The organism is Pantoea sp. Taur (assembly GCF_009830025.1).
GTDB lineage: Bacteria > Pseudomonadota > Gammaproteobacteria > Enterobacterales > Enterobacteriaceae > Pantoea > Pantoea communis.
The window spans coordinates 1-57,516 of the sequence record NZ_SZZZ01000016.1; the positions used below are offsets into that span (position 1 = coordinate 1).

Below are 57,516 nucleotides of genomic sequence, written 5' to 3' on the forward strand. Positions count from 1 at the left end.
TCTGTAAAACGTCATAATGAATTTCATTATGTGTTCACTCGTGAGACTTGATATTTTTTACGTCCGGAGACGCTGATATCAATCCTGCGAGTGCCCACACAGATTGTCTGATAAATTGTTAAAGAGCAGTGCCGCGATTTCTCAAGCGGCGCGGGATGCGTATATTACGCTTTCCGCATTCTCAGTCAAGCATTTATTTTTGCTTTTCTGAAGGTTGCCTTGAAGACCACCTCCTGAACACTTCGCTTCGTAAGCCGTTGTTCCGTGTCAGTGGAGGCGCAGTATAGGGATTTCTTTTTGGCTGACAAGCGCTAAATGCAAATTAAATTCTGAGTGCTGTTTTTTTCGTCGAAACCCCACTAAATCGCCAGTTTTTCCAGCAATGGAAAGCCATAACGCCGTAAAACCGGTGATAATTGCACCGCCTCCTCATCCATAAGCGTGCAGAACGCCATATTTTGACCAGAAGAAACGGCGTGCGGCGCTTCATGTTCTAATAACCATACTGTGCGGCGTGCAATGGCTGCACCAGAATCCACTAGCCGCGTGCCTTCAGGCAGTACCATTTGCAGCTCGTCACGCAATAGCGGGAAGTGGGTACATCCAAGTACCACGGTATCAGGCGGCTCCTTCATACGTAACCAAGGCTGTACAGCACGACGCACATCGGCCAGCTCAACCTCTGCACCATGCAGCTTCGCTTCTGCCAGTTCGACCAGCTCAGCAGAACCCAGCATTTCGATTTTGCAATCCCGCGCAAACTGCGCCACCAGCTCATGTGTATAAGGACGCTTGACCGTGCCGCGTGTCGCCAGTAACCCCACGACACCATTACGCGTGAGACGAGCAGCGGGTTTAATCGCAGGAACAACGCCGACAACAGGAAATTCGAAGCGCTCACGCAGTGCGGGTAAAGAAACGGTACTGGCGGAGTTACAGGCAATAATGACTAATGCCAGCGGAAAGCGTTTTGTAATCGCGTCAACGACGGCAACCACGCGCTCGACAATAAAGTCTTCGGTTTTTTCGCCGTAAGGGAAACCTTCATTATCGAAGGCGTATAGATAGTGAAGATCCGGCAGCAATTGCCGGACCTCATCATAGACGGAGAGCCCACCGACACCGGAGTCAAACACCAGCACGGTGGGACGCAGATCAGAAGCTGTAGCTGGCGCTGAGGTAATACTCCGTTCCTGGAGTTGGATAGCCATACACTGTCTCGTAGTCTTTATCGAACAGGTTGGCAATTCTACCACGAACGGTGAGTTGTGATGTGACCGGATACGAGACTGCGAGATCCCACAAGCTCACACCGCCCAATTTCACGCGCTGCGGCGTGTAAGAGTGGTTGTAATCGTTATCGTAACGATCGCCAAGATAGTGATAGGTCACAGACCAGTCAAAATCGTAGATTGTCCAGTCGAGTTGGTATTTCACCTGCTGCTTAGCACGGCGTACTAGCTGCTGATTAGTCTCTGCATCACGCGCATCAACATAATCGTATGAGATTTGATGGCTGAGCGGGCCAGTATCGAAGGATGCTGTGGCTTCCACCCCTTTGATGCGTGCTTTATCGATGTTGTAATAAACGTAAGTGCTTGGGTCGCTATCAATCAGATTGTCGATATCATTGCGGTAGCCGGATACACGCCAGTTTACCGGGCCCGTCAGCCCCTCAAAGCCCCCTTCCCACTGCTTGCTCTTTTCAGGCTTCAGATCCGGGTTACCATACGTCTGGCTGTAAAGCTGTCCTAAATTCGGCGATTTGAATGCCGTACCGTAAGAAGCGAAAACACGGTAGCCGTCAACAAACTCCCACGCGGCACTGCTCTGCCAGGTGTTATGCCAGCCAAACGCATCATTGTCGTCGCCACGTACTGCCCCTTCCAGCGTTACGCTGCCAAATTGCTGCTGCGCAGTAGCATAAATCCCAGTATTACGTTGTTCCTGACCTTCAATAGTGGAGTTAGTACCCGGTTCTGAAGTCTGTTTCTGCCAGTCCACGCCCCCGCTGATTGCACCATGTCCGACCTGCACAGTGTTACCCCACTGCAGGTTGTACTGCTGCACATCATTTAATGAGGCGGTCGCATCGTATTTACCGAGTTGCGGGCTGTAGTTGTAATCTTTGGTATGGCTGTAGCTGGCGATTAATTGGGATGAGTAGATACCCTGATTGAAGCGCAGACCGGTATCCCAGGTTTGGCTGTAAAGCTGGCGAGTATCGACAAAGGTGTTCGGCTCTACATAAGTAGGGTAACCATCGTAAGCCGTTCGGTTGTCGAAACCATAGCCACGCACGAAACCGCTGAATTCATCGTTAAATTGATGCTCCAACGATCCATACAAGGTTTTGCTCATAAAGCCGTCACGGTCTTTCTGCGCGGGATCGCCGTAAACGTCAGGCAAGTTGGCCACCACGTCGTAACCCTTGGTGTAGGTATAATTACCCGCCATGGTGAGTTTGGTGGCATCCCCCAGCATTTGCTGCGTGGAACCATCATAACTTTGGTAGCCATTGGAACCGACACCCGCCGTCAACGTGGTACCTGCTTTATCGCGGCCGGTAATAATGTTCACCACCCCACCAATCGCATCCGAACCATAAACCGCTGAACGCGCGCCACGGATATATTCGATGCGCTGCACCAGTGACAACGGAATCTGGCTTAGATCAGACGAACCAGAAATACCCGCCTGATTGAGACGAACGCCGTCAATTAATATCAGCACATGGCTGGAGTTAGTACCACGGATAAACATCGAGCTGGATTGACCAAGGCCACCGTTCTGCGCGATATCCACGCCCGGTAAACGGCGCATCACATCCGTCAGGCTTTTCGCCTGCCAGCGATCGATCTCTTCACGGGTGACTATCGTTGTCGGTGCCAGCACAGATGAAACCGGTTGAGCGAAGCGGTTGGCGGTAACGATTTGCGTATCATCATCCTGAGCGTAGCCATATGCAGCCCAGAGTGAAAGCGCCGTTGCACTAAAGGCACACAGCGTAGTTTTGCTTTTATTCATTGTTGTAAGCATCCAAAAGACGAAGCAGGATGCCGCAGGCCTGCAACCGATAGCACGCGATGGTTGCAGTGATTGCGACGACACACCGGCAGGTCTTCGGGCTGAGAATCATAAATGGTGAAAAACTTCCCATCCCTCAGGACAGTGTTTATCGATCGATCACCATGACATTCTTTTACCGCTGCGCGTCAGCTCCAGATTCACACTGGATTCCCTTTTAACTCAAGGAGGCCGGCAGTCGCAGTCTACGGTTAAGCAGGTCGCGAATCCAGACTGCCAGCCATCAACTTCTCACAGAACTGGACATCAGCAGGTGAATGCCTACAATCGCCCGGCAAGCTAGCTTATTACCAGGATTAAAGATGACACCCGAACAGCTCCCGATTGAACAATACGACGCGCAACTGGCGGAAAAAGTCAGCCGTTTACAGGCGATGATGGTGCCCTTTGCCGCGCCTGACGTGGAGGTGTTCCGCTCACCGGTCAGCCACTACCGTATGCGCGCCGAATTCCGTATCTGGCATGATGGCGACGATCTGTACCACATCATCTTTGATCAAGAGACTAAGCAGCGCATCCGTGTGGATCAATTCCCTGCTGCCAGCGCGTTGATCAACCAGTTGATGCCAAAATTGATCGATGCGATCCGTGATAACAAAGCGCTGCGTTTCAAGCTTTTCCAAATCGACTACCTGTCGACGATGAGCAATCAGATTGTGATTTCGCTGTTGTATCACCGCAAGCTGGAAGCGGACTGGACGGAAGCCGCCACCACGCTGCGCGACACACTGCGCGCTGAAGGCATTGATGTACAGCTGATTGGTCGCGCCACCAAAACCAAAATCTGCCTTGATCGCGATTACGTCGATGAATGCCTGCCCGTAGCGGGCAAAGAGATGATTTATCGTCAGGTGGAGAACAGCTTCACCCAGCCGAATGCGGCGATGAATATTCAGATGCTGGAATGGGCGCTGGATGTCACTCAGGGCTCACGTGGTGATTTGCTGGAGCTGTACTGCGGCAACGGCAACTTCTCATTGGCGCTGGCGCGTAACTTCCATCGCGTGCTGGCGACGGAAATTGCGAAACCTTCGGTAGCATCAGCGCAGTACAATATTGCCGCCAACCATATCGATAATGTGCAGATCATTCGCATGGCGGCGGAAGAGTTTACGCAGGCGATGAATGGCGTGCGCAGCTTCAACCGCTTAGAAGGTATCGATCTGAAGAGCTATCAATGCGAGACGATCTTTGTCGATCCACCACGCAGTGGCCTGGATGAGGAAACCGTGAAGATGGTGCAGGCGTATCCACGCATCCTGTATATCTCCTGCAACCCGCAAACCCTGTGCGACAATCTTGCCACGCTGGGTGAAACGCATGACGTGTCGCGGCTGGCGCTGTTCGACCAGTTCCCGTACACCCATCATATGGAATGCGGTGTCTGGCTCACGCGTAAAGCGTAAAACAAAACGGGAACCCTGCGGTTCCCGTTGTTGTATTTAGCTCTTGTTCCTGGCACGGCGGAAGCGCGTGGCAATCCAGAACACCAGCGCCACCATCAAAATGGTCGGAATGAAGTTGGAACCGATATCCGGATATTCAGCACGCACCAGCGCGCTGTACACCAGAATACCCAACAGGAAAAACGCCGCGGCCAGTGAAGGCATGCCATCGGGCATATTGCGGTTAAGATAACGCTGATGCAGACACCAGGCTGCGAGGCCAAGGGCGATCAGCGGGAATATCGAAAAAGGCACAAACGTACTGAACAGCACCGAAAAGGAGCCGTTGATCGCTAAACCGGTGATAAAAGCCAGTAACAGGGTTCCTTTATCGCGTGGGTTTTGCTCAATCATTTCATTATCCTTATCACATTACTCTTCGGGTTTTTCCAGGGTTACCGCCAGACGTTCCTGCTCCCGGCGATACCAGTAATAAGCGCCTTTAGCGATCATACGTAATTGCAGCACCAGGCGATCTTCCAGCTTGCGACGCTGTTCGATATCCACATCCAGCGCTTCCGCACCGGCACTGAACACGATGGTCACCATGGCTTCGGCTTGCGCTTCGGTAAAGCTGCGCGGCATCCGATTTTCCAGCTCAAGGTAATCCGCGAGCTCAGCAATAAAGTGCTGAATTTCTCGCGCAACTGCGGCACGGAACGCGGCCGATGTTCCGGAGCGCTCGCGTAGTAAGAGACGAAAAGCGTTGGGATTGTTCCCGATAAATTCCATAAATGTGGAAACGGAGGTCTTGATGATGCTGCCGCCCTTGGCAATGCGCTGGCGTGCCTGGCGCATCAACTGGCGTAACATCAGGCCGCTTTCGTCGACCATGGTCAAACCCAGTTCATCCACATCTTTAAAGTGACGATAAAACGAGGTAGGTGCAATCCCGGCTTCACGCGCAACTTCACGCAAACTCAGGCTGGCAAAACTCCTTTCTGCACTTAACTGACTGAAGGCTGCTTCAATCAGCGTACGTCTTGTACGTTCTTTCTGTTGCGCCCTGACGCCCATTTTCCCGGCCTTTTAAGTGATCTGGAAGGCACTATAACAAACTTTTCAGCGTACAGTGGCGCAAAGTTTGTGACCGCCTGTGTACCTCACGCTTTGTCAAAACTGGGGATTTTTCGCTGTTAGAATTCAGAAGTGCGCGGTGAGATGTTAGAATCTCGTTGTAAAAATGTGATAGAAAAATAGGACGTACTGGTATGCAAAAGTCTTACGATTACGATGCCATTGTGATTGGCTCAGGTCCAGGCGGCGAAGGTGCGGCAATGGGCCTGGTGAAGCAGGGAGCGCGCATTGCAGTGATCGAACGCTACCATAATATCGGCGGCGGTTGTACTCACTGGGGGACCATCCCCTCCAAAGCTTTACGTCACGCTGTCAGCCGTATTATCGAGTTCAATCAAAACCCTCTTTATAGCGATCACACCCGACTCCTGCGCTCCTCATTTGCTGACATTCTGAATCACACCGAAAACGTTATCAGTCAGCAAACGGCAATGCGTCAAGGATTTTATGAGCGCAACCGTTGTGAGCTTTATCAGGGCGATGCCCATTTTGTTGATGCCAACACCATCGAAGTTGAACAGCCCGATGGCACCCGCGAACGCTTAACCGCAGAAAAATTCGTGATTGCGTGCGGTTCACGTCCTTACCATCCTGCAGACGTCGACTTTACGCACCCACGCATTTACGACTCCGACTCCATCCTCAATCTGCATCATGAACCTGGCCATGTGATCATCTACGGTGCCGGTGTGATTGGTTGCGAATACGCATCAATTTTCCGTGGCCTGAACGTCAAGGTGGATTTGATTAACACCCGTGATCGTTTGCTGGCGTTCCTCGATCAGGAAATGTCAGATTCGCTCTCCTATCACTTCTGGAACAGCGGCGTGGTGATTCGTCACAACGAAGAGTTTGAGAAGATTGAAGGTGTGAGTGATGGCGTGATCATGCACCTGAAGTCGGGCAAGAAAGTGAAAGCGGATTGCCTGCTGTATGCCAACGGCCGTACCGGTAACACCGATTCACTGGCGCTGGAAAATGTCGGGCTGGAAGCCGATGGTCGTGGCCTGTTGAAAGTGAACAGTATGTATCAGACTGCGCAGCCGCACATCTATGCAGTGGGCGACGTGATTGGTTATCCGAGTCTGGCTTCAGCCGCCTACGATCAGGGCCGAATTGCGGCACAGGCGATCATCAAAGGTGAAGCCACAGCTCATTTGATCGAAGATATTCCCACCGGGATTTACACCATTCCGGAGATCAGCTCTGTGGGTAAAACTGAGCAGCAGCTAACTGCGATGAAAGTGCCTTACGAAGTGGGTCGTGCGCAGTTCAAGCATCTGGCGCGTGCGCAGATTGTGGGGATGCACGTGGGTAGCCTGAAGATTCTGTTCCATCGTGAAACCAAAGAGATTTTAGGTATTCACTGCTTTGGCGAACGTGCGGCAGAAATTATTCACATCGGGCAAGCCATTATGGAGCAGAAGAATGGCGGCAACACGATCGAGTACTTCGTGAATACCACCTTCAACTATCCGACCATGGCCGAGGCCTATCGCGTCGCGGCGCTCAACGGCTTAAACCGCCTGTTTTAACGAGGTGTCCAGATAACCCTGCATGTGGGTTTTGATTGCTTCTGCCAGCTGCTCATAGCGGCTGCGCAGAGGTGATCCTGGGCGATAAACCAAAGCAATCGTGCGCTGCGGAACCGGCTTATAGCAAGGCAGATAGCACACGCCATCACGCACTCGCTCATTCGGCACCGCCAGCGAAGGCAGCAAAGTAATGCCGCTTCCTGCCGCGACCATGTTGCGTAGCGTTTCCAGGCTGGTGGCGCGGAAATGGGTATCTTCATCCGCACCAGCTTCAAAGCAGAAGCCCATGGCTTGATCGCGCAAGCAGTGGCCATCTTCCAGCATCAGCAGCTTTTCGCCGGCCAGATCAGACATCGGCACACGATCGCGATCGTGCCATGGATGATCCTTGTAGATCGCCAGCTTCATCGGCTCGTCAAACAGCGGCACCTCAATAAAGGCTTCGCTCTCTTTCACCAGCGCCAGAATCGCGCAATCCAGTTTGCCACTGTCGAGTTGTGCCAGCAGTTGCTGCGTTTGCGCTTCGTGCAGGTACATTTCGAGTTTAGGGAAGGTTTGATGCAGCATGGGAATGATCTGCGGCAGCAAATACGGGCCAGTGGTTGGAATCAGACCAATATGCAGCGGTCCGGACATCGCTTCACCCTGTTGGCTCGCCATCTCCTTCAGCACTTTGACTTCGCGCAGCACAGTTCGCGCCTGATCCACCAGCAACAGTCCAGCCTGGGTAAATAACACCTTACGGCTGGTACGCTCCAGCAGCATCACACCGAGCTCATCTTCCAGCTTACGAATTTGACCGCTCAAGGTAGGTTGGCTGACATGACACGCATCAGCTGCACGCCGGAAATGGCGATGCTCCGCAAGCGAAACCAGATACTCCAGATCACGAATGTTCATTGATTTCCTCCAAACCACGATAGCCCGTGGCGATAGATAGAATAGCAATGAACGATTAGCCCTATCAAGCGATGAACAGGAATAATACCGGCCATAGCAAGCAATGTTGAAAACGAAGTAGAGATGACATCGAGCATCACCTGCAATGAGCTCGAAAAATCATAGTGTTGGCCGGGAGTGCCAGCCCTTGATGATGTGCCTATAACAATATGTATTTCTGAAGCTAGAGGTTGGCGGGCTACCGAAAAGGAGCCCGCTCTTTTTTTAGCCTAAACGCTTTTTCGCTTCAGCGATGGCAAATGCGACTTGCTGAGGCGACACACCGCCCTGTGCATTACGCTTGTCGAGGCAGGATTGCAGCGACAGAATCGGATAAACGTCATCCTCAATCACCGCACTGAACTGCTTCAATTGCGCCAGGCTTAACGCTTCCAGCGCCACGCCCTGCTTGATCGCTTCAACCACGGTTTCACCGACAATGTGGTGCGCTTCACGGAACGGTACACCTTTGGCCACCAGATAATCCGCCAGTTCGGTGGAGTTGGCGTAACCCTGCTCGGCCGCTTCCTGACAACGTGGACGTTTCACCTGAATGCCATCCAGCACCAGTACTGACATATGCAGGCAATCAACCCAGGTATCGAGCGCATCGAACAGGCCTTCTTTGTCTTCCTGCATGTCTTTGTTGTAGGCGAGCGGCAAGCCTTTCAGCGTCATCATCATGCCGGTCAGTGCGCCTTGTACACGGCCACATTTGCCGCGAATCAGTTCCAGTGCATCCGGGTTTTTCTTCTGTGGCATCAATGAAGAACCCGACGTTACTTTGTCAGACAGTTCAAGGAAGCCCGCTTCGCCAGTGTTGAAGAAAATCAGGTCCTCTGCGAAACGTGAAAGGTGAATCATGCCGATTGAGGCATCCGACAGCAGCTCCAGCACGTGGTCACGATCAGACACGGTATCAAGGCTGTTACGGGTAGCAGAGGCAAAGCCTAACCAGCCCGCCAGCTGCTGGCGATCGATTTCATATGCGGTGCCGGCCAGTGCGCCACAGCCCAGCGGGCTCACGTCTAGGCGCTTCAGCGTATCCTGCAGACGGCTTTCATCACGCGCCAGCATTTCTACATAGGCAAGGCACCAGTGCGCAAAGGTCACCGGCTGCGCACGCTGCAGGTGCGTATAGCCTGGCATCACCGCGTCCTGGTTAGCTTCAGCGGTGGCAACGAGGGCAGATTGTAATTCGCGCGTGGCGTCCAGCAACACCGCGACCTGCTCTTTGCACCACAGTTTCAGATCGGTGGCGACCTGATCGTTACGGCTACGGCCAGTGTGCAGTTTTTTGCCCAGTGCGCCGACTTTGTCGATTAGCTTGCCTTCTACCCAGCTATGGATATCTTCGGCATCGCTTTGCAGAATCTGCTCTGGATTGGCGCGCACTTCTGCCAGCAGTTCATTCAGTGCGCCTTCCAGCTGCTGCTGCTCATCGCTGCTCAGCACATTCACGGTAACCAGCGCTTTAGACCACGCTACCGAACCGGTGATGTCCTGCTCCGCCAGACGATAGTCAAAACGCAGTGAGTCGTTGAACTGTTTGAACCGTTGGTCTGCTGCCTGCGAAAAACGTCCGCCCCAAAGTGCCATCTGCTTTACTCCTGAATGCTGTTATAGAAAGGGCGGCCCGAAGCCGCCCTTGCAAAATGTGTTATCTGCCGCGGTATTACTTCTTCTGCTCGTTCAATGCACGAATGCGTGAAGAGAGAGAGAACAGACGGATGAAGCCGCCCGCGTGGCTGTGGTCGTAAACTTCGTCTTCGCCGAAGGTCGCGAACTCTTCCGAGTACAGGCTGTTCGCCGAGGTTTTCTGAATCGCAGTGGCGTGGCCTTTATACAGCTGCAGTACCACTTCGCCATTCACCTCTTCTGCCAGGGACTCGGCAGCAGCCTGGATAGATTTACGCAGCGGCGCAAACCAGCGACCGTCGTAAACTACATATGACATTTCGTGGCCCAGCTGCTCACGCCATTTGAAGCTGTCACGATCCAGTACCAGCTGCTCAACCGCACGCAGTGCGTTGACCATAATGGTGCCGCCAGGGGTTTCATAGCAGCCGCGAGATTTGATACCGACCAGGCGGTTTTCCACGATGTCGATACGACCCACACCGTGTTTCGCGCCCAGCACGTTCAGTTTTTCCAGACACTGGAACGGGCTCAGCTTCTCGCCGTTTACCGCCACCACACGACCTTTCTCAACGGTCACGGTGACGTTCTCTGGCTGATCTGGCGCTTCCAGTGGATCAACGGTCCACACCCAGCAATCTTTGTTCGGTGCATTCGCTGGGCTTTCCAGCACGCCACCTTCAGTAGAGATGTGCCACGCGTTCTCATCACGGCTGTAGATTTTTTCCAGTGATGCCGTCGTTGGGATGTTACGCACTTTCAGGTAATCCAGCAGCGCTTCACGTGAACGCAGATCCCACTCACGCCATGGCGCAACCACTTTCAGCTGTGGAGCCAATGCGGTGTAGGTGGTTTCGAAACGCACCTGATCGTTGCCTTTACCGGTCGCACCGTGGCACAGCGCGTCTGCACCGACTTTCAGCGCCAGTTCAACCTGCGCTTTAGCGATGATAGGACGTGCCATTGAGGTGCCCAGCAGGTAAGTGCCTTCGTACAAAGCACCGGTTTGCAGCACGGGATACACGTATTCGCTGATGAACTCTTCACGCAGGTCAGCAACGTGACACTCAGATGCACCAGACTGCAGCGCCTTCTTCTCAACGCCTTCCAGATCGGCTGGGTCCTGGCCAATGTTGGCCACGAATGCCACCACTTCACAACCGCCGTAATTCTCTTTCAACCATGGAATGATGGCCGAAGTATCCAGACCGCCAGAATAGGCCAGAACGATTTTTTTGATGTTTTGCGTGCTCATGTCTTAAATCCTTGATTATGCGAGAATCCGGGTGCCAATCGACACGCCGTTGAAAAGGGTTGGCAGCTGTTCAGCATGGCGCCAGCTGGCGATATCAACCGGACGACCTAAAGTACGTGCGGCATCGAGTGCCGCGTTCACTTTAACGATCATGCCATCAGTAATAATGCCCTGATCGATCAGCTGCTGTGCTTTATCGGCCGTCATCTCTTCGATACGTTGACCTTTGCCATCGAGAATACCGCTGACATCTGAAAGCAGGACTAAATCAGCACCAATGGTCGCTGCCAGCGCGGTCGCTGCCTGGTCAGCGTTGACGTTCATCAGATCGCCGCCGTCAGTAATACCGATGGAGCTGATCACCGGCATATAGCCCGCGCTCAGTAAGGTATTCACCAGCGCTGGATTACCTGGCGTCGCGTTGCCCACATGGCCAAGTTCCTCGTCGAACTGCGCCACGTTTACCAGGCCCGCATCACCGAGGCATAAGCCAACGGCACCAATGCCATATTTCTTCGCCCAGGCCAGCAAGGTCTTGTTCGCTGTACCCGCCAGGGCACCAGTAATAATGTCAATCTGATCGGCTGGCGTCACGCGCAAACCGTTCTTCTTTTTCACTGGCAGAGCGAGCTTCTTCATCAGCTCGTCCACCAGGCAGCCGCCGCCGTGCACAATGATCAGCGGACGCTGATGTTCATTGCGGTAGGCCAGCAGCGCATCAAACAAGCGGGCCAGCGCTTCTTCGCTATCCAGCAGTACGCCACCCAGCTTAATAATCAATGGATTCATTGCAGTTTCCGTCCGTTAAATCAGAGACAATGTTTCAGGGTAGCCGAAACGAATGTTTAAGCATTGAACCGCCTGCGAAGAGGCACCTTTCAGCAGATTATCTTCGGCCGCCACCACAATCAGGTGCTCGCCCTGCATGGCAAAGCCAATATCGCAGAACGGCAAGCCGACCACGGCTTTCAGTGCCGGGACACCTTTGTCATACACACGCACCAGCGGTTTGTCGTGGTAAGCCTTGTGGAAGGCATCCGCCACGTCTTGCTGCGTCACGCCCGCTTTCAGGCGACAGGTGGTGGTCGAAAGAATACCGCGCGGGAAGCTACCCAGATGCGGGGTGAAAATCACAGGCGTACCGAGATGCGCCACGATTTCAGGATGATGACGATGATTGAACAAGCCATACGGCTGCAGGCTCACTTCACAGAAGCTGGTGCCGACGTTGGCTTTACGCCCTGCGCCGCTCACACCACTGGTGGCATTGATCACCGGCCATTGTGCATCGTTAAGCAAACCGGCTTCGACCAGCGGCTTCAATGACAATTGTGCGGCCGTTGGGTAGCAACCCGGCACAGCAACCAGCTGTGCATCTTTGATTTTGTCGTGCTGCCATTCGGCCAGACCGTAGACAGCTTTATCCAGCCAATCCTGATGCTGATGGCTGAAACCATAATATTGAGTATAGAAAGCATCGTCGTTGACACGGAACGCACCGGAAAGGTCAAACACCACACAGCCTGCTTTGAGGAATTCGGGTGCCAGATCGTGGCTGACTTCATGCGCGGTCGCGAGGAACACCACATCGACTTTGTCTGCCCACTCGGAAGCCTCACTCAGCGGCTGCAGCGGCAAATCGACAATGCCTTTCAGCTGCGGATGCAGATCGGAGAGTAATTTTCCGGCGTCCGGGCTTTGCGCTGAAACCGCCAAAGCGGTTATGTTCATATGCGGATGGCGATTCAGGTAAGTGGCAAGCTCTACGCCAGCATAACCACTGGCACCAACGATCAGCGTATTCAACATCAGGCTGTAACCCTTTTTACAGTCACTCATTCCGGGTCGCGGCTTTGCCCCGTTGCCCACGATGCCGTTTGCAGATGATTTTACGCTTCACTTGCAAACGACGTTATTGTATTTTTATTCACTATTAATGCATGAATATTGATACATCCTAACCCAAGGACCGTCAACAGTGAAGACAAAATTACCACCTTTTATCGAACTCTACCGCCAGCTGATTGCCACACCATCGATCAGCGCCACTGACAGCGCGCTGGATCAGAGCAATGAAACTTTAATCAATTTGCTGGCGGGCTGGTTCCGCGATTTAGGCTTCAGTGTTGAAGTCCAGCCAGTCCCGGGTACGCGTCATAAATTCAATATGCTGGCACGCAGCGGTTTGGGTGCTGGCGGCCTGCTGCTGGCAGGCCATACCGATACCGTTCCCTATGATGATGGCCGCTGGACGCGCGATCCTTTCACCCTGACCGAGCACGACAACAAGCTATACGGTTTAGGTACGGCGGATATGAAAGGCTTCTTTGCTTTTATTCTGGATGCGCTGCGTGACGTTGACGTGACCAAACTCAGCAAGCCACTGTACATCCTCGCCACCGCCGATGAAGAGACCACCATGGCCGGTGCAAAGTACTTTTCCGAATCCACCCAGTTGCGTCCGGATTGCGCCATCATTGGTGAGCCGACCTCACTGAAGCCGGTGCGTGCGCACAAAGGCCATCTGTCGAATGTGATCCGTATTCAGGGCCAGTCCGGTCACTCCAGCGATCCTTCACGCGGTGTGAATGCGATTGAGCTGATGCATGAATCCATCACCCAACTGATGCAACTGCGCAATACCCTGAAAAATCGCTATAACCACGATGGATTTGCGATTCCTTACCCGACCATGAACTTTGGTCACATTCACGGTGGCGATGCCGCGAACCGTATCTGCGCCTGCTGCGAATTGCACATGGATATTCGTCCGCTGCCGGGCTTAACTCTGAGCGATTTAGATGGCTTGCTGAAGGAAGCATTGGCGCCAGTGAGCGAACGCTGGCCGGGGCGTTTAACGGTAGGTGAACTGCACCCGCCGATTCCTGGCTACGAATGTCCGGCCGATCATGAGCTGGTGAAAGTGGTAGAGAAACTGCTGGGTGTGCCGACTGAAGTGGTGAACTATTGCACCGAAGCGCCTTTTATCCAGCAATTGTGTCCAACGCTGGTTTTAGGTCCAGGATCGATCAATCAGGCGCACCAGCCAGATGAATTTATCGATACCGCATTTATTAAGCCAACTCATGCGCTTATCACGCAGGTTGTTCAGCATTTTTGTCACTGATGAATAATAGATGGGGCAATTCACTGTTAAAACAGTAAATTGCCCGGTCATTGTTCGGGATTTGATAATAAGAATAACTTATCTCGCTTCCCCCCAAGTTAATTCTATGAATTTCCGGTAGTTAGCAGCGAATTATCGTCAATTTAAGTCAATTGACGAACAGGAAGAACCGTGGCTAGATAAAAGACGATGTTATGCCCGTTGGGTGTAAGGGTACTTTCAAGACGATAAGGGTGTCAGGGTCAAATGAACGAACAATATTCCGCAATGCGAAGTAATGTCAGTATGCTCGGCAAACTGCTCGGGGATACGATAAAGGATGCACTGGGAGAGAACATCCTCGATCGGGTGGAAACCATCCGCAAACTCTCTAAGTCCTCCCGCGCAGGCAATGACACCGATCGTAAGGAACTGCTGAACACGCTGCAAAACCTGTCTAATGACGAGTTACTACCTGTTGCACGCGCGTTTAGCCAGTTCCTCAACCTGACCAACGTGGCAGAGCAGTATCAGACCATCTCCCGCAGCGGCGATGGCGCGAATAATCCGGAAATCCTGAAGAAGACCTTTGAGCGTCTGAAGCAGCAAAACGACATCAGCGAAAGTTCGATTCGTCAGGCGATTGAAGAACTGTCGCTGGAGCTGGTGCTGACCGCTCACCCAACGGAGATCACCCGACGTACGCTGATCCACATGCTCGGCGAAGTGAATAGCTGCCTGCAGCAACTCGACCACAGCGATCTCTCCGATTACGAGCGCACGCAAGTCATGCGTCGCCTGCGTCAGTTGGTCGCACAAGCCTGGCATACCGATGAAATCCGTAAGTATCGTCCAACACCGATTGATGAAGCCAAATGGGGCTTTGCCGTGGTCGAAAATAGCCTGTGGCAAGGCGTACCGGCTTTCCTGCGTGAGCTGAACGAGCAGGTTGAAGAGACCTTTGGCATCAAGCTGCCTGTCGATTTCGTGCCGATCAAATTTACCTCATGGATGGGCGGCGACCGCGACGGCAACCCGAACGTCACCGCACCTATCACGCGCCATGCCATGCAGCTGAGCCGCTGGAAAGCCGCCGACCTGTTCCTGCGCGACGTGGGCGTGCTGATTTCTGAACTGTCGATGTCCGAATGCAGCGATGAAGTACGCGAGTTGTGCGGCGATCCAGAAGCGCTGGAACCGTACCGCATGATTCTGAAGCGCATCCGTGGCCAGCTGATGACCACGCAAGCTTATTTAGGCCGTCGTTTGAAAGGCGAGCGCCTGCCGCGCCCTGCCGATCTACTGGTCTCGAACGATCAACTGTGGCAACCGCTGTTCGCCATCTATCAATCTCTGCAACAGTGCGGCATGGGCATCATCGCCAATGGCCAGTTGCTGGATACGCTGCGCCGCGTGAAGTGCTTTGGCGTGCCGCTGGTGCGTATTGATATCCGTCAGGAGAGCACCCGCCACACCGAAGCGATTGCCGAAGTGACGCGCTATCTGGGGCTGGGTGACTACGAAAGCTGGTCAGAAGCCGACAAACAGGCGTTCCTGATCCGTGAACTGAACTCCAAACGTCCGCTGCTGCCGCATCAATGGGAGCCGGGCGACAACACGCGCGAAGTGCTGGATACCTGTAAAGTGGTGGCTGAAGCGCCGCAAGGTTCCATCGCCTCTTACGTGATTTCGATGGCGAAAACGCCGTCGGACGTGCTGGCGGTGCACTTGCTGTTAAAAGAAGCCGGTATTCCTTACGCGATGCCGGTAGCGCCACTGTTCGAAACCCTCGACGATTTGAACAACGCCAATGACGTCATGACGCAGTTGCTGAATATCGATTGGTATCGCGGTTTCATCAACGGCAAACAAATGGTGATGATTGGTTATTCCGATTCGGCGAAAGATGCCGGCGTGATGGCCGCCAGCTGGGCGCAGTACGAAGCACAGGATGCGTTGATCAAGACCTGTGAGAAAGCCGGCATCACGCTAACGCTGTTCCACGGACGCGGCGGTTCCATCGGCCGTGGCGGCGCACCGGCACACGCAGCACTGCTGTCGCAACCGCCGGGCAGCCTGAAAGGCGGCCTGCGCGTGACCGAACAAGGCGAGATGATTCGCTTCAAATACGGTTTGCCAGAAGTCACCATCGCCAGCCTGTCGCTGTATACCGGTGCGATTCTGGAAGCCAACCTGATGCCACCGCCCGAGCCTAAGCGCGAGTGGAAAGAGATCATGAACGGTTTGTCAGCCCATTCCTGCGCCATGTATCGCGGCTATGTGCGTGAAAACCCGGACTTCGTACCGTATTTCCGTTCGGCCACGCCAGAGCAAGAGCTGGGTAAACTGCCACTCGGTTCACGTCCGGCGAAGCGCCGTCCTACCGGCGGCGTGGAATCACTGCGTGCGATTCCGTGGATCTTCGCCTGGACGCAGAACCGCTTGATGCTGCCAGCCTGGCTCGGTGCCGGTGCGGCGCTGCAGAAGGCGATGGACGAAGGGCATCAGGACCAGCTGGAAGCGATGTGTAGCCAATGGCCGTTCTTCGCCACCCGTCTGGGCATGCTGGAGATGGTGTTCTCGAAAGCTGACCTGTGGCTGGCGGAGTATTACGATCAGCGTCTGGTTGATAAATCACTGTGGCCGCTGGGTCTGCAGTTGCGCGATCAGCTGGCTGCGGATATCAAAGCCGTGTTGACCATCGCCAACGATGCGCATTTGATGGCTGACCAGCCATGGATCGCCGAGTCTATCGCGCTGCGGAACGTTTACACCGATCCGCTCAACGTGTTGCAGGCTGAACTGCTGCATCGTGCACGTGCGCAGGAAGAGCGTGGTGACGAGCCGGATGCGCGTGTTGAACAAGCGTTGATGGTGACGATTGCGGGTGTAGCAGCGGGTATGCGTAATACGGGCTAGTGGCGTAAAACGCTAATCACGAAGGGGCCAATGTGCCCCTTTTTTAATGGGTGTTGCGCGTCGCGGGAAGAGGCGGCAATTACGTAAAGCCGCTGTCTCGTCCCTGATCGCTCGGCGTGCGCCATCCATGGCGCCCAACGCTTTACTCCATTTGCCGCCTCTTCCCGCTGGGTAACTTGGTGCCAATAAAAAGAGGGCACATTGGCCCCCCTCATAACTCTATTTGATAAAATCAGGCTCTTAAGGCCGGACGCACACCCAGCGTGTGACAGATGGCGTAACTCAATTCTGCGCGGTTCAGCGTGTAGAAGTGGAAATCCTTCACCCCTTCGCGTGACAGGATTTTCACCATGTCCATGGCGATGTTAGCGCCGACCATTTTGCGCGTTTCTGGATCGTCATCCAGTCCGGCAAACATCGCATTCATCCAGCCCGGCACGCGCACGTTGGTCATGGTGGCAAAGCGCTGCAGCTGCTTAAAGTTCGATACCGGCAAAATGCCCGGCACGATTTCGACATCAATGCCTGCCGCAACACAGCGATCGCGGAAGCGCAGGTAACTCTCAACATCAAAGAAGAACTGCGTGATGGCGCGGTTGGCACCAGCATCAACCTTACGCTTCAGGTTGATCAAATCCGCTTGCGCACTTTTCGCTTCAGGATGCACTTCCGGATAAGCGGCTACGGAGATATCAAAATCGCCCACTTCTTTAAGCAATTCAACCAAATCAGCGCCGTACATCTCAGGCTTGCCGCTACCCGGAGGCAAATCGCCGCGCAGGGCCACGATGTGACGGATACCGTTATCCCAGTAATCGCGCGCGATGGTGCGTAACTCATCACGCGTGGCATCAATGCAGGTCAGATGAGGAGCCGCTTCCAGGCCGGTGCGCTCTTTAATGCCTTTGATGATGCTGTGCGTACGGTCGCGTTCGCCAGAGTTCGCACCGTAGGTGACAGAGAGGAATTTCGGTTTCAGGATGCTCAGTCGATCAATCGAACTCCACAAGGTTTCTTCCATTTCACTGGTGCGAGGCGGGAAAAATTCAAAAGAGACATTAATTTGCCCGTTCAGCTCAGCCAGGCTTTGGTTCAACGCTTCGCGCTGATTGGCGTGAAAGAAACTCATCCAGATTACCTCGTCGTCACATATCGATTAACTTGCGGCCTGCGAACATCTATACGTTTAGACGTCCAGATGCACAAAATGAACCATTAGCGCGTTAGCGTCAACTTAAAATTAATGTACAGGCGTGACAAATATTCAATCAAGTTGAAAGAGTTTCATGTTCGCGCAGAGGGTGAAAAGCGCAGACGGCGGGCACCATCTGCGTTGCAAGGCAGACTACAGCAGTTGTGCGAGGCGATTGATATCCGATTGTAACGCACCGGCTGTCACATCACGACCGGCGCCCGGCCCGCGGATCACCAGCGGATTATCACGATACCAGCGGCTTTCGATAGCAAACACGTTATCGCACGGCAGCAGTGAAGCCAGCGGGTGTTCCGGACGCACCGCTTCCACCCCCACACGGGCCTTTCCGTTGGCATCGAAACGTGCCACATAGCGCAGCACCAGGCCCATCTCCTGCGCCGCTTCAAAGCGTTGCAGCATTTGGTCATTCAACTCGTCGGCATTCTCGAAGAAGTGGTCAATCGATTCTTCTTCGCAATCCGACGGCACCAGCGATTCAACACGCACCTGATCCGGCTCGATGTCATAACCGGCTTCACGCGCCAGGATGACCAGCTTGCGCATCACATCCTGCCCCGACAGATCTACGCGCGGATCGGGTTCGGTGAGACCTTGCTGCCAGGCCTGATCCACCAGCTCACTGAACGGCACGGTGCCATCAAATTGCAGGAACAGCCAGGACAGCGTTCCGGAGAAAATACCACTAATGGCCAGAATGCTGTCGCCGCTTTCGCGCAGATCGCGCACCGTATGGTTCACCGGTAATCCTGCGCCTACCGTGGCGTTATATAGCCAGTGACGACCGGTTTTGGCGAACGCATCACGAATCTGCCGCCAACTCTGGCTGCTGGATGCGCCTGCGACTTTGTTCGCGCTAATGACATGGAAACCGTGGCTGGCAAAATCAAGATATTGCTGTGCCAGCGGTGCGCTGGCGGTGACGTCCAGCACCACTAAATCATCGAACGGATGGGCGCGCATCCACAGGAACAGCGACTCTTCATCGCGTTCTTCGGCTTCGTCTTCAAAAAAGGCGAGCGCACGGCTGGCTTCCAGACCTTCGTAGCTCAGCAAACTACGACTGCTATCCGCCACGCCTGCCAGCACATACTCAAAGCCGGTACGCGCCGATAAGCCTTCCTGCTCGCGGGCAAACAACTCCAGCCAGCGTGAGCCGATATTGCCTTTACCAAACAGCATCAGACCGATGCGCTTTTCCGCGCGGAACAATGACTGGTGCAGCCCCTGAATCAGGTGCTGCGTCGGTCCTACGCGCAGTACGGCAACAATACTGATGTGATCTTCTGACTGCCAGACAAACTCAACCGGCTGGTCTTTGATCTGTTGCCAGAAACGATGGCTATGGAGCGGGTTGCGCGTCACGCCTGCGCCGACCAACGCCACCAACGCTAAGCCATCGCGCAGTTGCAGATGACCCGGCAGCGCAGCGTCCTGCAACAAATTGAATGCGCTGTTCACCACTTCGGAGGTGTAGCAGAGTTGCAGCAAACGGCGATCGGGATGGACACCCATCGCCAGCGGACGCAGTTGCGCACGCTTCAGCAGCAGATCGATCTCTTTCTGCTGCGTTTTGAAATCGTGGTTTTCTGGGATGTGAATCTCTACCAGGCACACATCGTCGTGGCTGGTGACAATACGCGCGCCGGTACCGGAAGCCAGTACGCGCTCAATGCGCGTTGAGCCCTGCTCAGGTTGATAGCTGCAACGCAACTGCAGATCGATATCGCTATTCGACACGGGCTGCAGCGTACGTGTATGCAATACCGGTGCGGCCAGACGCGCCAGCTCGCTGGCCTCATCTAAGCGCAGTAAAGGCAGCAAGCAGGCGTCGGACACTTTACGCGGATCGGCGCTATAGACACCGGCCACATCGCTCCAGATGGTGACACGGTTTACGCCTGCCAGGGCTCCGATCTGCGTGGCTGAGTAGTCCGAACCATTGCGACCCAGTAACACCGTTTCGCCGGCGTCGCTGCGGCTGATAAAGCCGGTTACTACCAAGCGCTTATGAGGATGCTGAGCCAGCAGCGCCTGTAGCAATGGCCAGGACTTGCCTTCATCGACCTGTGGCTGCGCAGCACGTTCGGCACGCAGAAAGTCACGCGCGTCCAGCCATGCAGACTCGATATCACGCTGGCTCAGCACTGCCGCCATCAAGCGTGCCGACCAGATTTCACCGTGCCCCACCACTTCGGCATACACCGCATCGGTGATAGCGCCGTCAAGCAGTGCCGCCAGACGTTCTAAATCGCGAATAAAGGCAGCGGTCAGCGTTTCAGCAAATTCAACAGGCAACAGCGCAGCGATCAGTTCGCTGTGAAAACGGCGTAAAGCTTGTTGCACCTGATGGGCAGATAAGCGATCGCTCTGGCTCAGTTTAAGCCAGCTAATCAGCTGGTTGGTGGTGCTGCCTGCGGCAGAGACCACCATTAAATCGCCCGGCTGGCTGTAATCCGCCATGATGCTGGCGACACGTTGATAACAACGTGCATCCGCCAGGCTACTGCCACCAAATTTATGCAACTGCTTGTTCGGCGTTCCCGCGCCTGCTGAACTTGTCATGCTTACTCCTCGGCTGCGATCCGGAATGCATTATCCAGATCGGCGATTAAATCTTCGTGATCTTCAATTCCGACAGAAATACGCAGTAGCGTTTCTGAAATACCCGCTGCCGCGCGCGCTTCCGCAGACATGCCGGCATGCGTCATAGTCGCAGTATGCGAAATCAGGCTCTCCACGCCACCCAGGGATTCCGCCAGCGTGAACAACTGCAGCGCTTTCAGGAAGCGGCGCAGACGCGCTTCATCAGCGTCAAGTTCAAAGCTGAGCATCGCACCAAAGCCACGTTGTTGACGCACCGCGTACTCATGTCCGGCATTTTCCGGCAGAGACGGATGATACAGTTTTTTCACCAGCGGTTGTTGCTTCAGGTAATCAACAATCGCCAGCGCATTTCGCTGCGCTGCCGCCATACGCGGCGCCAGCGTGCGCAGACCGCGCAACAGCAGGTAGCTATCAAACGCTGCGCCGGTTACACCAATATTATTCGCCCACCAGGCAAGATCTGTGGCCATCGCCGGATCTTTAGAAATCACCGCTCCGGCCACCACATCCGAGTGACCATTCAGGTATTTGGTGCAAGAGTGGATAACCAGATCGGCTCCCAGCGCCAGCGGATTTTGCAATGCCGGACTCAGGAAGGTGTTGTCCACTACACTGATCGCACCCGCTGCACGCACCGCCTGACAAATGCCGGCGATATCTACCACGCGCAGCAGCGGATTGCTTGGGCTCTCCACCAACACGAGTTTGGGTTTCTCGGCCAGCGCGGCTGCCAGCGCGGCTTTGTCACCCTGATCGACAAATTTCACGCGATAAGCACCGCGTTTGCTCAGGCTGTCGAACAGGCGATAGCTGCCGCCGTAGCAGTCATGTGGGGCAACCAGCAGATCGCCCGGCTTCAGGAACACGGTGGTCACCAGATGAATCGCTGACATCCCGGTATTGGTTAATACCGCGCCCGCACCGCCTTCCAGTTCTGCCAGCGCGCGTTGTACCACATCACGCGTGGGGTTACCGCGACGTGAGTAGTCATGTGCACGCGGTTCATTAAAGTCGAGGAAGTTGTAGGTGCTGGAGAGGTGAATCGGTGGGACAACGCAGCCATATTGCTCGTCATCATTCAAACCGCTGCGTACTGCGATGGTTGCCTGTTTACGCGTCATGGTGCTTACTGTTCCTGAAGTGTAATAAGAAGTGGCAACAGGATAACATTCAGCGCATAGACGTCAATACATCTGGACATCTAAATGTCTTTGCGTATAGATTGAGCAAATCATCAATACCCGCTAAAATTACGCGTCATCGCCTGGTGTTCAGCGCGCTTTCCTGTGAAAAGCGATGCGTAAGCATAAAACCGGCAGTTTAAGCGGTCAGGCATCGAAAAATCGGGCATAATCAACGGATTTCCCCATATTCAACTTTTATTGATTAAGGTAACCCATGGCTGAATGGAACGGCGAATATATCAGCCCTTACGCTGAACACGGCAAGAAGAGCGAGCAGGTTAAGAAGATTACAGTTTCTATCCCGCTGAAAGTGCTGAAAATTTTAACGGATGAACGCACGCGCCGTCAGGTGAATAACCTGCGTCATGCCACAAATAGCGAATTGCTGTGCGAAGCCTTTTTGCATGCTTTCACCGGGCAGCCGCTGCCAAATGATGTCGATTTGCGCAAAGAACGTAGCGATGAGATTCCGGAAGAAGCTAAGCAGATTATGCGTGAGATGGGCATCGATCCCGACACCTGGGAATACTGAGTCCAGAAACAAAAAAACCCAGCCAAGGCTGGGTTTTTTCTTGCTGCCGAATCCGAAGATTCGATGGCAAATAATCTTATTTCTTGCTGCCTGGGATGCTGAAACGCTTGTTGAAGCGATCAACACGACCACCAGAATCAACAACACGCTGCTTACCAGTGTAGAACGGGTGGCATTTGCCGCACACGTCCAGGTTCAGGGTACCAGTCATGGTTGAACGGGTGTTGATCACGTTGCCGCAAGAGCAGGTGATGGTCACAGCTTCGTATTTCGGGTGAATACCTTGTTTCATGGGAGAACCTCATAAAAGGCCGTGTCGCTCTCCGTGCCAGGCGAACCTGCACAGCACCACACGCGGTTAATAATTAAGTGTATCTTTGACAAGTCATCTCATCAAAGGCGGCATAGTATACAGAAATTGACCGCACCAGGCAAATATCAGCTGTTTATTCTCTGAGCCTCTGGGAGGCAGTGAACCTCCTCATCCCAGTCCATCTGATGGAAAGAGCGTGCGCAGCCAATGTGTCTATGCGCTGTGGCTGTGGCTGTGGCGGTGGCGGTGGCGGTGGCGGTGGCGGTGGCGGTGGCGGTGGCGGTGGCGTGAAGTATGACGAGGGTTGCATCAGCGTGTACACTACTTCTCCTTATTACAGTACCGGATAGAGATCGACATGCCCGTTGTTCAGGTTGCCCTGCCCGTTCCGCTGCCTCGCCTGTTTGACTACCTTCTGCCCGCCGATGCGGCGCAGCCGGTGGTGGGCGCGCGCGTCAGCGTGCCGTTTGGCAATCGTAAAATGATCGGCATCGTGGTGGCTGTAAAGGAAACCAGCGACCTGCCTCTGGCTCAGCTCAAACCGCTGGAGAGCGTGCTGGACGATCAAAGCCTGTTCTCTCCAGCGCTGTGGCGCATCCTTAACTGGGCCGCCAGCTATTACCATTCGCCGCTCGGCGAGGTGCTCAACCATGCTCTACCTGTGCTGCTGCGTCAGGGCAAACCGGCGCAGGAAACGCCGTTGTGGCAGTGGGTGGTCAACGACGCCGGGCGCGAAGTGGCCATGGAAAGCCTGAAGCGTGCACCCAAGCAGCAGCAAGCTTTAGCGGCACTGCGCCAGCAACCTCTCTATCGCCATCAGGTCAGTGAACAGGATCTGACTGACGCCGCGCTGCAATCATTGCGTGCCAAAGGTCTGTGCGATCTGCGTGAACACGCACCGCAGATGCACGACTGGCGCACCACCTTTGCGGTGAAGGGCGATCGCCTGCGTCTCAATACCGATCAGGCGATGGCCGTCGGCGCGATGCGCAGCGAAGATGATCATTATGCAGCGTGGTTGCTGGCAGGCATTACCGGTTCGGGCAAAACCGAAGTCTATCTCAGCGTGCTAGAGAATGTGCTGGCGCGCGGCAAACAGGCGCTGGTACTGGTGCCGGAAATCGGCCTGACACCGCAAACTATTGCACGCTTCCGTGAACGCTTCGATGCGCCGATCGATGTGCTGCACTCGGCACTCAATGACAGTGAGCGTCTTGCGGTATGGCTGCGTGCGCGCAGTGGCGAAACCGCGATTATCATCGGTACGCGTTCAGCGCTGTTCACACCGCTGGCGCGTCCGGGGGTAATCATTATTGATGAAGAACACGACAGTTCGTACAAGCAGCAGGAAGGCTGGCGCTATCAGGCGCGCGATCTGGCGGTGTTTCGCGCTCACGAAGAAGATATCCCGATTGTGATGGGTTCTGCCACACCGGCGCTGGAAACGCTGCACAATGTGCGCGTCGGCAAGTATCGACAGCTCAATCTTACCAAACGCGCGGGCAACGCCAAACCGGCACTGCAACAGCTAATCGACCTTAAAGGCCAGCAGCTTAAGGGTGGGCTCGCGCCCGCATTGCTGGGCAAAATGCGCCAGCATCTGCAAGCCGATAATCAGGTATTGCTGTTCCTCAACCGCCGCGGATTCTCGCCTGCATTGATGTGCCACGACTGCGGGTGGCTGGCGGAGTGTCAACGCTGCGACAGCTATTACACGCTGCATCAGCATCATCGTCAGCTGCGCTGCCACCACTGCGACAGCCAGCGCCCGCTGCCCAATCAATGTCCGGGTTGCGGTTCCACACACCTGATGCCGGTCGGCGTCGGTACAGAGCAGCTTGAGCAGCAGCTCAGCACACTCTTTCCCGGCGTACCGGTGTCGCGCATTGATCGCGATACCACCAGCCGCAAAGGTGCACTGGAGCAGCATCTGGCGGATGTGCATCGCGGCGGTGCCCGCATTCTGGTTGGCACACAGATGCTGGCAAAAGGGCACCATTTCCCCGACGTGACGCTGGTTTCCCTGCTGGATGTCGATGGCGCCTTATTCTCCGCCGATTTCCGCGCCGCCGAACGCTTTGCTCAACTCTATACCCAGGTGGCCGGGCGCGCCGGGCGCGCCGGTAAACAGGGTGAAGTACTGCTGCAGACGCACCATCCCGAGCATCCGCTGTTGCAAACGTTGCTGCATCGTGGCTATTTCGCCTTTGCCGAGGAAACCTTGCTGGAGCGCCAATCGGTGCAGCTGCCGCCGTGGACCAGCCACGCGCTGTTCCGCGCGGAAGACATGGACAATGCGCAGGCCGCTGAATTCCTCACGCAACTGCGCAATTTACTCGAAGCCAGCCCGCTGAAAGATGAGGCCATGTGGTTAATGGGGCCGGTTCCGGCACTGGCACCGAAACGTAGTGGGCGCTGGCGCTGGCAACTGTTGCTACAGCATCCTTCGCGTAAACGCCTGCAACAGCTGCTGAGCAGTTCGCTGCCGCTAATTTCCACCCTGCCCGCCGCGCGCAAAACCAAATGGACACTGGATATCGACCCCACCGAGAGTTAGGCCGCATCACATCTGCGAGCCAGATCGAAAAAAGTCGCACAAGTCACAATTTTTATGCAAATTAAGTAACAACCTCACCCGACGTTGGGTTATCAATAGTGCCCATCCCGGCTGAAGCCCGGCAATGTCTGAAAATCAATGCGCTGTACCGCGTCAGGAGTTATACGTTGGACCAGAAGCAACCTTCATCTGCTGCCACCATGAAAGATGTGGCCGAGAAAGCCGGCGTCTCTACCGCCACGGTTTCTCGCGCGCTGATGAACCCGGAAAAAGTCTCGGCTGCCACCCGGCAGAAAGTAGAACAAGCGGTGATTGATGTCGGCTATGCGCCACACGGACTGGCACGCAATGCCAAACGTGGCGAAACGCAAACCATATTGGTAATAGTGCCGGACATCTGCGATCCCTTCTTTAGCGAAATCATCCGTGGCGTCGAAGTCACCGCGGCGCAGGAAGGCTATCTGGTGTTGATTGGCGACTGCGCACATCAGGATCAGCAGGAAAAAACCTTCCTCAACCTGATGTTGACGCGCCAAATCGACGGCATGGTGCTGCTGGGCTCACAACTGCCGTTCGATGCAGGAATTGAAGATCAGCGTAACCTGCCGCCGATGGTGATGGGCAACGAATTCGCCCCGGAAATGGCTCTGCCTACCGTGCACATTGATAACCTGACGGCGGCATTTGAAGCCGTCAATCATCTGCTGCAACTCGGTCATCGCCAGATTGCTTGCATTACCGGGCCGGAACATATCCCGCTCAGCCAGTATCGTTTACAAGGCTACATTCAGGCTCTGCGCCGCAGCAGTATCGCCATTGATCCCACAATGATTGTGCACGGTGATTTCACCTTCGAAGCTGGTGCCAGTGCGCTGAAACAGTTGATGAGCTTACCGCAGCCGCCGAAAGCCATTTTCTGCCACAGCGACTTGATGGCATTAGGTGCAATGAATCAGGCACGAAAGCTGGGCATGCGCATTCCGCAGGATCTTTCCGTGGTGGGATTTGACGATATCGAACTGGCGCAGTATTACGATCCCCCACTCACCACCGTGGCACAGCCGCGATTTGCCATTGGTCGTGAGGCGATGCTGCTGTTGCTGGATGAACTGCAGGGCAAACGCGTCAACAACGGCTCACGTTTACTCGACGCGGAGTTACGCGTGCGCGGAAGCACCGCACCCGCCACAAAAACGGGAAAAATGGTCTAGGCTTCACTGCATTTTCAGCGGATTCTGAAGGCAGACTCTGCTGGTCAAAGTTCCAGCCCTTGAGTAACATGACGCATTCGTTGCCGGGCAATTAACAGAACTTTTACACCCGTCTTAATTTAGGGTTTCGCCCATTGGCATTTTTTTGAAGGGTATCAGAACGAAAGTGGCACAGAGAGATTATGTAGGCCGCGGGCGTTCAACAGGGACGCGTCGCAAAAAACCCGCTGCAGGCCGCAGTAAGAAAAGCAAAGGCGGCTCCGGCACGTCAAAGTTGATGATCGTACTGGCCGTGGCCGTGCTGGTCACCTTTGCCGGTGGTTTATGGTTCATCTCTCATCATAAAAAAGAAGAGACTGAGGTCATTCCGAATCATAAAGCCAACGGCAACGGCCTTCCGCCTAAGCCGGAAGAGCGCTGGAAATACATCAAAGAGCTGGAAAATCGCCAAATCACCGTGCCGACGCCGACTGAACCGTCTGCTGGTGGTGGTGTGCAATCACAAACACAGCTGACGGATGAGCAGCGCCAATTGCTGGAACAGATGCAGGCTGATATGCGCCAGCAACCGACGCAGCTCAACGAAGTGCCGTGGAACGAACAAACTCCGGCACAGCGTCAGCAAACTCTGCAACGCCAGCAGCAGGTTCAGCAACAACAGCAACAGATGCAGCGCCAGCAGCAACAGTTACAGCAGCAACAACGTCAACAGCAGTTGCAGCAACAGCAGGCGACGCGTCAACAACAACAGCCAGCGCCGATAACGCGTGAACCAGTGCAACAGCCGAAACCGCAGGAAACGGCAAAAGCGAAACCGGAAGAGAAAGCCGCTTCGCAGCGCTGGATGGTGCAGTGTGGCTCGTTCAAAGGCACTGACCAGGCGGAGTCTGTGCGCGCAGGTCTGGCTTTTGAAGGTTTCGAGAGCCGTATCACTATCGGCGGGGGCTGGAATCGCGTGGTTATCGGGCCATTTAAAGATCGCAGCAGCGCTGACAGCACGGTCAAACGCTTACACAGCTCCGGACACGGAAGCTGCATTCCTCTCGCTTTACCTTAAGTCATTCGCCTCGCGGCAAGTGCGTGAATCCCCTGAGCTTGCATCAGTAAGTTACAGGGGTGAACGCACCTCGCCAACGTACCGGCCATTTCAAGTAAGACAAATCTCGGGGTTGAAACCCTCCAAACCTACCCCATATCTGGTTGCATGATACTTCGCGCTCTGTGCGCGAAGTTACTTATCCACTGCAACAAGGGGTCTGCCCGTGACAACAATAGTAAGTGTACGACGCAACGGCCGAGTCGTGATTGGCGGTGATGGCCAGGCTACGCTCGGCAATACCGTGATGAAAGGCAACGTGAAGAAAGTGCGTCGTCTCTACAATGACAAAGTGATCGCTGGTTTTGCTGGCGGCACCGCAGATGCCTTCACCCTGTTTGAACTGTTCGAGCGCAAGCTGGAAATGCATCAAGGCCACCTGGTGAAAGCCGCGGTCGAGTTGGCGAAAGACTGGCGTACCGATCGCATGCTGCGCCGTCTTGAAGCGCTGCTGGCGGTAGCTGATGAGAACTCCTCACTGATCATCAGCGGTAACGGAGACGTGATCCAGCCAGAAAATGATCTGATTGCCATCGGTTCTGGCGGTCCTTACGCCCAGGCAGCGGCACGCGCCCTGCTGGAGAACACCGACATTGGTGCGCACGATATCGTTGAGAAGGCGCTGAACATCGCTGGCGATATCTGCATTTACACCAACCACAACATCAACTTCGAAGAATTACCGTCTAAGGCTAAGGACTAAACATCATGTCTGAGATGACTCCCCGCGAGATTGTCAGCGAGCTTAACCGCTTTATCATCGGCCAGGACGGCGCAAAGAAGGCCGTGGCGATTGCACTGCGTAACCGCTGGCGCCGCATGCAGCTCGACGAAGAGCTGCGTCATGAAGTGACGCCAAAAAATATTCTGATGATTGGCCCGACCGGTGTCGGTAAAACCGAAATCGCGCGTCGTCTGGCAAAACTCGCCAATGCGCCTTTCATCAAAGTCGAAGCCACGAAATTCACCGAAGTGGGTTACGTGGGTAAAGAAGTCGACTCGATTATTCGCGATCTGACCGACTCTGCCATCAAAATGGTGCGCAGCCAGGCAATCGAGAAAAACAAATACCGCGCCGAAGAGATGGCGGAAGAGCGCATTCTTGATGTGCTGATCCCGCCGGCGAAAAATAACTGGGGCCAGGCTGAGCACACTGCCGAACCTTCTGCGGCCCGTCAGTCTTTCCGCAAGAAACTGCGTGAAGGCCAGCTGGATGATAAAGAGATTGAGATCGATCTGGCCGCATCCGCAGCCGGTGTTGAAATCATGGCGCCTCCAGGCATGGAAGAGATGACCAGCCAACTGCAGTCGATGTTCCAGAACCTCGGCGGCCAGAAGCAGAAAGCGCGCAAGCTGAAGATCAAAGAAGCCATGAAGCTGCTGATTGAAGAAGAAGCGGCAAAACTGGTGAATCCAGAAGAACTGAAGCAAGACGCCATCGAAGCCGTTGAGCAGCACGGTATCGTGTTCATTGATGAAATCGATAAGATCTGTAAGCGCGGCGGCCAGAATGCGGGCGGCCCGGATGTATCACGCGAAGGTGTACAGCGCGACCTGCTGCCACTGGTGGAAGGCTGCACCGTGTCCACTAAGCACGGCATGGTGAAAACTGATCACATTCTGTTTATCGCTTCAGGCGCGTTCCAGGTCGCCAGCCCGTCAGATCTGATTCCAGAACTGCAGGGTCGCTTGCCGATTCGTGTAGAGCTGCAGGCGCTGACCGTGAATGATTTCGAACGTATTCTGACGGAGCCAAACGCGTCTGTAACCGTACAGTACAAAGCGCTGATGGGCACTGAAGGCGTGAACGTTGATTTCACCGAAGACGGCATACGTCGCATCGCCGAAGCCGCATGGCAGGTGAATGAAACGACTGAAAACATCGGTGCGCGTCGTCTGCACACCGTGCTGGAGCGTCTGATGGAAGACATTTCCTATGACGCCAGCGATCGCAACGGCGAATCCATCACCATCGATGCTGATTACGTTGGCAAACACCTGGACGAACTGGTGGCCGACGAAGATCTCAGCCGCTTTATTCTGTAAGGGTTCCATCGTTATCCGCTGCCCGGCCACTGTGCCGGGCATTTTTTTACGCAGGATATTGATGCAGCGCTTTTTTTAGCGGGTGATGATTTTGCCAACAATCGTCAGATAGCGATATACTTACCGCTCCTGTGGCAAACAGACGATACCCTCATGAAATACGATACTTCCGAACTCTGTGACATCTACCATGAAGAAGTGAACGTGGTTGAACCGCTCTTTTCCAATTTTGGCGGACGCACCTCATTCGGTGGGCAAATCACCACAGTGAAATGTTTCGAAGACAACGGCCTGCTTTACGATCTGCTGGAAGAGAATGGCCGGGGTCGCGTGTTAGTGATTGATGGCGGCGGCTCGGTACGTCGTGCTCTGGTTGATGCGCAACTGGCGCGTCTGGCAGCGCAAAACGAGTGGGAAGGCCTGGTGATCTACGGCTCAGTGCGTCAGGTGGACGATCTGGAAGAGCTGGAAATTGGTATTCAGGCGATTGCCGCGATTCCGGTCGGTGCGGCGGGAGAAGGGATTGGCGAAAGTGACGTGCGCGTTAACTTTGGCGGCGTAACCTTCTTCTCTGGAGACCATCTTTATGCCGATAACACCGGCATCATTCTGTCGGAAGACGCCCTGGATATCGAGTAAGCCTCAACAAAAACGGGTGCCGCAGCACCCGTCATGGGTTTAAGCATAGACGCTTAAACCTCTTCCATTTTTCCCAACAGTGCACGCAGACGCTCCTGCCACACGTGCTGTTCTTCTTTCAGATGCTGGTTTTCACGCACCAGTGCATCCTGGTTGCCGGAAGCCTGGCTGGCTTCGTTACGCAGCGTATTATTCTGATCTTTCAGCTCTTCGATTTCCATCTGTAGCAGGGTGATGGTATCAATCGCCTGCTGTACTTTCGCTTCCAGTTTCTCGAACACTTCAAATGACATCTTTATGACCTCTCCTAAATCTCTTGCAAGGCGTTGATGGTGCTGGGACTGCCTTGTTATGGTGCGTCCAGCCACGATGTCCCGATTGTATGTAGCCACACCCCGCAAGTCCAGCGACACAAGGCCTGCACGGGCAGTCTGTAACACTTTTCAGTTAATGCTTAAAAAAACGCTCACGATCGCGCATTTTTGCGCGCGGTCACGATATTGGACTTAAGTAAAGCAGGGTTAATGGCCCTTAAAGAAAGGTAAAAGACGCGAAAACGCGCATTTTTATGACGGAGTACACATATTTCGATTTCGCTATTTCTCGTTTATGCTCGTTAACGATAAATTCACATCAGCCCTACATAAGAGCTGGGTGACTCATGGATTGAGAACAAAAACTGATAAAATTTAACCTCGCTTCAGGAATGCCATTATGAGTCAGACAACGAACACACTAAAAGGTCAATGCATCGCCGAGTTTCTCGGTACCGGTTTGATCATCTTTTTTGGTGCAGGCTGTGTTGCTGCATTAAAACTGGCTGGTGCCGCATTCGGTCAGTGGGAAATCTGTATTATCTGGGGTCTTGCTGTCTCCATGGCCGTGTATCTCAGTGCGGGCGTATCCGGCGCGCATTTAAATCCAGCGGTAACGGTCGCGCTGTGCCTGTTTGCTAACTTTGAAGGCCGCAAAGTGCTGCCTTACATCCTGGCGCAGGTTGCCGGTGCCTTCTGTGCGGCGGCGCTGGTTTATGGCCTCTACTACAATTTGTTCTTTGATTATGAAGCCAGCCATCAAATGGTGCGAGGCAGCGTGCAGAGCCTCGATCTGGCCGGTATCTTCTCAACCTACCCTAACCCGCACATCAGTGTCGGTCAGGCGTTCCTGGTTGAGATGGTGATTACGGCGGTACTGATGGCGGTGATCATGGCGCTGACTGATGACGGCAACGGCGTACCACGTGGTCCACTGGCTCCGCTGTTAATTGGTCTGCTGGTTGCCGTGATTGGTGGTTCAATGGGCCCGCTCACCGGCTTCGCACTTAACCCGGCGCGTGACTTCGGTCCTAAACTGTTCGCCTTCATCGCAGGTTGGGGTGATGTGGCCTTCACCGGCGGCAAAGATATTCCTTACTTCCTGGTTCCGATTTTTGGCCCACTGGTGGGTGCTTGCCTCGGAGCCTTCGGTTACCGTTCACTGATTGGCCGTAACCTGCCGGTCAACGTGGCGGAAGCCAGCAAAACAGAAAAACCGGTCGCACGCGCTGAGCAGCGTAAAGCGTAAGTTTCATCGTTAATCATCAGGAAAATAAAATGACTACGACTGATAAAAAATACATTCTCGCGCTCGATCAGGGCACGACCAGCTCGCGTGCCGTGGTACTCGATCATGACGCGAACATCGTCGCCGTCTCGCAGCGCGAATTCACCCAGATTTACCCGAAAGCAGGCTGGGTAGAACACGACCCAATGGACATCTGGGCGTCACAAAGCTCAACGCTGGTCGAAGTGCTGGCCCATGCCGACATCCGTTCTGATGAGATTGCCGCGATTGGTATCACCAACCAACGTGAAACTGCCATCGTGTGGGATAAAGAGACCGGTAAGCCGATCTATAACGCCATCGTCTGGCAGGATCCACGTACAGCGGACTATTGTAACAAGCTAAAGAAAGAGGGTCTGGAAGAGTACATCCAGCATACCACCGGTCTGGTGATTAACCCTTACTTCTCAGGCACCAAAGTGAAGTGGATCCTCGACAACGTTGAAGGTGCGCGCGAGCGTGCAAAACGTGGCGAGCTGCTGTTTGGTACCGTTGATACCTGGCTGGTATGGAAAATGACCCAGGGGCGTGTGCACATCACCGACCACACCAACGCCTCTCGTACCATGATGTACAACATCCACAAGCTGGAGTGGGATGAGCGTATGCTGGAGATCCTCGATATTCCGCGCGAAATGCTGCCGGAAGTGAAAGGCTCTTCTGAAATCTACGGCCAGACCAACATCGGGGGTAAAGGCGGTACGCGTATTCCAATCGCGGGTATTGCAGGTGACCAACAGGCAGCCCTGTACGGCCAGCTGTGCGTACAACCGGGTATGGCGAAAAACACCTACGGTACCGGCTGCTTCATGTTGATGAACACCGGCACCGAAGCCGTGACTTCAACGCACGGTCTGCTGACCACCATTGCTTGCGGCCCGCGTGGCGAAGTGAACTACGCACTGGAAGGTGCGGTGTTCATCGGCGGTGCCTCCATTCAGTGGCTGCGTGATGAGATGAAGCTGATCAGCGATTCAACCGACTCTGAATACTTCGCGCTGAAAGTGAAGGACACCAACGGCGTCTACATGGTGCCTGCGTTTACCGGTCTGGGTGCGCCTTACTGGGATCCGTATGCCCGTGGCGCCATCTTCGGTCTGACCCGTGGTGCCAACGCAAATCACATCATCCGTGCAACGCTGGAATCGATTGCTTATCAGACACGTGACGTGCTGGAAGCGATGCAGAACGATGCGGGCACCCGTTTGCAATCTCTGCGCGTGGACGGTGGTGCGGTCGCCAACAACTTCCTGATGCAGTTCCAGTCAGACATTCTCGGTACGCGCGTTGAGCGTCCGGAAGTACGTGAAGTGACCGCGCTGGGTGCAGCTTACCTTGCTGGCCTGGCGGTGGGCTTCTGGAGCGATCTGGAGGAAGTACGTGCGAAAGCGGTCGTTGAACGTGAGTTCCGCCCAAGCATCGAAACCACCGAACGCAACGTGCGCTATGCAGGCTGGAAGAAAGCCGTGGCGCGTGCGCAAGCGTGGGAAGACGCTGAGTAATACCTTTGACCCGCGGCACCCTGCCGCGGGTTTTTCTCCCCGCCCTGCTTTCCCCTCCGTGTTACACTGCCTGCCTGTTTTTTATCAGGTGCAACCATGAAACGAGAACTCGCGATTGAATTTTCCCGTGTGACCGAAGCCGCTGCATTAGCGGGCTATCACTGGTTAGGACGCGGCGATAAAAATGCGGCCGACGGTGCAGCCGTCCACGCTATGCGCATTATGCTCAATACCATTGATATCGACGGTCAGATTGTGATTGGCGAAGGCGAAATCGACGAAGCGCCGATGCTCTATATCGGTGAAAAAGTCGGTACCGGCCGTGGGGATGCGGTGGATATCGCTGTCGATCCTATCGAAGGCACACGCATGACGGCGATGGGTCAGGCCAACGCACTGGCAGTATTAGCCGTGGGCGATAAAGGTAGCTTCCTGCACGCACCTGATATGTACATGGAAAAACTGATTGTCGGGCCCGGCGCGCGCGGTGCTATCGATCTCAACCTGCCGCTCGAAGCTAATCTGAAGAACATCGCCATCGCTCTGGATAAACCCCTCAGCCAGCTGACCGTGTCGATTCTGGCTAAGCCGCGCCATGACGCGGTGATCGCTCAGCTCCAGCAGCTCGGCGTGCGTGTGTTTGCCTTCCCGGATGGTGATGTTGCGGCCTCGATTTTGACCTGCATGCCTGACAGCGAAGTGGATGTACTTTACGGTATCGGCGGTGCGCCAGAAGGTGTGGTGTCCGCTGCAGTGATCCGTGCAATGGATGGCGACATGCAGGCTCGCCTATTGGCGCGCCACGACGTCAAAGGCGACAGTGAAGAGAACCGTCGTTTGGGCGAGCAGGAGCTGCAACGTTGTGCTGAAATGGGCATTAAAGCCGGAGAAGTGCTGAAGCTGGAAGAGATGGCGCGTAACGATAATGTGATTTTCGCCGCCACCGGTATCACCACCGGTGACCTGCTGAAAGGCATTACACGCAAAGGCAACATCGCTACCAGCGAAACCCTGCTGGTGCGCGGTAAATCACGCACCATCCGCCGCATCCAGTCGATCCATTATCTGGATCGCAAAGACGCGGCGCTGCATCAGTTTATCCTGTAATCGCTTGTTTGCCGCTCTCCGGATGACGTGAGAGCGGCCACCAGCACAGCAGCATCACCAGCGATGTGACAAACATCAGCATCCCGAGGCTCGACTGATCGTGCTGCGGCAGTAGCGCCGACAGCCAGGCAATTACGCCAGAGCCCAAATTCTGTATGCCACCAATCAGCGCGCCCGCACTCCCTGCTAACCATGCATACGGCTCCATCGCACCGGATGTTGCCAATGGGAACAGCATCCCGGCACCAAAGAAGAACAGTGCGGCAGGCACCAGCAGTGTCCAGATATTCATGATGCCGAACCATGCCGGAATCCACATCAGCAGACCCGCCAGCAAGCAACTGTTCACGCCGTACCACATCAGCGTATGCCAGGACTTCTGCTCGCGTCCGGCAAACCACGCACCAAAAAAGGCGGCCGGGATTGGCAGGATAAACAGAATGCTGACGGTGATGCCATCCAGACCGAGCACGCCCCCCATCAACACCCCACAGCTGGCTTCAAACACTGCGATACCTGCCAGGGCGCCCACCAGCAGCAACAGATAGCGGATAAAATTCCCGTCGCTAAGTAAGGTGGCATAACGGCGCAGAAACGGTGTGGCAGGCGTATCCACGGGACGCGTTTCGGGTAACCAGCGCGCCATGGAAGCTGTGACGCCGACGCACAGCAACAGCAGAAAGGCAAAACAAGCGTGCCAGCCAAACAGGTGCGTCAGTAGCGCGCCAATCACCGGTGCCAGCAGCGGGCTCACCAGAATTCCCATATTCAGCAGACTATTGGCCTGGCGCAGGGCGATACCGGAATAGAGATCGCGCGGCATAGTGCGCGCCATCACCCCCGCGACGCCAGTACCCAAACCCTGCACCGCGCTGCCCAGCACCAAAATCTGCAGTGATGGCGCAAACATGGCGATCAATGCCCCCACGGCAAAGATCGTCATACCGATAAGGATCACCGGACGACGGCCAAAGCTATCTGACAACGGACCATAGATCAGTTGTGATCCACCATAGGTCATCAAATAAGCGGCCATGACCTGCTGCATGCTGCCACTGCGTACGTTCAGGGCTTCGGCCATGTTCGCCATCGCCGGCACATAGATGGTTTGCGCCATCTGTCCGACCGCCACCAGCACGATCAGCATGAATAACAGGAAGCGGTTTTGTGTTTTATTCTTCAACATGGAACAAAATGTCTGCCTGAGAAACAAAATAAAAGCAGCACTAAAAAAGGCTGCTGGCGATTAATGGCGGCAAAAATATCAGGATTGCGTGACAAATCGAGAGGTGAGCGCAAAGCGACTGGCGCAGTAGTGTCAAGATTACGTACCGGGTCGTAACCCGACCGCTACAGTTGATGTGGAGTGCGCATGATTTGTCGCTGAGAGCCCTTTACTCTCCGCTGGGCTGGAAATCTGTGAGAGGGCTGACGATGATAGTGACACGCCTGAATAATCAATAATAAGGAGCGATCATGGCAGAGTGGATCAATGCGGAAGTGAAAGAAGTGAAAAACTGGACCGATGCACTGTTCAGCCTGCGCGTTACCGCGCCGATTGATACCTTTACCGCCGGGCAGTTTGCCAAGCTGGCGCTGGAAATTGATGGTGAACGCGTGCAACGCGCCTATTCATATGTGAATGCACCGCGCGATCCCTTACTGGAGTTCTATCTGGTAACCGTGCCAGAGGGTAAGCTCAGTCCACGTTTGCAGGCATTGCAGCCTGGCGATCAGGTAATGGTGACCAAAGAAGCCGCCGGATTCTTTGTACTCAATGAAATTCCCGACTGCAGTACGCTATGGATGCTGGCCACTGGCACGGCGATAGGTCCTTATTTATCGATTCTGCAACAGGGCGAAGACCTGGAACGGTTTGATAACATTGTGCTGGTACATGCGGCACGTTTCGCCGATGACCTGAGCTTCCTGCCGTTGATGCAGCAGCTGCAACAGCGTTATCAGGGCAAGTTGCATATTCAGACGGTGGTGAGTCGCGAAGAGATCGCCGGTTCGCTGCACGGTCGTGTTCCGCAGCTCATTGAGAGCGGTGAACTTGAACGTGCGGTGGGTTTGCCGATGACCGCTGACACCAGCCACGTGATGCTGTGTGGTAACCCGCAAATGGTGCGCGATACCCAGCAATTGCTGAAAGATACGCGTGAGATGCGCAAACATTTCAAACGCAAACCCGGCCATATGACCAGCGAACATTACTGGTAATCCATGCGGTGTGAAGAATGTCAGACTTTTCCCAGTGCGGGTTTTGACTTTGGTCGGTAAAAACCGTTCTAATCGTGGGCTAAGTGAATGATTTAGGGCCGAAGCAATGAAGAACCTGCCAGTCGCGCTGCTCTTGAGCGTCGCGCTGACATTTCCCGCCTGGGCGGAGGATGCGACACCGCAGGATCGAAGCGATCACCTGCCTGCCGCCCCTTATCTATTGGCAGGTGCCCCCACCTTCGATATGACCATCGCGCAGTTCCGCGAGAAGTACAACGCAACGAATCCGGACCTGCCGTTGCAGGAATATCGTGCGATTGATAATCGAGACGATAAAAGCAACCTGACGCGCGCCGCCAGCAAGATCAATGAAACACTCTATGCTTCTACCGCGCTGGAGCAGGGCACCGGAAAAATCAAAACGCTGCAAATTACCTGGCTACCGGTTCCCGGCCCGGATATGAAAGCCGCGCAGGCACGTGCGATGGATTACATGACAGCATTATTGCGATTTTTTGTCCCAGGTTTATCGCCTGCAGATGGACGCAAAAAGCTTGATGCACTGCTCAGCGCAGGCAAAGGCGCACGCTATTTTGCCAGTACTGAAGGCGCATTGCGTTTTGTGGTCGCGGATAACGGTGACAAAGGATTAACCTTCGCGGTTGAGCCAATAAAACTGGCACTCGCGACCCCTTGATCACCGCGGCAAAAATGACGAAAAGCAAAGCCAGCGACACGTTTGATCTCTATACTGTCTGGCAGACATCGCTGCCCGATGGCAGCGCTATTTCATGAATCGCGTTATGCGGAGGAAAGAATGCGACATCCACTGGTTATGGGTAACTGGAAACTGAATGGCAGCAAGCACATGGCAGGCGAGCTGATTGAAGGTCTGCGCAAAGAGCTGTCTGGTGTTGAAGGTTGTGGCGTAGCAATTGCTCCACCCACTCTCTATCTTGACCTGGCAAAACACGCCATCTCCGGCAGCCACATTGCACTGGGTGCACAGAACGTTGACGTTAACCTGTCTGGCGCATTCACCGGTGAAACCTCCGCAGAAATGCTGAAAGATGTCGGCGCGAAATACATCATCATCGGCCACTCTGAGCGTCGTACTTACCACAAAGAAAGCGACGAGTTCATCGCCAAGAAATTTGCTGTTTTGAAAGCAGCCGGCCTGGTGCCAGTCCTGTGCATCGGTGAAACTGAAGCAGAGAACGAAGCGGGCAAGACTGAAGAAGTGTGCGCACGTCAGATCGACGCCGTGCTGGAAACTCAGGGTGCGGCTGCGTTCGAAGGCGTGGTTATCGCTTATGAGCCAGTCTGGGCGATCGGTACCGGCAAATCCGCTACACCTGCGCAGGCCCAGGCCGTGCACAAATTCATTCGTGACCATATCGCGAAGAAAGATGCGGCGATTGCTCAGCAGGTTATCATTCAGTACGGCGGTTCTGTTAACGACAAAAATGCCGCAGAACTGTTCACCCAGCCAGATATCGATGGCGCGCTGGTTGGCGGTGCTTCACTGAAAGCCGATGCGTTCGCAGTGATCGTGAAAGCAGCTGCAGCAGCGAAAAACGCGTAAGTTTTTTCGGTGTGGAACAAGGCGGCTGATGAGCCGCCTTTTTTGTTGCCAGAGATGCGTACTGAGACATGTAACTCATACACTGTGGAAGATGTGATGAACAGTTCTGGACCCCCCCAGCGTGCTTATACGTTTCATTGAAGCTTTATATTGGAAGCCATGGTTAATGGTTCAAAATCTGGCATTGGTGGTCCTGCAACTCCTCCGCAGAACCACTGTTTAGCATCAGCCAATTGCGTTCCAACGCCAGCAACGCTAAGCGCCCATCCGGTAATTCCGCCAGTGCCATCCCATATTTTCCCATCTCGCTGCGCGCATTAGGCACTTCAGTCGCCAGACGAATAAAGACACTTTGTTGCGCCAGTTCAGCCGTCGACAGTGTGCGAATCAAATAGCGATGTTTGCGCAGCGTGGCTGGTTGCCACTGTTCATTGAGCTTAGGGCTTAACGCATCAAGCCGCTGGCGCACATCAGGACGCAGACAGGAGATGTGGATGTGCAGTTGATTCTGCGTACGGCCATATTGCGCATTAATCGCCAGTGACAGCACGCTATCGTCAATCGGTGCACCGCGTTTTTTGGCTAACAGACTGCGCTGCAGCCAGGCGGCGGCAAACAGATTGGGCGTAGTGGGTTCGAGAATGATCGGGCTTTCCATGCCAGTGATTTTTTCGATCGGCATCAGTAAATACTGTAGTGGACCGTTGAGGTCTTTCAGCGTGACATAACCCTGTGCCGTATTCACTTGCTGACAAGGGGCGGGATTGCCACTCTTCGCCAGATTGGGCACGCACTTTTCACTGATGATCTGCCAGAGGGCATTGGAGTTTTTCTGGAAATGGAAGGCGCTGACGATCAGTCCGACAATCAGCACCAGCAGTAAAACGGTTAGCAACTTCAGGGTGCGACGACTTCCCTGCATGGCCGAATTCCTCTGTTCATCACCTGCCAGCATCCTCGCCTGCCGCCTGGACAAAGTCACGGACTTTTACTGCTCTACAATGCAAAACGGCCAGCATCAGGCTGACCGTTTCAGTTTGATGCGATGACGATTACGGTTTCATGACCTGATCGTAACTGCCACCATCAGCGAAGTGCGCTTTCTGCGCTTGCGTCCAGCCACCGAACTTGCTGTCGATAGTGAACAGTTTCACCGGCGCAAAGGTGCTGGCAAACTTTTTCTCGACTTCAGGATCGCGTGGACGATAAAAGTTTTCCGCTGCGATGGTCTGGCCTTCTGGTGAGTAGAGATACTTCAGGTAATCTTCAGCTACTTTACGCGTGCCCTGCTCATCCACCACCTTATCGACCACCGAAACGGTTGGTTCTGCCAGAATCGATTCGCTTGGCGTGACGATTTCGAACTTGTCTTTACCCAGCTTGTTCACCGCCAGATACGCTTCGTTTTCCCAGGCAATCAGCACATCGCCTATGCCACGTTCTACGAAGGTGTTGGTGGCGCCACGTGCACCGGAGTCCTGCACTTCTACGTTCTTGAACAGCGCCTTCACATACGCCAGTGCTTTGGTCTGGTCACCGTTGTTTTGATCCAGCGCCCAGCCCCATGCGGCCAGATAGTTCCAGCGCGCGCCACCTGAGGTTTTCGGGTTCGGGGTGATCACCGATACGCCGGGTTTAATTAAATCGTTCCAGTCATGAATGCCCTTCGGGTTGCCCTTACGGACCAGGAACACGATGGTGGAAGTATAAGGGGCGGAGTTGTCTGGCAGGCGCTTAATCCAGTTTTTATCGATCCGACCACGGTCAGCAATAGCATCCACGTCAGACTGCAGCGCCAGGGTCACGACATCAGCACGAATGCCGTTGATCACAGAGGTCGCCTGCTTCCCTGAACCGCCATGAGACTGACGGATCACCACATTGTCGCCCGTTTCCTGCTTGTAGTGTGCGCTAAACGCTTTGTTGTACTGCTCATACAGCTCACGCGTTGGATCGTAAGAAACGTTTAACAGCTGGATATCCTTTGCCAAAACACTGGTGGAAGCCAGTAACAGGGTGACACCAATACTCCACTTGTTCATTGCTTGCTCTCCCGAGGTCGTTATAGAACAAGACTGACATAAACCAATTCAATGATTAAAGAATTAAAAATAAGTGGTTATAACTGTAGGGAATATAAGGGGGAATAAAAAAGGGCACGGTGGAGGCCGCGCCCTGATTCAGTTTGATTAGTAGAGTTTTTTCGCCGTATCCAGCCAGTCGCGCTTGAATGGGCGCTTCATGTTTTCAATCGCGTCAATGATGTCGTGATGCACCATCTTCTCATTCTGAATACCGACACAACGTCCGCCGTAGCCCTGCAACAGCAGTTCGATGGAGTAAGCACCCATACGTGACGCCAGGATACGGTCGTAAGCGCATGGCGCACCGCCACGCTGAATATGCCCAAGCACAGTTGCACGTGTTTCGCGTTTGGTTTCTGCTTCGATGTAATGCGCCAAATCGTCGATATCACAGATGTGTTCGGTAATGGCCACAATGGCGTGTTTTTTACCTTTGGCGATACCCGCTTTGATCTCTTCGACCAGTTCTTCACGGGTATAAGGAATTTCCGGCAGCACGATGAATTCACAACCGCCGGCGATGGAAGCAGCCAGAGTTAGATCGCCGCAGTAACGACCCATCACTTCCACGATGGAAATGCGCTGATGCGAAGAGGAGGTGTCGCGCAGACGGTCAATCGCTTCAACCACGGTTTCCAGCGCCGTGAAGTAACCGATGGTGTAATCGGTACCGGCAACGTCATTATCGATGGTGCCTGGCAGACCAATGCACGGGAAACCCATTTCCGTCAGACGTTTGGCACCCATGTAGGAACCGTCACCGCCGATGACCACCAGCGCGTCAATGCCGCGCTTCTTCATGTTCTCAATGGCAACCTGACGAACTTCCTCATTACGGAAATCCGGGAAGCGTGCAGAACCGAGGAAAGTGCCGCCACGGTTGATCATGTCGGACACGCTGTAACGGTCGAGGTTGATCATACGGTCTTCATACAATCCCAGATAGCCGTCGTAGATACCAAAAACTTCAAGGCCTTCACTCAGCGCGGAACGGACAACTCCGCGGATGGCTGCGTTCATGCCTGGGGCGTCACCGCCGCTGGTCAGTACTCCGATTTTTTTGATCATGACAACCTCTGGATTGTTCAAAACTAAGGATTATTCCTGCCTGCCGATCGGTGTAAACCCGCTCACGATCGTGCGGCTTAATAGTTGCAGATAGTATATCAAAGGCTTGATGCTGAATTGATTCAGGTCAGACAAGTTTTCGCTATTTTTTTACAGAGTTGTTAGCGTTACGTCATTTTTATAACGCAACGCCATGATATTTAAACGCTAAAACTGGAAAAAGCCTTGCTGATTTTCAGGCACCACCGAACAGGGATCCTGATGGATGATAACATCCGAACCGGGAAACTTAAGCCGGAGTGCTTGCTCGATCTGATCCGCTACCTGATGTGCTTGCACCAGCGGCAGGTGGTCATCCATTTCCAGATGAAGCTGGATAAAACGGGTTGGCCCGGATTGACGCGTACGCAGTGCATGGGCACCGCGCACACCTGGCCAGTCGCTAACCAAATCGATAATCGCCTGCTTCTCTTCTTCCGGCAATGCGCGGTCCAGCAAAGATTGCACCGCTTCATAACCCATGCGCAAAGCGTTAAAGAGGATGTACACCCCAATCCCCAGCGCAAAGAGCGCATCTGCCCGGACAAAACCATAGCTGCTTAACACCAAAGCCACCAGGATCGCGCCGTTCATCACCACGTCAGATTGATAGTGCAGCATATCCGCACGTATCGCCTGGCTGTGTGTCCGACGCACCACCCAGCGCTGGAAAGTCACCAGTAACAGGGTGGATAAAAGGGCGACCACAGTGACGACGATACCGACCAGCGGCGCACGTAATATATTGGGTGAGGCCAGATGCTGAATACCCGTGAGAAATAAAAACAGTGCCGAGCCGGAAATAAACATGCTTTGTGCCAGCGCGGCAAGCGACTCCGCTTTACCGTGGCCGAAGGTGTGATCAGCGTCTGCAGGCTGGAGTGAATAGCGCACCACCAGTAAATTTGTGAGCGATGCAGCGATATCCACCAGTGAATCGACCAGGGCGGCCAACATACTGACTGAGCCGGTCAGCCACCAGGCAAAAATTTTCACGATCAACAGTAATGTCGCCAGCGTCGTTGCCGCCAGCGCCGCGCGGTTGACGAGTTTCGCGTAGGAGGGATCCATGCCATGCCTCATAGAAGCGTCTGCTCAGCGCAACGCCTTTAGTCACATAATGGCTCAAGTTTATCATCGGCAAGCGTAAGCTGCGTGAATTGAATATTAAGGTGATGATGCAGCACAGGATTGGCAGATAAAAAAAACCCCCGCATCATGCGGGGGAAGACAGGGATGGTGTCTATGGCAAGGAAAACAGGGATACTATGTTACTGGTTACTGCTGGTACTACTCACTGCATGCAGCGGTGATGATGGCTGCAATCCTGAGAGCTGACGCATATCGTTAAGTCGCCGCTCATAATTCTTCTGCAATGTCGCTTGCTGTGCAGGCGTTAGCAGGTGATACATCTGGTTGCGAACCCGAGCCATCTCAACTTGCAGTTCTATCTGCGCGCGGGCTTGTTTCTCTGCCTGCTGTCGGATAGCCGATTCGTTAAATTTGTCTGCAATGACAAGGTCATGCATAGTTTCAATATCCTGAACGCTCATAGCCGGGCGCTCATGTCGTGCTTGCTGCATCAGGTCTCGCATCTGTTGCCGCTGTTGTTCAGTCAGCTCAATGCCATCGAACATGTGGCTTTGCGGATTTTGCGTCATACTGCCTGTCGTCAATCCGCCGTTATGATGCATCTCGTCAATCGTCGTCGTGTCTGCTGCTTCTGCGCTGGCGTGACTGAGAACCATCGCTGAGGCAATGACGACGGCGGTTAAGTAGCGCATCGTTTACTCCCAGTTCGTTCCGTTTTGCGATTCAACGAGAGCTAGTGTACGGCGATAGCTGCAAACATCCGTCAGGGGGTGTAAAACTACGTAAAGCGTTGGATTGCAAGTCAAGGAACACGGTATTTTGCCTGCGGAGGGCAACAAAAAATGAATAAAATCCTGTTGGTTGATGACGACCGCGAATTAACTTCGCTGCTTAAAGAACTGCTTGAGATGGAAGGTTTTGAGGTGATTGTCGCCAGCGATGGTGAGCAGGCGCTTAACCTGCTGGATAACAGCGTTGACTTGTTATTACTCGACGTCATGATGCCGAAGAAGAACGGTATTGATACGTTGAAAGAATTACGACAACAGCACCAAACTCCGGTCATTATGCTGACCGCTCGTGGTAGTGAGTTGGATCGTGTTCTTGGCCTTGAGCTGGGCGCGGATGACTATCTACCAAAACCGTTTAATGACCGTGAACTGGTGGCGCGTATTCGGGCTATTTTGCGCCGTTCAAACTGGAGCGAACAACAACAGCAGCATGACAATAGTTCACCCACGCTGGAAGTGGATTGCCTGCGCCTCAACCCAGGCCGCCAGGAAGCCAGCTTCGATAGTGAAACGCTGGATCTGACGGGCACGGAATTCACTCTGCTCTATTTGCTGGCACAGCACTTAGGTCAGGTCGTGTCGCGTGAGCACCTCAGTCAGGAAGTGCTGGGTAAACGCCTGACGCCGTTTGACCGCGCGATTGATATGCACATTTCAAACCTGCGTCGTAAATTGCCGGAACGTCGTGATGGTCATCCGTGGTTTAAAACGCTACGCGGACGCGGCTATCTGATGGTTTCGGCATCATGATTGGAAGTTTGACCACCCGCATCTTCGCCATTTTCTGGCTCACCCTGGCGCTGGTGTTGATGCTGGTTTTGATGGTGCCCAAACTCGACTCACGCCAGATGACTGCACTGCTGGAAAGTGAGCAACGACAGGGCACCATGATTGAACAGCATGTTGAAGCTGAGTTATCGCAAGATCCCCCTAACGACCTGATGTGGTGGCGCAGGCTCTTTCGCGCCATCGACAAATGGGCCCCACCCGGCCAACGCTTGTTATTGGTGACCAGCGAAGGCCGGGTGATCGGGGCGCAGCATAATGAAATGCAGGTGATTCGTAACTTTATCGGCCAGTCTGATAATGCCGATCATCCGCAGAAGAAAAAGTATGGTCGTGTGGAAATGGTGGGCCCGTTCGCCGTGCAGGATGGTGAAGATAACTATCAGCTCTACCTGATCCGCCCCGCCACCAGTTCTCAACTGGACTTCGTCAATTTACTGTTCGACCGTCCGTTATTGCTGCTGATTGTCACCATGCTGATTAGCTCGCCACTGCTGTTATGGCTGGCGTGGAGCCTGGCGCGTCCAGCGCGCAAACTGAAACATGCTGCCGATGAAGTGGCGAGCGGAAACTTACGCCAGCATCCTGAACTGGAATCCGGTCCACAGGAATTCCTGGCAGCAGGTTCAAGTTTCAACCAAATGGTGAGCGCACTTGAACGCATGATGACCGCACAGCAGCGTTTGTTATCCGATATCAGTCATGAATTACGCACGCCACTGACACGTTTGCAGTTGGCTACCGCCCTACTGCGCCGTCGCAATGGTGAAGGTAAAGAACTTCAGCGTATCGAAACGGAAGCCCAGCGGCTTGATGGCATGATTAACGATTTGCTGGTGCTCTCACGCACTCAGCATAAAAATGCCTTAGTCAGTGAAGCGATGAAGGCGAACCAGCTGTGGAACGGTGTACTGGAAGAAGCCAAATTTGAAGCCGAGCAGATGGGTAAAACCATGGATGTGCCGTATCCGCCTGGTCCGTGGCCACTGTACGGCAACCCGCATGCCCTGGAGAGCGCACTGGAAAACATCGTGCGTAATGCGCTGCGTTATTCCCACACGCATATCAGCGTGAGTTTCTCGGTGGATATTCAGGGTATTACCGTTCACGTTGATGACGATGGCCCAGGCGTCAGCGCTGAAGATCGCGAGCAGATTTTCCGCCCCTTCTATCGCACTGATGAAGCACGCGACCGTGAATCTGGTGGCACCGGTCTCGGACTGGCGATTGTGGAAACAGCCGTGCAACAGCATCGCGGTTGGGTGAAAGCCGATGACAGCCCATTAGGGGGGCTGCGCCTTACACTCTGGTTGCCGCTGTACTCCGCTCGTCAATAATTTGCTATGCTTCGGCCCTCGTTTCCGGGGGCCTTATGCTGAACATCGTTTTATTTGAACCAGAAATTCCGCCAAATACGGGCAATATCATCCGCTTGTGTGCCAATACAGGCTTCCAATTGCATCTGATTGAGCCGCTGGGCTTTGCCTGGGATGACAAGCGCCTGCGCCGCGCCGGGCTCGATTATCACGAATACACCTCACTCAAAAAACACGCCAATTACACTGCGTTTATCGAGTCTGAAGCACCACAGCGTCTGTTTGCACTCACCACCAAAGGCACACCTGCCCACAGCGCTGTGAGCTATCAGAAAGGGGATTATTTATTGTTTGGACCTGAGAGCCGTGGTTTGCCGGCAGAGATACTGAACGCGCTGCCAGCAGAGCAGAAGATCCGCATCCCAATGATGGCTGAAAGTCGCAGTATGAATCTGTCGAATGCGGTATCTGTGGTGGTTTATGAAGCGTGGCGCCAGCTTGATTATGCTGGCGCACTGATCAAGAGCTAAATTCCGTCGCCGTACTCGAAGCCCGCGCCGTTGAAGAGTTGGTCCATATCCATCGAAGGTTTATCACTGGTGGGTTTGCCAACGATACGCGCAGGCACACCGGCTGCCGTGGTATGCGGCGGCACTGGTTGTAGTACCACCGAACCTGCACCAATTTTCGCGCCGCGCCCCACTTCAATGTTACCGAGAATCTTGGCACCTGCGCCAATCATCACACCTTCACGGATTTTCGGATGGCGATCGCCGCTGGTTTTTCCGGTACCGCCTAGCGTGACCGACTGCAAAATCGACACGTCATTTTCCACTACGGCGGTTTCACCAATCACGATACCGGTAGCATGATCGAGCATGATGCCGCGACCAATACGGGCTGCCGGGTGGATATCCACTGCAAAGGAGACGGAGATTTCGTTCTGCAAATAGACGGCTAACGCGCGGCGGCCCTCTTTCCAGAGCCAGTGGCCGATGCGATAAGCCTGTAATGCATGGAAGCCTTTCAGATACAGCAATGGCGTTGAATACTTATCAACGGCAGGATCGCGCTGGCGCACGGCTTGAATATCGTAAGCTGCAGAGACAATCATCTCTGGATCTTCGCGATACGCTTCCTCAACGATTTCGCGTACCGCAATGGCTGGCATGATCGGGTTGGCGAGTTTGTTCGCCAGCATGTAGCTTAGTGCACTGCCAAGATTTTCGTGCTTCAGCAAAGTCGCGTGATAAAAGCTGGCCAGCATGGGTTCACAATCAGCCAGCGCTCTGGCTTCAGCTTTGATGTTGTTCCAGACCAGTTCTAACTCTTCTGACGACATTGCTCTGTGCTCCCGATAAAAAAAGCGCCTGAGAGGCGCTGCAGGTGATTTAGCTGAGCGTCCTGCTTCAGCTTTGGCTGTTTTCGTCCTTCCTTGCACGGCCAAGTAAACTCAATGCTGCCTCTCGCGCCGATTTTTCGCAATACAGTACCTGATAAATCTGCTCGGTTATCGGCATTTCAACACCCATTCTCGCCGCCAATGCTTTGACTTCTTTGGTGTTTCGGTACCCTTCTACAACTTGTCCGATAATGCGCTGCGCCTCATCAACGCTCTCGCCTTGTCCCAGCATCATGCCAAAACGACGATTGCGGGATTGATTATCGGTACAGGTCAGCACTAAATCGCCCAGCCCCGCCATGCCCATAAAGGTGGTGGGATCGGCTCCAAGAGCGGCGCCAAGGCGACTCATCTCCGTCAGCCCACGGGTAATCAGCGCGGTTCGTGCGTTAGCACCAAAACCGATGCCATCAGAAATACCGGCACCAATCGCAATCACGTTTTTCACCGCGCCACCCAGTTGCACGCCGATGAAGTCTGGATTGTTGTACACGCGGAAGCTTTTACCGCAATGCAGTTTTTGCTGCAGATCTTCGGCGAACTGTGCGTCAGTGGCCGCCAGCGCTATCGCTGTAGGCAGGCCCGCAGCAAGCTCCTTCGCGAAAGTTGGACCGGAAACCACGGCCAGCGGAATCTGATCGCCAAGGATTTCACGCGCAACATCCTGCAAAAGACGGCCAGTCTCTTTTTCGAGACCTTTGGTTGCCCAGACAATACGTGAGTCTGCACGCAGATGCGGCTTCAACTGGGTGAGAACGTCGCCAAACACGTGGCTGGGCACCACCACCAACAGATCGCGGCTGGCATTCGCCACCGTTGCCAAATCGGCTTCGGGAACAAGATTGTCAGGGAAAGGTACATCAGGCAGGAAAGCGGCATTACATCGGTCAGCCTGGAGCTGTGCCACACTGTGCGGATTGTGGCCCCAGAGCAGAACCGGATGGCCGTTACGGGCCAGCGTAATGGCCAATGCGGTGCCGTACGAGCCGGCACCGATGACGCTAATCGAAGCGTTGAGGGTAGTCATCAGGCATCCTGACGTGGCGCTTCGCCTTCACCTTGCTGCTGCAGATAGTTCATGAACAGGGCATCAAAGTTAACTGGCGCCAGATTGAGCTGAGGGAAAGTACCACGAGACACGAGGCTGGTGATGCATTCACGTGCATACGGGAACAGAATGTTCGGGCAGTATGCACCGAGGCAATGTGCCATCTGAGTGCCTTCGATACCGCCGATAGTGAAGATACCTGCCTGCTGAACTTCGCACAGGAATGCGGTGTCTTTGCCAACGGTTGCTGTCACGGTAACGCGCAGAACAACTTCGTAGACTTCATCAGCCAGCTGAGATGAAGCGGTGTCCAGATCCAGTTTCACTTCCGGTTCCCACTCTTTCTGGAAAACCTGAGGCGCGTTTGGCGCTTCGTAAGAAACGTCTTTGGTATAAACACGTTGAATCTGGAACTGCATTTCGTTTGTGCTATGTTCTGACATGTTACTAAATCCTGTGAGTTAAATTGTCTGACCGAAAAATTATGCCTGGAGTAAGGGATCCAGTCCCTGACGCCCATCCAGCGCGTAAAGATCGTCACAGCCACCAATGTGCTGCGCATCAATAAAAATCTGTGGAACTGTCGTACGCCCGCTTCGCTGAATCATCTCTTCACGCTTCGCCGCGTTCCCATCAATAGGAATCTCCTGGAACGAAACGCCTTTCTGATCCAACAATGCTTTTGCCCGGTGGCAATAAGGGCATGTGACTTTGGTGTAAATCTCAACATTAGCCATGCGGTTACCTCTGGGAATTATTTACCGCGTACCAGCGGCAGATTCTCACCACTCCAGCCGCTCACGCCATCTTTCAGCACGGAGACTTTTTCAAAACCTTCAGCGCTCAATTTAGCGGCTGACTCACCCGCGCTCTGACCAGTGGCACATACCACAATTATGGGCTGGGACTTGTGCTTTTCCAGTTCGGCAAAGCTCCCTTTTTTGATGTCAGCCGCTGCAATATTCACCGCACCTGAAATGTGCCCTTTGCGATAATCATCGCGCGAACGCACGTCTACAACCACCGCATCCTCTTTGTTGATCAGGTGGGTTGCTTCACCACGGCTGATTGTTTTTACCTTAGAGAACATTCCTTTAACGGTGGTCACAATCACCAGAACGAGTAAAACAACCCATGCCAGACTAAGGATGGTGTGATTGCTTGCAAACTGCATAATTTCTTGCATGAGGGGTAACGACTCCAGACCGGGCTAATAAGCTAAAACAAGGGTTCTGAGTATACCTGCGCCACTTAGCATGTACAGTCGCGAAGCGGGCAGAGTTACGATTTGTGCGTCATTTTCCAAAAAAAGTGTTCTAATCGCAAAATTGAGTCAAAGATTATGCCAGTAAGCTCGGCACCGACATCTTTCGTAAAGCAAAACCCGCCCGGGATAACTGGTAAGCGGCTGTTCATCGTGGAATAATTATCGACTATGAAGGGAAAAGCGACCGTTACACACACAAGGACCCGTCACAACGGCCCAGCGCATCCGTTGTTATTTCGCTGGTCCGAAATCTCCCTGAGCTTGCTCTGCGCGGGCGCACTGTTATTGCCCGTTTACGCGCACAGTGCGGATGACAGTAAAACCCAGCTCAAGTCCATTCAGCAGGATATCGCTGACAAAGAGAAAAGCGTTAAAGCGCAGAAATTACAGCGCAGCAAACTTCTCGATCAACTGCAAAGTCAGGAAAAAGTGATTGCGCAAGCCAGCCGGCAGCTTAGGGAAACGCGCAATAGCTTGACCGCGCTCGACGGCGAAATCACACAAATTACCACCTCCATCTCTCGTCTGGAAAAACAGCAGGCTCAGCAGGAAAAACTGCTGGCTCAACAATTGGATGCGGCTTTCCGACAAGGCCAACACAATGGGTTACAGCTGCTGCTGGGTGGTGAAGAAGCACAACGCAGTGAACGCATACTTGCCTATTTCGGCTACCTTAATGCTGCACGCCAGAAAAACATCGACGATCTCAAACAAACTCAGCAACAGCTCTCCGAGCAGCGTCAGGCATTGCAAGGTAAGCAGGAACAACAAAAATCCCTGTTAGCCCAACAGCAGTCGCAGCAGGCCAAACTGGAAACCGCCAGTGCGGCACGTAAGAAAACCCTGACAGTATTGGAAAGCTCGCTGGAAAAAGATCAGGCCGATTTGGTTGAGATGCGAGAAAACGAAAGCCGTCTGCAGGATAAAATTGCCAAAGCCGAACGCGAAGCGCGTGAGCGTGCCGAACGTGAAGCACGCGAGGCAGAAAAAGTACGCCAGCGTCAGGCGCAGGCAAAAGCCAAGGGATCAAGTTATCAACCCACACAAAGCGAACGTGAGTTGATGGCGCGCACCGGTGGCCTCGGAAAGCCTGGTGGGCAGGCGGTATGGCCGGTGAATGGACGTATTGAACACCGCTTCGGTGAATCCATGCAGGGTGAACTGCGCTGGAAAGGTCTGGTGATTGATGCACCAGAAGGCACCGAAGTGAAAGCCATCGCCGATGGACGCGTACTGATGGCCGACTGGCTACAAGGCTACGGCCTGGTTGTGGTATTGGAACATGGTAAAGGCGATATGAGTCTTTATGGCTACAACCAAAGTGCGCTGGTGAGCGTGGGTACTCAGGTGAAGGCAGGACAGCCTATCGCCCTCGTGGGTACCAGTGGCGGCCGCGGCACGCCTTCGCTCTACTTTGAAATCCGACGTCAGGGACAGGCCGTCAATCCACTACCGTGGTTAGGAAGATAAGTGTTGTTTCAGCCTCAAAAGCTCTCAATTGCGTTCTGCGCACTGTTTTTCACACTATCGGCTCAGGCAGGTAAACTCTCAATTGTGATTGATGACTTCGGTTATCGTCCGGTTGAAGAGAATAAAGTGCTGCAAATGCCCGCTGCGATTTCGGTCGCTGTATTGCCGAATGCACCTCATGCTCGTGAGATGGCGACAAAAGCACATCAGGGTGGTCATGAGGTGTTGATTCACTTGCCAATGGCACCGCTCAGTAAGCAGCCGCTGGAAAAAGATACCTTAACCCCAGAGATGAGCAGCGAAGAGATCGCACGCATTGTTCGGGATGCCTCGGGTAAAGTGCCCTTCGCTGTGGGGCTGAACAACCATATGGGCAGCAAAATGACCTCCAGCCTGCCTGGCATGCAGAAAGTGATGCAGGTGCTAAATCAGTACAATTACTACTTTCTCGATAGCATGACGATTGGCAATAGCCAGTCTATTCCAGCGGCACAAGGTACGCATGTTAAGGTGCTGAAACGCCGGGTATTCCTTGACGATAGTCAGAATGAGGCATCGATTCGCGAACAGTTTACCCGTGCCGTAAAACTGGCACAGCGCGATGGCTATGCCATTGCGATTGGTCATCCGCATCCTACCACCGTTCGTGTGCTGCAACAGATGCTGCCATCACTGCCACCCGATATTACGTTGGTACGCCCGAGTCAGTTGCTGAATGAACCTGTGCATCAGGGTAAAACACCAGTGATAACCGATAAATCTCCGGGACCGAAATTCCGTGCTCCGGGCGTGTGTAAGGTTAGTAAACCACTGCCGCCAGTGCCGCAAAGTCGAGCCGTTGAAATAGTGATTGAAAATGTGGCAGGTAGTAAGTTAATCAATCAGTTAGGTTTACTTTTTTAACGCAATCATCAACGTTTTTGAAAATTAGCGTTAGCCCCATTCGGGACTAGCGTTTTTTTCGTTATCATTACGAAATTAATTCCCGCGACTGATGTCAAATTTGCCAGGTTCTTAGGGTGAATTGGAATAATGAAAAAGCTTTGGAAAATAAACGTAATCAATAACGTACTCAGTTTACATGCCAGACTGAGCCAGATTGACAAAAACAAGACACCGCTAAGCTCAAATCATGAGTTTAAGCGCATTGTTATTTTCTCAACGACCGCATTAGGAGATCTCCTTTTTAATACTCCTGCGATCAAAGCCATAAAGCATCGCTATCCAGAGGCCAGGCTCATGCTGGTATCCAGTGATAAAAACCGTGATCTCGTTGAAAAAAGTCAATGGTTTGATGAAATAGTCATCTGGGATAATAAGATAGTTCATTCCCATCGCGTAATCAGGAGAATGAGAAAATTCAAACCTGATATGACTGTGCTACTGCATTCAACATTGGGCTATGACATTCTCTGCGCACGCCTGTCTGGCTCAAAATACATTATTAGAGATAATTTCAGAAGTGACAATACCGTCTTTAATCACTGGATAGATCATTATTCATCGGCAACAGATGTTCATATTATTCAGCGCAAACTCGACCTGATTAGTATTCTTGGATGCAATACAACAGATATCAGAATGCAATTTCCCATTGCAATTCACTCTGTAGAACGTGAAAACTATCGACCTGTAATTGGCTTTCAAATGGGGGCGTCCGGGAAAAACCGTTGCTGGCCAGTTGAACATTTTTCTGAACTAGCAGAGCGTATTTTAGAAAATAACATAGATGCAAAAATAGTATTGACTGGTGCCACCCAGGATAAAAACATTGAAAAATCATTCTTTGATTTATTAAAAAATAAATACCATTCAAGGGTTCACTCTTATATTGGTAAGACTCGCCTACCTGAACTCTTACAGATAATTAAAAACCTTGATGTGTTGATCACAGGTGACACTGGACCACTACATATTGCTATCACGGCAGAAACGCCGACAGTGAGTCTTTATGTCAGTGCTAATCCCAGACATACAGGACCTTATCAGGATTTACACATTCATCAGACTATCAGAATTGAACCTGAATCTAATGATGATCCGCATTACCCATTAAGAAAAATAAGCGTTGATCAGGTTTATAACGTGATGATGAAAAATATTTCAGTCTAAAATTACACTACCAGATAGCAAGCGATCTGGTAGTGGTTTTTATCTAGGCCTTACGGGATGACAAAACTATCGCTAATGGCAACCAGAATAATACCCATGTTTCTCCTGGTCCACCAATCACAAACATCCCCTGAGTAACAAAAAACATCAAAGAGAAGAGATAAATTGAGGCTTCTAACCCCATGCCTTGATGATACTTTCTATACGCATGATACAAGCCAACCAGGATGAGTGATGCCATAAATAACACACCCACCACACCGCCTTTCAAGAAAGCCGATACATAAATACTGTGTGTGGTTATAACATGTTGGCCAATACTGTTTACAAATGTCAGCTGCTTATCAAACCCCCAACCGAAATAGGGATGAATCATTGCATCTGAAATGGCATGATTCCAGATTCAAAATCTGATAAAACTCTGCGCATAAGAGGAAACAATGCGCGCATAAAAATCACTGCCATAATCGGTAAAGTAGAAGAATAATAAAATAGTAGCGATTGAAATCATGATATACAAAACATGTTTAAGGTGAACATGTTTATATTTAGCAAGTAAAACAGCTAAAGAAACCATTAAAGCCAATAACGGACCTCGACTTTGCGTCAAGATCAAGCCAATAAAGAGCAACGATGCAGGTATGTAAATCCAGTGTCGGCCTGACTCACGGGCAATAATCAGTGCACTTAAAATACCAAGAGCAAAATATCCACCGAGATCAATGACATTTTTTGGCGCGGCAAAAAAACCGTTTTCAAGTCTATTAGTCAGTAGCGTGCTCTTGTCTACCAACATAAATGTCAAAACAAGGACAATAAAACACCCGGAAAAAATGCATCCATAAACCTTCAGCAAACCATAACGCTTAATACAGTAATCAAACATACAAACGAAAAAAAGAAGATAAACGGTATGCTTCAGAGTTGAAATTATATTCTCTGGAACACTTGTCCATAAGTTCGTAATACTGTAATAAATGAGGAATAGTGCAATAACGCCTATTGACCTCCAGGGATATGGCTCGGGAAGACTAAGCTTTTTTCGCTGGAAAAACAAAAATATCATCATCGTTGTAATCGACAGATGAAATAAATTATTTACTTTTCCAACACCTGTAAATATGGTCATTAGAAATAGAAATGCCATAAAAGAAATAGATGCAATAGCTTCTAAACTTTCAATTCTTTTTAAAAATGACATCTGGCGTCGCCTTCTCGAAAATTTCCTCAGTCAGTCCACTATTCATAGACAAATTGTAAACTTTTATCCCTGCATGATTAAGCTCGCTGCTGGCATTCAAGAATGCGGGCTTAATCACTTGAGTAAAGTTTTCCCCTAAAAAGCTTTTCTGCTTATTATTTTCATTTTCATAAAACCGTGGGGACGAAAAATTATTCATATCAACCCCTGCTAACAGTATACGATTTGAGCTGAGCCATACGGCTATTTGCAAAGCCCAATAGGCCACTGTTCCCGCATCAAAAATACCCTGTCGGATATCCCATGAAAAACCAGATAATGGATCAGTCGGATAAACGGACAATCCTTTATTATCATTGAAATTCAAAGCATACTCAGCAGGTACTACTGATTTTCGAAATATCTTATAACTCAGATCTTCAATAATAGCCAAACGACACTTTATCTTATCGACTCCAATGCAATTCAACATGTCATTGAGGCAATGAACTGTTGTAAAGAGCGTCAACTCAGGGTCGTCCAGTACTTTTGCGACAATATCAAAACGGTTCTCAACAAAACCGCGATCGACAATAACATAATATGAAAATACGACTTTATCTCGTAGGTGATAAGCGCCATTAACACCAATAAATGTCGTTTCTGAAAGTAAGTCAAAATTCAGATCATTAACTGACGGGCCAGTTGCCAGTATCGTCATATCATTGGTAACGGTTTTACGTAATGAATCTAATGCTTCAATTTTTATTTCATTTTTTCGCCAGACTAGCCGTTCAATATGGTCTTCTGCCCCACGTTGAATCGTGATATGAGGCCAAAAATTTTCATTGTGCCGATAAGCTCGTTCATGGGTATAACGATAGATTTGTTTAAATATTGATCCCATTCAAAGCAATTCCCGCAATTTTTCCATTACGCTCACGGCGGATATAGCCTGCATTGTGCCACCTGCGCCGCGTAGCTCATGCTGATTCTTACCATATCCCCCAATCAGCCCCGGATCGGTTGGACCAAACAGCGTGATGTTCGGGCGGTCCAGCGCGGCGGTCAGGTGACTCAAACCCGTGTCGACCGAAACGACAGCGCGTGCCCCCGCCAATTGCTGTGCCACTTGCTCCAGCGCTAATTTTGGCAGCACCTCAACATGGTCAAAACCTTCCGCCATTCTTAATGCACGTTGATGCTCATGTTCAGCACCCCACGGCAGTTTCACCCGCAGACCCGTCGGCTGTACCAATTCAATCAGTTCGCGCCAGTGTGATTCAGGCCAATGCTTGTTATCACGGGTGGTGGCGTGTAGAAACACTAAATATTGATGCGCATCCTCGGGCAACGCGGAGAGGAAATGACCGGCAATCGCATAATCCCCCTGAGTGTCCGGTTTCTCATAACCCAGGCTTTTAGCAAACAGTTCGCGCGTGCGTTCTACCGCATGCTGCTGTTTGTTGATTTCATGGCGTTTGTCATACCACCAGCTGGCAAAGGGTTCCCGCGCGCTGCGGCTGTCTTGCCCATGCTTTACGCCTTTAGCCAGTCGCGTCACCAGCGCGGCGCTTTTGATCAACCCTTGCGCATCGATCACCACATCATACTGGCGCGATTGCAGGTCTCGCTTAAACAAAACGCGCTCTTCACGCTGCTGGCTACCAAACCAATGTTTACGCCAGCGACGAATCGCTACAGGTAGCACTTTATCTACTGCCGGATGCCAGCTGGGGATCTGGGCAAAATTTTCTTCGACGACCCAGTCAAAACGGATGCCAGGAATGGCCTGCATCGCATCAGTGAGCGCCGGTAACGTGTGCAGCACGTCCCCCATTGAGGAGGTTTTTACAATCAAAACGTGCATGGCTACTCCTGCACCGAATGCAGCAGCGTGCTAAGTTCCTGATGAACTCGAGCAGGCTGAATATCAATGAGACTTTGGTGATAACCCTCTTCGGCATCACCTTTACGTACTTTGTGATAGCCGGAGATCAAACGAATTACGCGTGCCTGATGAGACAGCGGTGGAGTGAAATCCGGGCTACTTGGGCCATACAAGGCGACTAACGGACGGTTCAGTGCGGCAGCAATGTGCATCAACCCGGAATCATTACTGACGATAGCCGCGCAATGTGCAATTAAGATAACCGCTTGTTCTAATTGCGTATCGCCGGCCAGATTTTTGCAGTGCGCTCGTGCTGATTCCGATAACGTCTGCACAATAGTGTCACCGGTTTCGCGATCTTTTGCGGAACCGAACAACACCACCTGGTACCCTTCGGCAATCAGTTGCTCGGCAAGCGCCGCGTAATGGTAGTGCGGCCAGCGCTTGGCTGGGCCAAATTCAGCGCCAGGGCAGAATCCAATCGCAGGGCGATCCGCGGACAAAGAAAACTGCGCCGCCGTCATGCGCTTTTCATCTTCATCGACACGCAACTGCGGCCACAGTAAGGGCTGCGGCAACTGTTGTGCGGAGGCAATGGGTTTGTCGTAGCCCAGTGCAACATAGCGCTCCACCATCAGCGGAAATGCGGCTTTATCCAGCACACGCACATCGTTCAACACGCCATAGCGCATCTCACCACGCCAGCCGACACGGCGCTTAATACCTGCAAAGAACGGCACCAGCGCTGATTTGAACGAATTTGGCAGCACATAAGCACGGTCATAATTGCTGACCTGAAGGGATTTGCCCAAACGCCGCCTTTCACCCAGTGCCAAAGCGCCATGGCCCAGTGGCATCGCCAGCGCCTGATTGACTTCCGGCATCCGTGACAGCAGTGGCCGGCACCAGGCCGGCGCCATCACATCAATAACCGCATCCGGGTGCTCAGCCTTGAGCGTGCGATAGAGACTTTGCGACATCATCATATCGCCGACCCAGGAAGGGCCAATGACCAGAATTTTCATCGCTGGTGCCGGTTTCCTTATGCTTTGCGGTTGAGCCAGGTCATGTATTCACCCACGCCCTGAGCAACGGTTTTAAATGGCTTGTCATAACCCGCTGCGCGCAGATTGGTCAGGTCCGCCTGAGTGAATGCCTGATAGCGGCCTTTCAGTTTCTCAGGGAACGGGATGTATTCAATCTGGCCTTGCTGATGGAACTTCAGTACTGCATCGGCGACTTCCTGGAAAGATTCCGCACGGCCAGTACCACAGTTGTAGATGCCAGATACACCGTTTTCCCAGCACCACAGGTTTACCGCAACGACATCGTCAACATGGATGAAATCGCGGCGGAAGTCGTCGCTACCTTCAAACAGCTTTGGATTTTCACCGTTGCTGATCTGCGTGTTGAGGTGGAATGCCACGCTCGCCATACCGCCTTTGTGACCTTCGCGGGGGCCGTAGACGTTGAAGTAGCGGAAGCCACACACCGGAGAATCGGCTTCTGGCAGAATCTGACGCACGTAATGGTCGAACAGCATTTTTGAGTA

55 protein-coding genes and 1 riboswitch (1 of these 56 only partly in view) are annotated in these 57,516 nt (G+C 53.0%); of the genes, 24 read left to right on the plus strand and 31 right to left on the minus strand.

Features of this window, described 5'->3' with window-relative positions:
- Positions 1–359: 359 nt before the first annotated feature.
- Positions 360–1,211 carry a glutamate racemase gene (gene murI / locus FD744_RS18985; protein WP_160868980.1) on the minus strand — a complete coding sequence of 284 codons (852 nt, stop codon included), beginning with the start codon at positions 1,209–1,211 and terminating at the stop codon, positions 360–362.
- Entirely contained in the window at positions 1,156–3,027 is a 1,872-nt protein-coding gene (gene btuB, locus FD744_RS18990; protein ID WP_160868981.1) for a TonB-dependent vitamin B12 receptor BtuB, read from the minus strand. The genes murI and btuB overlap by 56 nt, the downstream gene beginning before the upstream one ends.
- A 69-nt stretch (positions 3,028–3,096) precedes the next feature.
- A riboswitch (cobalamin riboswitch) is annotated at positions 3,097–3,278 on the minus strand.
- Between the two features lie 111 nt (positions 3,279–3,389).
- On the opposite strand from btuB, the gene trmA reads away from it, so the two are divergent.
- Entirely contained in the window at positions 3,390–4,493 is a 1,104-nt protein-coding gene (trmA, locus tag FD744_RS18995) for a tRNA (uridine(54)-C5)-methyltransferase TrmA (RefSeq protein WP_160868982.1), read from the plus strand.
- A 36-nt stretch (positions 4,494–4,529) separates the two neighbouring features.
- On the opposite strand, the gene FD744_RS19000 is transcribed toward trmA, so the two are convergent.
- Positions 4,530–4,886 carry a YijD family membrane protein gene (locus FD744_RS19000; RefSeq protein ID WP_034823705.1) on the minus strand — a complete coding sequence of 119 codons (357 nt, stop codon included), beginning with the start codon at positions 4,884–4,886 and terminating at the stop codon, positions 4,530–4,532.
- A gap of 18 nt (positions 4,887–4,904) precedes the next feature.
- Positions 4,905–5,549, minus strand: coding sequence for an HTH-type transcriptional repressor FabR (fabR, locus tag FD744_RS19005; RefSeq protein WP_034823706.1), 645 nt, complete (start codon positions 5,547–5,549; stop codon positions 4,905–4,907).
- Positions 5,550–5,743: 194 nt separating this feature from the next.
- On the opposite strand from fabR, the gene sthA reads away from it, so the two are divergent.
- Positions 5,744–7,144: a Si-specific NAD(P)(+) transhydrogenase gene (gene sthA / locus FD744_RS19010; RefSeq protein ID WP_021506825.1), complete on the plus strand. Its 1,401-nt coding sequence runs from the start codon at positions 5,744–5,746 to the stop codon at positions 7,142–7,144.
- Here sthA and oxyR read toward each other — a convergent pair.
- The 5 genes from oxyR to argC all read right to left on the minus strand — a co-directional run bounded on the left by oxyR (position 7,127) and on the right by argC (position 12,785).
- A complete protein-coding gene (gene oxyR / locus FD744_RS19015) occupies positions 7,127–8,044 on the minus strand; it encodes a DNA-binding transcriptional regulator OxyR (RefSeq protein WP_034823715.1) in 918 nt (305 codons plus the stop codon). The genes sthA and oxyR overlap by 18 nt on opposite strands.
- Before the next feature lie 264 nt (positions 8,045–8,308).
- Positions 8,309–9,682 carry an argininosuccinate lyase gene (gene argH / locus FD744_RS19020; protein WP_058960104.1) on the minus strand — a complete coding sequence of 458 codons (1,374 nt, stop codon included), beginning with the start codon at positions 9,680–9,682 and terminating at the stop codon, positions 8,309–8,311.
- A gap of 76 nt (positions 9,683–9,758) precedes the next feature.
- A complete protein-coding gene (locus FD744_RS19025; RefSeq protein ID WP_038644110.1) occupies positions 9,759–10,976 on the minus strand; it encodes an argininosuccinate synthase in 1,218 nt (405 codons plus the stop codon).
- Between the two features lie 15 nt (positions 10,977–10,991).
- Positions 10,992–11,765 carry an acetylglutamate kinase gene (gene argB, locus FD744_RS19030; protein WP_058960105.1) on the minus strand — a complete coding sequence of 258 codons (774 nt, stop codon included), beginning with the start codon at positions 11,763–11,765 and terminating at the stop codon, positions 10,992–10,994.
- 15 nt (positions 11,766–11,780) lie between these two features.
- Positions 11,781–12,785 carry an N-acetyl-gamma-glutamyl-phosphate reductase gene (gene argC / locus FD744_RS19035; RefSeq protein ID WP_034823925.1) on the minus strand — a complete coding sequence of 335 codons (1,005 nt, stop codon included), beginning with the start codon at positions 12,783–12,785 and terminating at the stop codon, positions 11,781–11,783.
- Between the two features lie 169 nt (positions 12,786–12,954).
- On the opposite strand from argC, the gene argE reads away from it, so the two are divergent.
- Positions 12,955–14,103 carry an acetylornithine deacetylase gene (gene argE / locus FD744_RS19040; protein WP_160868983.1) on the plus strand — a complete coding sequence of 383 codons (1,149 nt, stop codon included), beginning with the start codon at positions 12,955–12,957 and terminating at the stop codon, positions 14,101–14,103.
- 246 nt (positions 14,104–14,349) lie between these two features.
- Positions 14,350–17,001: a phosphoenolpyruvate carboxylase gene (gene ppc, locus FD744_RS19045; protein WP_045833619.1), complete on the plus strand. Its 2,652-nt coding sequence runs from the start codon at positions 14,350–14,352 to the stop codon at positions 16,999–17,001.
- A gap of 232 nt (positions 17,002–17,233) precedes the next feature.
- Here the strand turns inward: ppc and metF are convergent, their stop codons facing one another.
- The 3 genes from metF to metB form a co-directional block, all read right to left on the minus strand.
- Positions 17,234–18,130 (minus strand): methylenetetrahydrofolate reductase, encoded by an 897-nt coding sequence (gene metF, locus FD744_RS19050; RefSeq protein ID WP_160868984.1) that lies wholly within the window; start codon positions 18,128–18,130, stop codon positions 17,234–17,236.
- Positions 18,131–18,346: 216 nt separating this feature from the next.
- Positions 18,347–20,779, minus strand: a complete 2,433-nt coding sequence (locus tag FD744_RS19055) for a bifunctional aspartate kinase/homoserine dehydrogenase II (protein WP_160868985.1) — start codon at positions 20,777–20,779, stop codon at positions 18,347–18,349.
- 2 nt (positions 20,780–20,781) lie between these two features.
- Positions 20,782–21,942: a cystathionine gamma-synthase gene (metB, locus tag FD744_RS19060; protein WP_160868986.1), complete on the minus strand. Its 1,161-nt coding sequence runs from the start codon at positions 21,940–21,942 to the stop codon at positions 20,782–20,784.
- 277 nt (positions 21,943–22,219) lie between these two features.
- Between metB and metJ the strand changes: the two genes are divergently transcribed.
- Positions 22,220–22,537 carry a met regulon transcriptional regulator MetJ gene (metJ, locus tag FD744_RS19065; RefSeq protein WP_034823729.1) on the plus strand — a complete coding sequence of 106 codons (318 nt, stop codon included), beginning with the start codon at positions 22,220–22,222 and terminating at the stop codon, positions 22,535–22,537.
- Positions 22,538–22,613: 76 nt separating this feature from the next.
- Here metJ and rpmE read toward each other — a convergent pair whose 3' ends face one another.
- Positions 22,614–22,829 carry a 50S ribosomal protein L31 gene (gene rpmE, locus FD744_RS19070; protein ID WP_021506837.1) on the minus strand — a complete coding sequence of 72 codons (216 nt, stop codon included), beginning with the start codon at positions 22,827–22,829 and terminating at the stop codon, positions 22,614–22,616.
- A gap of 230 nt (positions 22,830–23,059) precedes the next feature.
- Here rpmE and FD744_RS19075 point away from each other — a divergent pair, with 230 nt between their 5' ends.
- The 7 genes from FD744_RS19075 (at position 23,060) to rraA (ending at position 30,399) form a co-directional block, all read left to right on the plus strand.
- A complete protein-coding gene (locus FD744_RS19075) occupies positions 23,060–23,200 on the plus strand; it encodes a hypothetical protein (RefSeq protein ID WP_160868987.1) in 141 nt (46 codons plus the stop codon).
- 8 nt (positions 23,201–23,208) lie between these two features.
- Positions 23,209–25,407, plus strand: coding sequence for a primosomal protein N' (gene priA / locus FD744_RS19080; RefSeq protein WP_160868988.1), 2,199 nt, complete (start codon positions 23,209–23,211; stop codon positions 25,405–25,407).
- A 167-nt stretch (positions 25,408–25,574) separates the two neighbouring features.
- Positions 25,575–26,618: a DNA-binding transcriptional regulator CytR gene (cytR, locus tag FD744_RS19085; RefSeq protein ID WP_034823733.1), complete on the plus strand. Its 1,044-nt coding sequence runs from the start codon at positions 25,575–25,577 to the stop codon at positions 26,616–26,618.
- Between the two features lie 166 nt (positions 26,619–26,784).
- A complete protein-coding gene (gene ftsN, locus FD744_RS19090) occupies positions 26,785–27,675 on the plus strand; it encodes a cell division protein FtsN (RefSeq protein WP_160868989.1) in 891 nt (296 codons plus the stop codon).
- A gap of 205 nt (positions 27,676–27,880) precedes the next feature.
- Positions 27,881–28,417 (plus strand): ATP-dependent protease subunit HslV, encoded by a 537-nt coding sequence (gene hslV, locus FD744_RS19095; protein ID WP_071845580.1) that lies wholly within the window; start codon positions 27,881–27,883, stop codon positions 28,415–28,417.
- A gap of 5 nt (positions 28,418–28,422) precedes the next feature.
- Entirely contained in the window at positions 28,423–29,760 is a 1,338-nt protein-coding gene (gene hslU, locus FD744_RS19100; protein ID WP_045815700.1) for an HslU--HslV peptidase ATPase subunit, read from the plus strand.
- Positions 29,761–29,913: 153 nt separating this feature from the next.
- Positions 29,914–30,399 carry a ribonuclease E activity regulator RraA gene (gene rraA, locus FD744_RS19105; RefSeq protein WP_034823742.1) on the plus strand — a complete coding sequence of 162 codons (486 nt, stop codon included), beginning with the start codon at positions 29,914–29,916 and terminating at the stop codon, positions 30,397–30,399.
- 53 nt (positions 30,400–30,452) lie between these two features.
- Here rraA and zapB read toward each other — a convergent pair whose 3' ends face one another.
- Positions 30,453–30,692, minus strand: a complete 240-nt coding sequence (zapB, locus tag FD744_RS19110; protein ID WP_034823745.1) for a cell division protein ZapB — start codon at positions 30,690–30,692, stop codon at positions 30,453–30,455.
- A gap of 421 nt (positions 30,693–31,113) precedes the next feature.
- Between zapB and FD744_RS19115 the strand changes: the two genes are divergently transcribed.
- The 3 genes from FD744_RS19115 to glpX all read left to right on the plus strand — a co-directional run bounded on the left by FD744_RS19115 (position 31,114) and on the right by glpX (position 34,610).
- A complete protein-coding gene (locus FD744_RS19115; protein ID WP_034823747.1) occupies positions 31,114–31,962 on the plus strand; it encodes an MIP/aquaporin family protein in 849 nt (282 codons plus the stop codon).
- Between the two features lie 29 nt (positions 31,963–31,991).
- Positions 31,992–33,503 carry a glycerol kinase GlpK gene (gene glpK / locus FD744_RS19120; RefSeq protein WP_058960112.1) on the plus strand — a complete coding sequence of 504 codons (1,512 nt, stop codon included), beginning with the start codon at positions 31,992–31,994 and terminating at the stop codon, positions 33,501–33,503.
- A 96-nt stretch (positions 33,504–33,599) separates the two neighbouring features.
- Positions 33,600–34,610 (plus strand): class II fructose-bisphosphatase, encoded by a 1,011-nt coding sequence (glpX, locus tag FD744_RS19125; RefSeq protein ID WP_160868990.1) that lies wholly within the window; start codon positions 33,600–33,602, stop codon positions 34,608–34,610.
- Here the strand turns inward: glpX and emrD are convergent.
- Positions 34,600–35,796, minus strand: a complete 1,197-nt coding sequence (gene emrD, locus FD744_RS19130; protein ID WP_058960114.1) for a multidrug efflux MFS transporter EmrD — start codon at positions 35,794–35,796, stop codon at positions 34,600–34,602. The two genes, glpX and emrD, sit on opposite strands and share 11 nt — an antisense overlap.
- 290 nt (positions 35,797–36,086) lie before the next feature.
- Here emrD and fpr point away from each other — a divergent pair, with 290 nt between their 5' ends.
- The 3 genes from fpr to tpiA all read left to right on the plus strand — a co-directional run bounded on the left by fpr (position 36,087) and on the right by tpiA (position 38,418).
- On the plus strand, positions 36,087–36,833 hold the full coding sequence (gene fpr / locus FD744_RS19135; protein ID WP_160868991.1) for a ferredoxin--NADP(+) reductase: 747 nt from the start codon (positions 36,087–36,089) through the stop codon (positions 36,831–36,833).
- Between the two features lie 106 nt (positions 36,834–36,939).
- Positions 36,940–37,530, plus strand: a complete 591-nt coding sequence (locus FD744_RS19140) for a YiiQ family protein (protein WP_034823757.1) — start codon at positions 36,940–36,942, stop codon at positions 37,528–37,530.
- A gap of 120 nt (positions 37,531–37,650) precedes the next feature.
- A complete protein-coding gene (tpiA, locus tag FD744_RS19145) occupies positions 37,651–38,418 on the plus strand; it encodes a triose-phosphate isomerase (protein ID WP_038644077.1) in 768 nt (255 codons plus the stop codon).
- Positions 38,419–38,581: 163 nt separating this feature from the next.
- Here tpiA and FD744_RS19150 read toward each other — a convergent pair whose 3' ends face one another.
- The 5 genes from FD744_RS19150 to cpxP all read right to left on the minus strand — a co-directional run bounded on the left by FD744_RS19150 (position 38,582) and on the right by cpxP (position 43,393).
- Complete coding sequence (locus tag FD744_RS19150) at positions 38,582–39,340, minus strand: CDP-diacylglycerol diphosphatase (protein ID WP_160868992.1); 759 nt, start codon at positions 39,338–39,340, stop codon at positions 38,582–38,584.
- A 130-nt stretch (positions 39,341–39,470) separates the two neighbouring features.
- Positions 39,471–40,460 (minus strand): sulfate ABC transporter substrate-binding protein, encoded by a 990-nt coding sequence (locus FD744_RS19155; RefSeq protein WP_160868993.1) that lies wholly within the window; start codon positions 40,458–40,460, stop codon positions 39,471–39,473.
- A gap of 147 nt (positions 40,461–40,607) precedes the next feature.
- Positions 40,608–41,570 (minus strand): 6-phosphofructokinase, encoded by a 963-nt coding sequence (gene pfkA / locus FD744_RS19160; RefSeq protein ID WP_034823768.1) that lies wholly within the window; start codon positions 41,568–41,570, stop codon positions 40,608–40,610.
- A 207-nt stretch (positions 41,571–41,777) separates the two neighbouring features.
- Positions 41,778–42,680: a CDF family cation-efflux transporter FieF gene (gene fieF, locus FD744_RS19165; protein WP_160868994.1), complete on the minus strand. Its 903-nt coding sequence runs from the start codon at positions 42,678–42,680 to the stop codon at positions 41,778–41,780.
- A gap of 200 nt (positions 42,681–42,880) precedes the next feature.
- Positions 42,881–43,393 (minus strand): cell-envelope stress modulator CpxP, encoded by a 513-nt coding sequence (gene cpxP / locus FD744_RS19170; RefSeq protein WP_034823772.1) that lies wholly within the window; start codon positions 43,391–43,393, stop codon positions 42,881–42,883.
- Positions 43,394–43,543: 150 nt separating this feature from the next.
- On the opposite strand from cpxP, the gene cpxR reads away from it, so the two are divergent.
- The 3 genes from cpxR to trmL are packed head-to-tail and all read left to right on the plus strand — an operon-like array spanning position 43,544 to position 46,124.
- The gene (gene cpxR, locus FD744_RS19175; protein ID WP_034823774.1) at positions 43,544–44,242 is read left to right on the plus strand and encodes an envelope stress response regulator transcription factor CpxR; all 699 of its coding nucleotides are present in this window, start codon (positions 43,544–43,546) and stop codon (positions 44,240–44,242) included.
- Positions 44,239–45,615, plus strand: coding sequence for an envelope stress sensor histidine kinase CpxA (gene cpxA / locus FD744_RS19180; RefSeq protein WP_160868995.1), 1,377 nt, complete (start codon positions 44,239–44,241; stop codon positions 45,613–45,615). Before cpxR ends, cpxA begins: the two co-directional genes overlap by 4 nt.
- Positions 45,616–45,650: 35 nt before the next feature.
- Positions 45,651–46,124, plus strand: coding sequence for a tRNA (uridine(34)/cytosine(34)/5-carboxymethylaminomethyluridine(34)-2'-O)-methyltransferase TrmL (gene trmL / locus FD744_RS19185; protein WP_058960119.1), 474 nt, complete (start codon positions 45,651–45,653; stop codon positions 46,122–46,124).
- On the opposite strand, the gene cysE is transcribed toward trmL, so the two are convergent.
- From cysE to FD744_RS19210, 5 genes are all read right to left on the minus strand, one after another.
- Positions 46,121–46,936, minus strand: coding sequence for a serine O-acetyltransferase (gene cysE / locus FD744_RS19190; RefSeq protein WP_034823780.1), 816 nt, complete (start codon positions 46,934–46,936; stop codon positions 46,121–46,123). The genes trmL and cysE overlap by 4 nt on opposite strands.
- A 67-nt stretch (positions 46,937–47,003) precedes the next feature.
- Entirely contained in the window at positions 47,004–48,023 is a 1,020-nt protein-coding gene (gene gpsA / locus FD744_RS19195; protein WP_160868996.1) for an NAD(P)H-dependent glycerol-3-phosphate dehydrogenase, read from the minus strand.
- The gene (gene secB, locus FD744_RS19200) at positions 48,023–48,487 is read right to left on the minus strand and encodes a protein-export chaperone SecB (RefSeq protein WP_160868997.1); all 465 of its coding nucleotides are present in this window, start codon (positions 48,485–48,487) and stop codon (positions 48,023–48,025) included. The genes gpsA and secB overlap by 1 nt, the downstream gene beginning before the upstream one ends.
- A gap of 39 nt (positions 48,488–48,526) precedes the next feature.
- Positions 48,527–48,781, minus strand: a complete 255-nt coding sequence (grxC, locus tag FD744_RS19205) for a glutaredoxin 3 (protein WP_007885328.1) — start codon at positions 48,779–48,781, stop codon at positions 48,527–48,529.
- Between the two features lie 17 nt (positions 48,782–48,798).
- Positions 48,799–49,230, minus strand: coding sequence for a rhodanese-like domain-containing protein (locus tag FD744_RS19210; RefSeq protein ID WP_034823789.1), 432 nt, complete (start codon positions 49,228–49,230; stop codon positions 48,799–48,801).
- A 249-nt stretch (positions 49,231–49,479) separates the two neighbouring features.
- On the opposite strand from FD744_RS19210, the gene envC reads away from it, so the two are divergent.
- From envC to FD744_RS19225, 3 genes are all read left to right on the plus strand, one after another.
- Complete coding sequence (gene envC, locus FD744_RS19215) at positions 49,480–50,781, plus strand: murein hydrolase activator EnvC (RefSeq protein WP_160868998.1); 1,302 nt, start codon at positions 49,480–49,482, stop codon at positions 50,779–50,781.
- A gap of 3 nt (positions 50,782–50,784) precedes the next feature.
- A complete protein-coding gene (locus FD744_RS19220; RefSeq protein WP_160869030.1) occupies positions 50,785–51,684 on the plus strand; it encodes a divergent polysaccharide deacetylase family protein in 900 nt (299 codons plus the stop codon).
- A gap of 129 nt (positions 51,685–51,813) precedes the next feature.
- On the plus strand, positions 51,814–52,893 hold the full coding sequence (locus FD744_RS19225) for a glycosyltransferase family 9 protein (RefSeq protein WP_160868999.1): 1,080 nt from the start codon (positions 51,814–51,816) through the stop codon (positions 52,891–52,893).
- Between the two features lie 43 nt (positions 52,894–52,936).
- Here FD744_RS19225 and FD744_RS19230 read toward each other — a convergent pair whose 3' ends face one another.
- The 6 genes in view from FD744_RS19230 to rfaD are tightly spaced (at most 27 nt apart) and all read right to left on the minus strand, a layout consistent with a single transcriptional unit that may run on beyond the window.
- Complete coding sequence (locus FD744_RS19230) at positions 52,937–53,269, minus strand: hypothetical protein (protein WP_160869000.1); 333 nt, start codon at positions 53,267–53,269, stop codon at positions 52,937–52,939.
- 27 nt (positions 53,270–53,296) lie between these two features.
- Positions 53,297–54,094: a hypothetical protein gene (locus FD744_RS19235; RefSeq protein ID WP_160869001.1), complete on the minus strand. Its 798-nt coding sequence runs from the start codon at positions 54,092–54,094 to the stop codon at positions 53,297–53,299.
- The gene (locus FD744_RS19240; protein ID WP_160869002.1) at positions 54,072–54,980 is read right to left on the minus strand and encodes a sugar glycosyltransferase; all 909 of its coding nucleotides are present in this window, start codon (positions 54,978–54,980) and stop codon (positions 54,072–54,074) included. Before FD744_RS19240 ends, FD744_RS19235 begins: the two co-directional genes overlap by 23 nt.
- Positions 54,981–55,943, minus strand: a complete 963-nt coding sequence (rfaC, locus tag FD744_RS19245; protein WP_160869003.1) for a lipopolysaccharide heptosyltransferase RfaC — start codon at positions 55,941–55,943, stop codon at positions 54,981–54,983. It abuts the gene before it with no gap.
- 2 nt (positions 55,944–55,945) lie between these two features.
- Positions 55,946–56,989, minus strand: coding sequence for an ADP-heptose--LPS heptosyltransferase RfaF (gene rfaF / locus FD744_RS19250; protein ID WP_160869004.1), 1,044 nt, complete (start codon positions 56,987–56,989; stop codon positions 55,946–55,948).
- A 17-nt stretch (positions 56,990–57,006) separates the two neighbouring features.
- Positions 57,007–57,516, minus strand: partial view of an ADP-glyceromanno-heptose 6-epimerase gene (gene rfaD, locus FD744_RS19255; RefSeq protein WP_045815712.1) — the 3' portion only. It continues 423 nt past the right edge of the window; 510 of the gene's 933 nt are visible here — the last part of the coding sequence; its start codon lies off the right edge, out of view; the stop codon is at positions 57,007–57,009.

What these genes read in the sequence shown, in the direction of transcription:
- murI (WP_160868980.1), bottom strand. Translation starts at nt 1,211, where the DNA reads ATGGCTATCCAACTCCAGGAACGGAGTATTACCTCAGCGCCAGCTACA.
- btuB (WP_160868981.1), bottom strand. Translation starts at nt 3,027, where the DNA reads ATGAATAAAAGCAAAACTACGCTGTGTGCCTTTAGTGCAACGGCGCTT.
- trmA (WP_160868982.1), top strand. Translation starts at nt 3,390, where the DNA reads ATGACACCCGAACAGCTCCCGATTGAACAATACGACGCGCAACTGGCG.
- FD744_RS19000 (WP_034823705.1), bottom strand. Translation starts at nt 4,886, where the DNA reads ATGATTGAGCAAAACCCACGCGATAAAGGAACCCTGTTACTGGCTTTT.
- fabR (WP_034823706.1), bottom strand. Translation starts at nt 5,549, where the DNA reads ATGGGCGTCAGGGCGCAACAGAAAGAACGTACAAGACGTACGCTGATT.
- sthA (WP_021506825.1), top strand. Translation starts at nt 5,744, where the DNA reads ATGCAAAAGTCTTACGATTACGATGCCATTGTGATTGGCTCAGGTCCA.
- oxyR (WP_034823715.1), bottom strand. Translation starts at nt 8,044, where the DNA reads ATGAACATTCGTGATCTGGAGTATCTGGTTTCGCTTGCGGAGCATCGC.
- argH (WP_058960104.1), bottom strand. Translation starts at nt 9,682, where the DNA reads ATGGCACTTTGGGGCGGACGTTTTTCGCAGGCAGCAGACCAACGGTTC.
- FD744_RS19025 (WP_038644110.1), bottom strand. Translation starts at nt 10,976, where the DNA reads ATGAGCACGCAAAACATCAAAAAAATCGTTCTGGCCTATTCTGGCGGT.
- argB (WP_058960105.1), bottom strand. Translation starts at nt 11,765, where the DNA reads ATGAATCCATTGATTATTAAGCTGGGTGGCGTACTGCTGGATAGCGAA.
- argC (WP_034823925.1), bottom strand. Translation starts at nt 12,785, where the DNA reads ATGTTGAATACGCTGATCGTTGGTGCCAGTGGTTATGCTGGCGTAGAG.
- ppc (WP_045833619.1), top strand. Translation starts at nt 14,350, where the DNA reads ATGAACGAACAATATTCCGCAATGCGAAGTAATGTCAGTATGCTCGGC.
- metF (WP_160868984.1), bottom strand. Translation starts at nt 18,130, where the DNA reads ATGAGTTTCTTTCACGCCAATCAGCGCGAAGCGTTGAACCAAAGCCTG.
- FD744_RS19055 (WP_160868985.1), bottom strand. Translation starts at nt 20,779, where the DNA reads ATGACAAGTTCAGCAGGCGCGGGAACGCCGAACAAGCAGTTGCATAAA.
- metB (WP_160868986.1), bottom strand. Translation starts at nt 21,942, where the DNA reads ATGACGCGTAAACAGGCAACCATCGCAGTACGCAGCGGTTTGAATGAT.
- metJ (WP_034823729.1), top strand. Translation starts at nt 22,220, where the DNA reads ATGGCTGAATGGAACGGCGAATATATCAGCCCTTACGCTGAACACGGC.
- rpmE (WP_021506837.1), bottom strand. Translation starts at nt 22,829, where the DNA reads ATGAAACAAGGTATTCACCCGAAATACGAAGCTGTGACCATCACCTGC.
- priA (WP_160868988.1), top strand. Translation starts at nt 23,209, where the DNA reads ATGCCCGTTGTTCAGGTTGCCCTGCCCGTTCCGCTGCCTCGCCTGTTT.
- hslU (WP_045815700.1), top strand. Translation starts at nt 28,423, where the DNA reads ATGTCTGAGATGACTCCCCGCGAGATTGTCAGCGAGCTTAACCGCTTT.
- rraA (WP_034823742.1), top strand. Translation starts at nt 29,914, where the DNA reads ATGAAATACGATACTTCCGAACTCTGTGACATCTACCATGAAGAAGTG.
- zapB (WP_034823745.1), bottom strand. Translation starts at nt 30,692, where the DNA reads ATGTCATTTGAAGTGTTCGAGAAACTGGAAGCGAAAGTACAGCAGGCG.
- FD744_RS19115 (WP_034823747.1), top strand. Translation starts at nt 31,114, where the DNA reads ATGAGTCAGACAACGAACACACTAAAAGGTCAATGCATCGCCGAGTTT.
- glpK (WP_058960112.1), top strand. Translation starts at nt 31,992, where the DNA reads ATGACTACGACTGATAAAAAATACATTCTCGCGCTCGATCAGGGCACG.
- glpX (WP_160868990.1), top strand. Translation starts at nt 33,600, where the DNA reads ATGAAACGAGAACTCGCGATTGAATTTTCCCGTGTGACCGAAGCCGCT.
- emrD (WP_058960114.1), bottom strand. Translation starts at nt 35,796, where the DNA reads ATGTTGAAGAATAAAACACAAAACCGCTTCCTGTTATTCATGCTGATC.
- fpr (WP_160868991.1), top strand. Translation starts at nt 36,087, where the DNA reads ATGGCAGAGTGGATCAATGCGGAAGTGAAAGAAGTGAAAAACTGGACC.
- FD744_RS19140 (WP_034823757.1), top strand. Translation starts at nt 36,940, where the DNA reads ATGAAGAACCTGCCAGTCGCGCTGCTCTTGAGCGTCGCGCTGACATTT.
- tpiA (WP_038644077.1), top strand. Translation starts at nt 37,651, where the DNA reads ATGCGACATCCACTGGTTATGGGTAACTGGAAACTGAATGGCAGCAAG.
- FD744_RS19150 (WP_160868992.1), bottom strand. Translation starts at nt 39,340, where the DNA reads ATGCAGGGAAGTCGTCGCACCCTGAAGTTGCTAACCGTTTTACTGCTG.
- FD744_RS19155 (WP_160868993.1), bottom strand. Translation starts at nt 40,460, where the DNA reads ATGAACAAGTGGAGTATTGGTGTCACCCTGTTACTGGCTTCCACCAGT.
- pfkA (WP_034823768.1), bottom strand. Translation starts at nt 41,570, where the DNA reads ATGATCAAAAAAATCGGAGTACTGACCAGCGGCGGTGACGCCCCAGGC.
- fieF (WP_160868994.1), bottom strand. Translation starts at nt 42,680, where the DNA reads ATGGATCCCTCCTACGCGAAACTCGTCAACCGCGCGGCGCTGGCGGCA.
- cpxP (WP_034823772.1), bottom strand. Translation starts at nt 43,393, where the DNA reads ATGCGCTACTTAACCGCCGTCGTCATTGCCTCAGCGATGGTTCTCAGT.
- cpxR (WP_034823774.1), top strand. Translation starts at nt 43,544, where the DNA reads ATGAATAAAATCCTGTTGGTTGATGACGACCGCGAATTAACTTCGCTG.
- cpxA (WP_160868995.1), top strand. Translation starts at nt 44,239, where the DNA reads ATGATTGGAAGTTTGACCACCCGCATCTTCGCCATTTTCTGGCTCACC.
- trmL (WP_058960119.1), top strand. Translation starts at nt 45,651, where the DNA reads ATGCTGAACATCGTTTTATTTGAACCAGAAATTCCGCCAAATACGGGC.
- cysE (WP_034823780.1), bottom strand. Translation starts at nt 46,936, where the DNA reads ATGTCGTCAGAAGAGTTAGAACTGGTCTGGAACAACATCAAAGCTGAA.
- gpsA (WP_160868996.1), bottom strand. Translation starts at nt 48,023, where the DNA reads ATGACTACCCTCAACGCTTCGATTAGCGTCATCGGTGCCGGCTCGTAC.
- secB (WP_160868997.1), bottom strand. Translation starts at nt 48,487, where the DNA reads ATGTCAGAACATAGCACAAACGAAATGCAGTTCCAGATTCAACGTGTT.
- grxC (WP_007885328.1), bottom strand. Translation starts at nt 48,781, where the DNA reads ATGGCTAATGTTGAGATTTACACCAAAGTCACATGCCCTTATTGCCAC.
- FD744_RS19210 (WP_034823789.1), bottom strand. Translation starts at nt 49,230, where the DNA reads ATGCAAGAAATTATGCAGTTTGCAAGCAATCACACCATCCTTAGTCTG.
- envC (WP_160868998.1), top strand. Translation starts at nt 49,480, where the DNA reads ATGAAGGGAAAAGCGACCGTTACACACACAAGGACCCGTCACAACGGC.
- FD744_RS19225 (WP_160868999.1), top strand. Translation starts at nt 51,814, where the DNA reads ATGAAAAAGCTTTGGAAAATAAACGTAATCAATAACGTACTCAGTTTA.
- FD744_RS19230 (WP_160869000.1), bottom strand. Translation starts at nt 53,269, where the DNA reads ATGATTCATCCCTATTTCGGTTGGGGGTTTGATAAGCAGCTGACATTT.
- FD744_RS19235 (WP_160869001.1), bottom strand. Translation starts at nt 54,094, where the DNA reads ATGTCATTTTTAAAAAGAATTGAAAGTTTAGAAGCTATTGCATCTATT.
- FD744_RS19240 (WP_160869002.1), bottom strand. Translation starts at nt 54,980, where the DNA reads ATGGGATCAATATTTAAACAAATCTATCGTTATACCCATGAACGAGCT.
- rfaC (WP_160869003.1), bottom strand. Translation starts at nt 55,943, where the DNA reads ATGCACGTTTTGATTGTAAAAACCTCCTCAATGGGGGACGTGCTGCAC.
- rfaF (WP_160869004.1), bottom strand. Translation starts at nt 56,989, where the DNA reads ATGAAAATTCTGGTCATTGGCCCTTCCTGGGTCGGCGATATGATGATG.